At 66.2% G+C, this 57,671-nt stretch carries 49 protein-coding genes, 1 tRNA gene and 1 pseudogene (1 of these 51 running past the window's edge); 24 read left to right on the top strand and 27 right to left on the bottom strand.

The genetic code is table 11. The features are described from left to right. From ACTJK0_RS03060 to ACTJK0_RS03050, 3 genes are all read right to left on the bottom strand, one after another. Window positions 1-395: the 5' portion of an SseB family protein gene (locus ACTJK0_RS03060; RefSeq protein ID WP_110541693.1), read on the bottom strand. 25 nt of this gene lie to the left of the window's left edge; the window shows 395 of its 420 coding nt (coding positions 1-395); its start codon is at window positions 393-395; its stop codon lies beyond the left edge, outside the window. 38 nt (window positions 396-433) lie between these two features. After that, window positions 434-3,160, bottom strand: coding sequence for a type I DNA topoisomerase (gene topA, locus ACTJK0_RS03055; RefSeq protein WP_440744179.1), 2,727 nt, complete (start codon window positions 3,158-3,160; stop codon window positions 434-436). A 123-nt stretch (window positions 3,161-3,283) separates the two neighbouring features. Next, the gene (locus ACTJK0_RS03050) at window positions 3,284-4,933 is read right to left on the bottom strand and encodes a DUF7059 domain-containing protein (protein WP_440744178.1); all 1,650 of its coding nucleotides are present in this window, start codon (window positions 4,931-4,933) and stop codon (window positions 3,284-3,286) included. A 44-nt stretch (window positions 4,934-4,977) separates the two neighbouring features. Between ACTJK0_RS03050 and ACTJK0_RS03045 the strand changes: the two genes are divergently transcribed. Together ACTJK0_RS03045 and ACTJK0_RS03040 are read left to right on the top strand one after the other, a co-directional pair. Continuing rightward, window positions 4,978-5,454, top strand: a complete 477-nt coding sequence (locus ACTJK0_RS03045) for a hypothetical protein (RefSeq protein WP_440744177.1) — start codon at window positions 4,978-4,980, stop codon at window positions 5,452-5,454. A 49-nt stretch (window positions 5,455-5,503) separates the two neighbouring features. After that, complete coding sequence (locus ACTJK0_RS03040) at window positions 5,504-6,067, top strand: hypothetical protein (RefSeq protein WP_440744176.1); 564 nt, start codon at window positions 5,504-5,506, stop codon at window positions 6,065-6,067. Window positions 6,068-6,165: 98 nt separating this feature from the next. On the opposite strand, the gene trhO is transcribed toward ACTJK0_RS03040, so the two are convergent. Next, window positions 6,166-7,062 (bottom strand): oxygen-dependent tRNA uridine(34) hydroxylase TrhO, encoded by an 897-nt coding sequence (gene trhO, locus ACTJK0_RS03035; RefSeq protein ID WP_440744175.1) that lies wholly within the window; start codon window positions 7,060-7,062, stop codon window positions 6,166-6,168. 131 nt (window positions 7,063-7,193) lie between these two features. On the opposite strand from trhO, the gene ACTJK0_RS03030 reads away from it, so the two are divergent. Together ACTJK0_RS03030 and ACTJK0_RS03025 are read left to right on the top strand one after the other, a co-directional pair. Further along, entirely contained in the window at window positions 7,194-7,886 is a 693-nt protein-coding gene (locus ACTJK0_RS03030) for a GNAT family N-acetyltransferase (protein WP_440744174.1), read from the top strand. Between the two features lie 87 nt (window positions 7,887-7,973). Further along, window positions 7,974-10,349, top strand: coding sequence for a DEAD/DEAH box helicase (locus ACTJK0_RS03025; protein WP_440744173.1), 2,376 nt, complete (start codon window positions 7,974-7,976; stop codon window positions 10,347-10,349). 70 nt (window positions 10,350-10,419) lie between these two features. Here ACTJK0_RS03025 and ACTJK0_RS03020 read toward each other — a convergent pair whose 3' ends face one another. From ACTJK0_RS03020 to ssd, 7 genes are all read right to left on the bottom strand, one after another. Beyond that, window positions 10,420-10,821: an Rv3654c family TadE-like protein gene (locus ACTJK0_RS03020; RefSeq protein ID WP_440744172.1), complete on the bottom strand. Its 402-nt coding sequence runs from the start codon at window positions 10,819-10,821 to the stop codon at window positions 10,420-10,422. Continuing rightward, window positions 10,818-11,258, bottom strand: coding sequence for a TadE family type IV pilus minor pilin (locus ACTJK0_RS03015; protein ID WP_440744171.1), 441 nt, complete (start codon window positions 11,256-11,258; stop codon window positions 10,818-10,820). The genes ACTJK0_RS03020 and ACTJK0_RS03015 overlap by 4 nt, the downstream gene beginning before the upstream one ends. A gap of 131 nt (window positions 11,259-11,389) precedes the next feature. After that, entirely contained in the window at window positions 11,390-11,809 is a 420-nt protein-coding gene (locus ACTJK0_RS03010) for a DUF4244 domain-containing protein (protein WP_440744170.1), read from the bottom strand. A gap of 211 nt (window positions 11,810-12,020) precedes the next feature. Next, the gene (locus ACTJK0_RS03005; RefSeq protein WP_440744169.1) at window positions 12,021-12,626 is read right to left on the bottom strand and encodes a type II secretion system F family protein; all 606 of its coding nucleotides are present in this window, start codon (window positions 12,624-12,626) and stop codon (window positions 12,021-12,023) included. Next, window positions 12,623-13,249, bottom strand: a complete 627-nt coding sequence (locus tag ACTJK0_RS03000; protein ID WP_440744168.1) for a type II secretion system F family protein — start codon at window positions 13,247-13,249, stop codon at window positions 12,623-12,625. The genes ACTJK0_RS03005 and ACTJK0_RS03000 overlap by 4 nt, the downstream gene beginning before the upstream one ends. Window positions 13,250-13,419: 170 nt before the next feature. Continuing rightward, window positions 13,420-14,721: a TadA family conjugal transfer-associated ATPase gene (locus tag ACTJK0_RS02995; protein WP_440744167.1), complete on the bottom strand. Its 1,302-nt coding sequence runs from the start codon at window positions 14,719-14,721 to the stop codon at window positions 13,420-13,422. Next, the gene (gene ssd / locus ACTJK0_RS02990; protein WP_440744318.1) at window positions 14,718-15,758 is read right to left on the bottom strand and encodes a septum site-determining protein Ssd; all 1,041 of its coding nucleotides are present in this window, start codon (window positions 15,756-15,758) and stop codon (window positions 14,718-14,720) included. The genes ACTJK0_RS02995 and ssd overlap by 4 nt, the downstream gene beginning before the upstream one ends. A gap of 473 nt (window positions 15,759-16,231) precedes the next feature. On the opposite strand from ssd, the gene ACTJK0_RS02985 reads away from it, so the two are divergent. Continuing rightward, complete coding sequence (locus ACTJK0_RS02985) at window positions 16,232-17,977, top strand: bifunctional 3'-5' exonuclease/DNA polymerase (RefSeq protein ID WP_440744166.1); 1,746 nt, start codon at window positions 16,232-16,234, stop codon at window positions 17,975-17,977. A 217-nt stretch (window positions 17,978-18,194) separates the two neighbouring features. Continuing rightward, window positions 18,195-18,338: a DUF1508 domain-containing protein gene (locus ACTJK0_RS02980; protein ID WP_440744165.1), complete on the top strand. Its 144-nt coding sequence runs from the start codon at window positions 18,195-18,197 to the stop codon at window positions 18,336-18,338. Window positions 18,339-18,341: 3 nt separating this feature from the next. Here the strand turns inward: ACTJK0_RS02980 and ACTJK0_RS02975 are convergent, their stop codons facing one another. The 3 genes from ACTJK0_RS02975 to ACTJK0_RS02965 are packed head-to-tail and all read right to left on the bottom strand — an operon-like array spanning window position 18,342 to window position 21,320. Further along, window positions 18,342-19,019, bottom strand: a complete 678-nt coding sequence (locus ACTJK0_RS02975; protein ID WP_110541708.1) for an NUDIX hydrolase — start codon at window positions 19,017-19,019, stop codon at window positions 18,342-18,344. Then, window positions 19,016-19,810, bottom strand: a complete 795-nt coding sequence (nth, locus tag ACTJK0_RS02970) for an endonuclease III (RefSeq protein WP_110542133.1) — start codon at window positions 19,808-19,810, stop codon at window positions 19,016-19,018. The genes ACTJK0_RS02975 and nth overlap by 4 nt, the downstream gene beginning before the upstream one ends. 43 nt (window positions 19,811-19,853) lie before the next feature. Continuing rightward, window positions 19,854-21,320 carry a hypothetical protein gene (locus tag ACTJK0_RS02965; protein ID WP_440744164.1) on the bottom strand — a complete coding sequence of 489 codons (1,467 nt, stop codon included), beginning with the start codon at window positions 21,318-21,320 and terminating at the stop codon, window positions 19,854-19,856. Between the two features lie 394 nt (window positions 21,321-21,714). Here ACTJK0_RS02965 and acs point away from each other — a divergent pair, with 394 nt between their 5' ends. From acs to aroQ, 7 genes are all read left to right on the top strand, one after another. Then, window positions 21,715-23,724 (top strand): acetate--CoA ligase, encoded by a 2,010-nt coding sequence (gene acs, locus ACTJK0_RS02960; protein WP_110541710.1) that lies wholly within the window; start codon window positions 21,715-21,717, stop codon window positions 23,722-23,724. 274 nt (window positions 23,725-23,998) lie between these two features. Continuing rightward, window positions 23,999-25,240 (top strand): ABC transporter substrate-binding protein, encoded by a 1,242-nt coding sequence (locus ACTJK0_RS02955; RefSeq protein ID WP_440744163.1) that lies wholly within the window; start codon window positions 23,999-24,001, stop codon window positions 25,238-25,240. 124 nt (window positions 25,241-25,364) lie between these two features. Next, on the top strand, window positions 25,365-26,330 hold the full coding sequence (locus tag ACTJK0_RS02950) for a carbohydrate ABC transporter permease (protein WP_440744162.1): 966 nt from the start codon (window positions 25,365-25,367) through the stop codon (window positions 26,328-26,330). Then, on the top strand, window positions 26,327-27,241 hold the full coding sequence (locus tag ACTJK0_RS02945) for a carbohydrate ABC transporter permease (RefSeq protein ID WP_110541713.1): 915 nt from the start codon (window positions 26,327-26,329) through the stop codon (window positions 27,239-27,241). Before ACTJK0_RS02950 ends, ACTJK0_RS02945 begins: the two co-directional genes overlap by 4 nt. A 59-nt stretch (window positions 27,242-27,300) precedes the next feature. After that, window positions 27,301-28,089 carry a DeoR/GlpR family DNA-binding transcription regulator gene (locus tag ACTJK0_RS02940; protein WP_110541714.1) on the top strand — a complete coding sequence of 263 codons (789 nt, stop codon included), beginning with the start codon at window positions 27,301-27,303 and terminating at the stop codon, window positions 28,087-28,089. Between the two features lie 362 nt (window positions 28,090-28,451). Continuing rightward, window positions 28,452-30,659: an alpha-galactosidase gene (locus ACTJK0_RS02935; protein WP_440744161.1), complete on the top strand. Its 2,208-nt coding sequence runs from the start codon at window positions 28,452-28,454 to the stop codon at window positions 30,657-30,659. A 77-nt stretch (window positions 30,660-30,736) separates the two neighbouring features. Then, on the top strand, window positions 30,737-31,201 hold the full coding sequence (gene aroQ / locus ACTJK0_RS02930) for a type II 3-dehydroquinate dehydratase (protein WP_110541716.1): 465 nt from the start codon (window positions 30,737-30,739) through the stop codon (window positions 31,199-31,201). Window positions 31,202-31,210: 9 nt separating this feature from the next. Here the strand turns inward: aroQ and ACTJK0_RS02925 are convergent, their stop codons facing one another. Next, complete coding sequence (locus ACTJK0_RS02925) at window positions 31,211-32,395, bottom strand: MarP family serine protease (protein WP_110541717.1); 1,185 nt, start codon at window positions 32,393-32,395, stop codon at window positions 31,211-31,213. Window positions 32,396-32,590: 195 nt separating this feature from the next. Between ACTJK0_RS02925 and ACTJK0_RS02920 the strand changes: the two genes are divergently transcribed. After that, window positions 32,591-33,268, top strand: coding sequence for a Crp/Fnr family transcriptional regulator (locus ACTJK0_RS02920; RefSeq protein WP_011775987.1), 678 nt, complete (start codon window positions 32,591-32,593; stop codon window positions 33,266-33,268). 58 nt (window positions 33,269-33,326) lie between these two features. Here ACTJK0_RS02920 and arfA read toward each other — a convergent pair whose 3' ends face one another. The 8 genes from arfA to ACTJK0_RS02880 form a co-directional block, all read right to left on the bottom strand. Continuing rightward, window positions 33,327-34,865, bottom strand: coding sequence for an arabinosylfuranosidase ArfA (gene arfA / locus ACTJK0_RS02915; protein WP_440744160.1), 1,539 nt, complete (start codon window positions 34,863-34,865; stop codon window positions 33,327-33,329). Between the two features lie 54 nt (window positions 34,866-34,919). After that, on the bottom strand, window positions 34,920-35,816 hold the full coding sequence (locus ACTJK0_RS02910) for a carbohydrate ABC transporter permease (protein WP_440744159.1): 897 nt from the start codon (window positions 35,814-35,816) through the stop codon (window positions 34,920-34,922). 2 nt (window positions 35,817-35,818) lie between these two features. Then, complete coding sequence (locus tag ACTJK0_RS02905; RefSeq protein ID WP_440744158.1) at window positions 35,819-36,799, bottom strand: carbohydrate ABC transporter permease; 981 nt, start codon at window positions 36,797-36,799, stop codon at window positions 35,819-35,821. 26 nt (window positions 36,800-36,825) lie between these two features. Continuing rightward, entirely contained in the window at window positions 36,826-38,160 is a 1,335-nt protein-coding gene (locus ACTJK0_RS02900) for an extracellular solute-binding protein (RefSeq protein WP_440744157.1), read from the bottom strand. Between the two features lie 212 nt (window positions 38,161-38,372). Then, window positions 38,373-39,374 carry a LacI family DNA-binding transcriptional regulator gene (locus ACTJK0_RS02895; protein WP_110541721.1) on the bottom strand — a complete coding sequence of 334 codons (1,002 nt, stop codon included), beginning with the start codon at window positions 39,372-39,374 and terminating at the stop codon, window positions 38,373-38,375. 58 nt (window positions 39,375-39,432) lie between these two features. After that, the gene (locus tag ACTJK0_RS02890) at window positions 39,433-40,344 is read right to left on the bottom strand and encodes an NUDIX hydrolase (RefSeq protein ID WP_110541722.1); all 912 of its coding nucleotides are present in this window, start codon (window positions 40,342-40,344) and stop codon (window positions 39,433-39,435) included. Between the two features lie 15 nt (window positions 40,345-40,359). Next, window positions 40,360-40,893 (bottom strand): RidA family protein, encoded by a 534-nt coding sequence (locus tag ACTJK0_RS02885; protein WP_110541723.1) that lies wholly within the window; start codon window positions 40,891-40,893, stop codon window positions 40,360-40,362. Beyond that, complete coding sequence (locus tag ACTJK0_RS02880) at window positions 40,893-41,048, bottom strand: DUF4177 domain-containing protein (protein ID WP_009359196.1); 156 nt, start codon at window positions 41,046-41,048, stop codon at window positions 40,893-40,895. The genes ACTJK0_RS02885 and ACTJK0_RS02880 overlap by 1 nt, the downstream gene beginning before the upstream one ends. A gap of 37 nt (window positions 41,049-41,085) precedes the next feature. On the opposite strand from ACTJK0_RS02880, the gene ACTJK0_RS02875 reads away from it, so the two are divergent. The 5 genes from ACTJK0_RS02875 (at window position 41,086) to ACTJK0_RS02855 (ending at window position 48,303) form a co-directional block, all read left to right on the top strand. Then, window positions 41,086-43,422, top strand: a complete 2,337-nt coding sequence (locus ACTJK0_RS02875; RefSeq protein ID WP_110541724.1) for a transglycosylase domain-containing protein — start codon at window positions 41,086-41,088, stop codon at window positions 43,420-43,422. 6 nt (window positions 43,423-43,428) lie between these two features. Continuing rightward, complete coding sequence (locus ACTJK0_RS02870) at window positions 43,429-44,373, top strand: metallophosphoesterase (RefSeq protein ID WP_110541725.1); 945 nt, start codon at window positions 43,429-43,431, stop codon at window positions 44,371-44,373. A gap of 136 nt (window positions 44,374-44,509) precedes the next feature. Next, complete coding sequence (locus ACTJK0_RS02865; protein WP_110541726.1) at window positions 44,510-46,318, top strand: ABC transporter ATP-binding protein; 1,809 nt, start codon at window positions 44,510-44,512, stop codon at window positions 46,316-46,318. Next, window positions 46,315-48,144, top strand: coding sequence for an ABC transporter ATP-binding protein (locus ACTJK0_RS02860; protein ID WP_440744156.1), 1,830 nt, complete (start codon window positions 46,315-46,317; stop codon window positions 48,142-48,144). Before ACTJK0_RS02865 ends, ACTJK0_RS02860 begins: the two co-directional genes overlap by 4 nt. 82 nt (window positions 48,145-48,226) lie before the next feature. Continuing rightward, window positions 48,227-48,303: transfer RNA gene (locus tag ACTJK0_RS02855), tRNA-Pro, on the top strand. Between the two features lie 141 nt (window positions 48,304-48,444). On the opposite strand, the gene ACTJK0_RS02850 is transcribed toward ACTJK0_RS02855, so the two are convergent. After that, the gene (locus ACTJK0_RS02850) at window positions 48,445-48,672 is read right to left on the bottom strand and encodes a hypothetical protein (protein WP_440744155.1); all 228 of its coding nucleotides are present in this window, start codon (window positions 48,670-48,672) and stop codon (window positions 48,445-48,447) included. Window positions 48,673-48,803: 131 nt separating this feature from the next. On the opposite strand from ACTJK0_RS02850, the gene ACTJK0_RS02845 reads away from it, so the two are divergent. After that, window positions 48,804-50,069 carry a helix-turn-helix domain-containing protein gene (locus tag ACTJK0_RS02845; protein ID WP_110541729.1) on the top strand — a complete coding sequence of 422 codons (1,266 nt, stop codon included), beginning with the start codon at window positions 48,804-48,806 and terminating at the stop codon, window positions 50,067-50,069. A 49-nt stretch (window positions 50,070-50,118) separates the two neighbouring features. Here the strand turns inward: ACTJK0_RS02845 and ACTJK0_RS02840 are convergent, their stop codons facing one another. Then, window positions 50,119-51,057 carry a phosphoribosylaminoimidazolesuccinocarboxamide synthase gene (locus tag ACTJK0_RS02840; RefSeq protein WP_440744154.1) on the bottom strand — a complete coding sequence of 313 codons (939 nt, stop codon included), beginning with the start codon at window positions 51,055-51,057 and terminating at the stop codon, window positions 50,119-50,121. 1 nt (window position 51,058) lies between these two features. Continuing rightward, window positions 51,059-52,375 (bottom strand): phosphoribosylamine--glycine ligase, encoded by a 1,317-nt coding sequence (gene purD, locus ACTJK0_RS02835; protein ID WP_440744317.1) that lies wholly within the window; start codon window positions 52,373-52,375, stop codon window positions 51,059-51,061. Between the two features lie 99 nt (window positions 52,376-52,474). On the opposite strand from purD, the gene ACTJK0_RS02830 reads away from it, so the two are divergent. The 3 genes from ACTJK0_RS02830 to ACTJK0_RS02820 are packed head-to-tail and all read left to right on the top strand — an operon-like array spanning window position 52,475 to window position 55,518. Next, window positions 52,475-54,061: a molybdopterin-dependent oxidoreductase gene (locus ACTJK0_RS02830; RefSeq protein WP_440744153.1), complete on the top strand. Its 1,587-nt coding sequence runs from the start codon at window positions 52,475-52,477 to the stop codon at window positions 54,059-54,061. A gap of 31 nt (window positions 54,062-54,092) precedes the next feature. Then, window positions 54,093-55,109 (top strand): asparaginase, encoded by a 1,017-nt coding sequence (locus ACTJK0_RS02825; RefSeq protein ID WP_440744152.1) that lies wholly within the window; start codon window positions 54,093-54,095, stop codon window positions 55,107-55,109. 31 nt (window positions 55,110-55,140) lie between these two features. Then, window positions 55,141-55,518, top strand: coding sequence for a sterol carrier family protein (locus tag ACTJK0_RS02820; protein WP_440744151.1), 378 nt, complete (start codon window positions 55,141-55,143; stop codon window positions 55,516-55,518). 38 nt (window positions 55,519-55,556) lie between these two features. On the opposite strand, the gene ACTJK0_RS02815 is transcribed toward ACTJK0_RS02820, so the two are convergent. After that, window positions 55,557-56,318, bottom strand: coding sequence for an SDR family oxidoreductase (locus ACTJK0_RS02815; RefSeq protein WP_440744150.1), 762 nt, complete (start codon window positions 56,316-56,318; stop codon window positions 55,557-55,559). A 124-nt stretch (window positions 56,319-56,442) separates the two neighbouring features. Here ACTJK0_RS02815 and ACTJK0_RS02810 point away from each other — a divergent pair. Further along, window positions 56,443-57,671, top strand: a pseudogene (locus ACTJK0_RS02810) (pyruvate dehydrogenase (acetyl-transferring), homodimeric type); the annotation flags it as partial.

Below are 57,671 nucleotides of genomic sequence, written 5' to 3'. Positions count from 1 at the left end.
TCGCGCCGGATGTTGGCCACGCCCTCGGGATTGATCTCGAAGCCGTAGGCGGCACCCGGATTGATCACCATGCCCAGTTCGTCGCCAAGGTTGGCAATGATCGCGGCGCCCTGCGTGCCCAGCACGTTGGGGGCCGCTTCCAGGTACTGCTGGTCCACCCTGCTCGGGTGCGAGAAGACGGCAAGGACGGGGTCGCCGTCGGCGTTGGCGAGGACCAGCGGCTCCACCTGGGAGTCCATGCCCTCCACGGTGTCCGAGCTGATGATGTAGACTTCGCTGTTCAGGAACGACAGAATGACGTCCACGGGGTTCGCATCGGGCTGCCCGCCGGTGGCGAGCTTCTCCTCGAGCTCGTTGAGCGGGTTGCTGTCGTCAATTCCCTGCTGTTCAGTCATGTGACTAGCCGATCACGATCCGGAACCGCATGCAAACGCTACTTCTTGGCCGTTGCCTTCTTCTTGGCGGGTGCCTTGCGGGTGGCGGTCCGCTTGACCGGTCCCTTGGCCCGTTTCTCGGCCAGCAGCTCAACTGCCTGCTCCCGCGTGAGCTCCTCCAGCGAGGTGGCGCGGGGAACCGTGATGTTGGTGATGCCATCGGTGATGTAGGGACCGAACCGGCCCTCCTTCACCACGATGTTCTTCTCCGACACCGGGTCCGGGCCAAACTCGGCCAGCGGCGGCACCGCGGCACGGGCACCGCGCTGCTTGGGCTGGGAGTAGATCTCGAGGGCCTGTTCCAGGGTGATGGTGAAGATTTCCTCTTCCGACCCGATGGAGCGGGAATCGGTCCCCTTCTTCAGGTACGGACCGAACCGGCCGTTCTGCACGGTGATGAGGTTGCCTTCGGCGTCCTCGCCCAGCGCGCGCGGCAGGCTCATGAGCTGCAGCGCCTCGTCCAGGGTGACGGTTTCGACCGTCATGGACTGGAAGAGCGAGCCCGTCCGGGGCTTGGCCTTGACCGGCTTCTTGGGCGGCTTGGGCTTGCCGTTCTTGTAGTACTCCACCGGCTGCCTGGCCAGTTCCTCGTCGGTCATCTCGGGGATGATCTCGGTGACGTAGGCGCCGTAGCGGCCGTTCTTGGCCACCACCGTGTGCCCCGTGTGGGGATCGGCGCCGAGCACCCGTTCCTCCGGCGCAGCCGTCTCCATCAGTTCAACGGCCTTGGCTGCGGTCAGTTCGTCCGGGGCCAGGTCCTCGGGGACGTTGGCGCGGGCCGATTCCACGATCTCCCCGGTCTTCGGGTCCACGACGGCGGCAGAGCTTTCCAGGTACGGACCGAACTTGCCCACCCGGAGGGTGATCTGGTCCGTGATGGGAATCGAGTTGATTTCCCGGGCATCGATCTCGCCCAGGTTGTTGACGATGCTCAGCAGGCCCGGATCGGAGCCTTCACCGAAGTAGAAGTGCCGGAGCCACGATGCGCCGGCTTCCTGGCCGTTGGCGATCTTGTCCAGGTCGCCTTCCATGTCCGCCGTGAACTCGTAGTCCACGTAGTCGGAGAAGTGCTGCTCCAGGAGGCGGATCACGGAGAAAGCGATCCAGCTGGGAACCAGCGCCGAGCCCTGCTTCCGGACGTAGCCGCGGTCCTGGATGGTGGAGATGGTGGAGGCGTAGGTCGACGGGCGTCCGATGCCCTTCTTTTCCAGCTCCGCGGTCAGGGACGCTTCCGTATACCGCGGCGGCGGCGAAGTCTCGTGGCCCAGAGCCTGGATGTCCGACGCCGTGAGGGCGTCGCCCTTGGCCACGTTGGGCAGGCGCCGTGCTTCGTCGGAATCGTCGTCGCCGCGGGTCTCGTCCTTGCCTTCCTCGTACGCTGCGAGGAAGCCGGGGAACGTGATCACCGTGCCGGAGGCGGAAAACTCAGCGTCACGCCCGTCAGTGGACACAGCACCGAGCCGGATGGTCGCTGTCGAGCCCTTGGCATCGCCCATCTGGGAGGCAACGGTGCGCTTCCAGATGAGTTCGTAGAGGCGGAACTCGTCCCCGGAGAGCTGCTTGGCCACCTGGGCGGGGGTGCGGAAGGAGTCACCGGCGGGGCGGATGGCCTCGTGGGCTTCCTGGGCGTTTGCGGCCTTGTTCGTGTACACCCGAGGCGACTGCGGAATGTATTCCGGGCCATACAGTTCAGAGGCCTGCCGGCGGGCTGCGGTGATGGCCTCATCGCTCAGGGCGGAGGAGTCCGTACGCATATAAGTGATGTAGCCGTTTTCATACAGCCGCTGGGCGATCTGCATGGTGCTCTTGGAGGAGAAGCGCAGCTTGCGCCCGGCTTCCTGCTGGAGCGTGGAAGTGGTGAACGGGGCCGCGGGGCGGCGGGTGTACGGCTTGGTGTCCACCGAGCGGACGCGGAACTCGGCGTTCTGCAGCCCGGCAGCCAGGGACGTTGCCAGTTCCTCGTTGAGGTGGGCCACGTTCCGGGAGGTGAGTTCGCCGTTGTCGTTGAAGTCCCGGCCGGACGCCACCTTGGAGCCGTCCACGGCGGCGAGCTTGGCTTTGAAGGAGCCCGAATCCGCGCCGAACTGGCCGGTCAGGTCCCAGTAGGAGGCAGCCCTGAAGGCCATGCGTTCGCGTTCGCGGTCCACCACCATGCGGGTCACCACCGACTGCACGCGCCCGGCGGACAGGCCGCGGGCCACCTTGCGCCACAGCACGGGCGAGATTTCGTAGCCGTAGAGGCGGTCCAGGACGCGGCGGGTTTCCTGGGCGTCCACCAGGTCCTGGTCCACGTCGCGCAGGTTGCCCATGGCGCGCTGGATGGCTTCCTTGGTGATTTCACCGAACGTCATCCGGTAGACCGGGACCTTGGGCTTGAGCACTTCCAGCAGGTGCCACGCGATGGCTTCGCCCTCGCGGTCCCCATCGGTTGCGAGATAGAGTTCGTCGGCATCCTTGAGCGCGGCCTTGAGCTCGGTGACCTTTTTCTTCTTGTCCGGGGACACCACGTAGTAGGGCTTGAAGTCGTGCTCAATGTCGACGGCGAACTTGCCGACGGAGGATTTCTTCAGCTCGGCGGGGAGTTCGGAGGGCTGCGGCAGGTCGCGGATGTGACCGATGGAGGCCTCAACGATGAAGCCCTCGCCCAGGTACTTGGCGATGGTCTTGCTCTTGGCCGGAGACTCCACAATCACGAGTTTCTTGCCGGTTTTGGCCTTGCTTGGCACGGTGCTCCTACAGAAAAAGGTTGCTGGGGCAGATGAGCCCATGTTCGCCTAGTTCACCATATTTTGGGGAATCGTGCGCATTCATGTGGAAAAGACGGGGCTCCGTTGAGGGCTTGAGGGGGCCTACTCCAGGGCCGGATTCCCGGCCGGAAGCAGGAAGCCGTCCCGGATCAGGTTGGCCACGTCGGCGAGCAGCGCACCCTGGAAAGTCCCGGCGTCGAACCCCTCCCCGCCGCCCAGGAGTGCTTCCAGAGCCCCGGCGATCTGTCCGGCCGCCAGGTCGCCGTCGCACGCCGACACGAAGCCGGCCAGCTCGGTGCTCATCAGGTTGGTGCGGCGCAGCCCGGCACCCTGCCGGAGCAGGATCACCCCCGGGTGCTCGGCCCCGGGGCGCTGGTGGCGTTCCTCGGTGACGTCGTCGGCCACGAGCAAGTGCGTGCCGGCAAGATCGTGCAGGTCCAGCCAATCGCTCCGGTCGACGGCGGCCCCCAGGTGGGGTCCGATGGGCTGCCCGATGGGGTACGTGATTTCCTCGAAGCGGCTGATGGAAGCCTGCCGCCCTTCGGCCGGACGCCGCAGCCACACCATGCCGAAGCCGATTCCCTCAACGTTCCGGGATTCGAAGTCCGCAAGATAGGCGGCGTACGCCTCCCGGTAATGCTGCCGGTCCCGGGACTCGGACGCGTCCTGCAGCCAGGTTTCGGCGTATTGTTCGGGGCTGACCTGCTCGCGCTGGATGAACCAGGCGTCCGTTCCAGGCCGCACCCAGGACTTTGGCCGCTCATCCCAGCTGCTGTCGGCGGGAACTTCCCAGTTCCCCAGCATCTGCGCCCAGCCCCCGGGCGCCAGGATGCCGGGCAGGTCTGCCACCAGGGCGGACACAATCCCATCGCCCGGCAGGCCGCCGTCACGGTAGGTGAATTGGTCAGCCGCGTCCTCGCCGGCGCTGCGCGGGGTGATGACGAACGGCGGGTTGGACACCACCAGGCCGAACTCTTCCCCGGCCACCGGCTGCAGGAGCGACCCCAGACGGAGGCTGACCCGGTCTTCGAGGCGCTCCGGGTCGACGGACAGCGCGTCCGCATTGAGCAGGATGTTGAACCTCGTGTACGCCAGGGCGCGCGCGGAGATGTCGGTGGCGGTCACGTGCTGGCAGTGGTGCAGCAGGTGGAAGGCCTGGATGCCGCAGCCGGTGCCCAGGTCCAGCGCGCGCTCGGTGTGCCGGCGGATGGTGGTCTGCACCAGGGTTGTGGATGCCTGCCCGATGCCAAGGACGTGGTCGTGCCGCAGCACACCGGCCTGCTGGTGGGCGGCAAGGTCGCTGGCCACCCACAGTTCGGCACCGCCGCTGCCGTCCTCATTCTTGTCCCAGCCGTACGGCCGCAGGTCCGCCTTGGCCGTGAGCAGGTCCGAGCCGGGGACGGGCTGCACCAGCCCCAGGTCCACGAGGCCCTTCGCGCCGGTGCCCGGCAGCGCGTCGTCGAGCGTTGCCCGGTCCTGGGGCTCGGCCAGGAGCCACAAGCGGACGACGGCGGCAAGCGGCGCGGCGCCGTCGTCCTCCGCGACTGCCCGCTCGGCAGCGAGCAGCGCGGGAATGATCTGGTCCCGGTTCAGTGCCGCGGAGGCCGTGGGGCCCAGCAGCCGGGCGACGCCGTCGAGCGTGTAGTCCAGGCGGTGCAGGTCTGCAGCGAGGGCGGCCAGCAGGTCCGGGAGGTCGCTGCGGGGCGCATCGGGGGTGTTGCCGGCGGTGAACTCGTAAGGGGATCTAGGCACCGCCCAAGTTTAGTCCGGCGTTGCCGCGGGGGTACGGTGGAGCCATGCCTTCCCGCCTTGCCTTCATTCCGCGTGCCCGCCGGGCAGCAGCTGCGGCGCGCCGCCTGCTGCCGGCGGCAGTTGTTGCCGCGGGCCTCAGCTTCGCCCTGGCGGGTTGCTCGCCGGCGACTTCCGTGGAAAACGCCGACGTCCCCAAATGGCGGGCCACGGCCCTACCCACGACACCTCCGGGTGTTGTGCTCCAGGACTCCGGCAAGATCCTCAACCGGGACCGCATCGTGCAGGAAGCCGCCAGGGTGCCTGCCGGCAACTACCTGCTCACGGCGGTGTGCGATGGCACCGGCAAGGCCTTCTTCGCCGTGACACTGGACGGCAAGCCGGTGACGGAAGCAGGGGCAGCCTGCAACGGCCGGCGGGAGACCACCAAGGTCAGCCTGCCCGCGGCCGGTCGGGTGGAAATCAGCAGCTCCAGCGTGGATGCTCCGCTGCTTTACGCCTACCAGCTGGCGCCGGTGCAGTAACCGTCTTCCGGCTCTGGTCCGCAGCTCCTTGCGGGCATAAAGTCTGACTATGCCCAGCGTGCGGGGAACCCCCGCGCCACTTTCCCGAAGGACAGCACGGGCGCCCCTGGCACCGAAGCCGGCGGGCGCCGTCGCCCTTGGGCTGGTGCTTGCGGCAGGTGCGCTGGCCGGCTGTGAATATACGTACGACGACGGCCGGGCGGCCGACGCGCAAAGCACCGCAACCGTGGCCCCGGTTCCAGCCTCGACCCGGGACCCGTTGCAACAGGACCCGGTCAGCGCCGCCGATCTGCCCGACTGGGTCTTCCAGGCGCTCCCGGACGGCACGGGCCCGGTAGTCCAGGCCGATGCCGGGATCCTGGGCGACGGGGAAGTGCAGACCATTTTGTCGCCAGTACTGGAGACCGGAACCTACAGCCTGGCCATCGCCTGCCGGAGCCAGCGCAGGGTCACCTTCACGGTGCGCACCGAGACCCTCACCCTGATGGACCTGGCCCTGAGATGCGGAATCAACCGCGAAAACGTCATCTACCTGTCCACGGACAGCGTCCTGATGGTCAGGCTGGAGGCCAGGACCCCAGCCAACTTCGCGTTCCGGGTGCGCCGGCTCTGAGGATCATCAGCAGGCCGGATCGCGGGCCGGGCCCAGACCTGGGCCCGGGCCCGGGCGGGTGTTGCCTGCGGGGTGTCTTTCCGGGAATCCGCCTGGCGTCAGGCCGCCGCGCAGCCGCCGGGGCACTGGAGTGTCTCGGGGCTTGCGGCGCACTCGGCGCAGTACAGCGTCAGCGTGCGGCAGCTGGGGTTGGAGCAGTTCTCGAACTTGTGGGTGGGCGCCGAGCAGCGCACGCACTGGCCAATGGTCTTGGCCTCGTCGCTGAACTCCAGGTGCATGCGTTTGTCGAAGACGTAGAGCGACCCTTCCCAGAGTCCTTGGTCCTTGAACGTTTCGCCGTACCGGACGATGCCGCCGTCCAGCTGGTAGACCTCTTTAAAGCCGCGGTTCACCATGAGGCTGGAGAGGACCTCACAGCGGATGCCGCCGGTGCAGTAGGTGACCACCGGTTTGTCTTTCAGGGCGTCGTACTTGCCGGAGTCCAGTTCCTTGATGAAGTCGTGGGTGGTGGCCACGTCCGGGACAACCGCGTCCTTGAACCGGCCGATTTGGGCTTCGAAGGCATTCCTGCCGTCGAAGAACACGACCTCCCCGCCGTCCCGCTTCCGGGCGTCCACCAGTTGGTGCAGTTCCTCGGGCTTGAGGTGCTTTCCGCCGCCCACCACGCCGTTGGCATCGACCTTGAGTTCGCCGGGGGCTCCGAAGGAAACAATCTCGTCCCGCACCTTCACGCTGAGCCGGGGGAAGTCCTCCGCACCGCCGTCGGACCATTTGACGTCGATGCCGCGGAACCCTGGGTACTCGCGGGTGGTCTTGACATACTGCTTAACGGCGCCGATTTCCCCGCCCACCGTGGCGTTGATCCCGTCCTTGGAGATGATGATGCGGCCGGTCAGACCCAGCTTCTCGCACAGGGCACGCTGCCAAAGCCGCACCGCGTCCGGATCCGCGATGGGGGTAAAGCCGTAAAAGAGAACAATCTTGTTTAAAGCCACGTATTTAAGGGTACCGGCTGGGGTGCCGGACGGATTCTGCCGCTGCCTTCGGGCGGCTGGTGCTGATCACAATTGCATAAGCTCTTCGCCACCCCCTGTTGCTGGCGACCCGGCTGGAATAATCTCTTGCCATGAGTCCGGAAACCGTGGTTGAAGACATCACTGGCCTGCTTGAAGTGTGGGTTGCGGGCTGGTCCGGATGTCGCGGCTACCGGACCTCCTCCGAAGGCCGCTTTCCAGCCGCGCTCCGGGCTGACACCAGCGGGGAGTGGGAAGTCTTTGCCTCCGAACCCACTGATGACGAATTCGCCGCGCTGGCCGGCAGGACGGCGGAGGCCCCGGCCCGGGTCCTGACCATCCTCACCAACGACCCCTCCCGGTATGCGGCGATGGCAGGCCGGCAGGGCCTGAATGTCACCTCCGATTCGCAGGCGATGATGATCGTTGACATGGAAACCCAGGACGCGGAGGACCCGTGGCTTTCCGATGACGACCTGAGCCTTTCCACGTACGAACAGGACGGCGTCTATTACGCCGAAGTCCGTTCGCGGGACGGGGTCGCGGCGAGCGGCCAGGCCTTTGTGGTGGGCGATACCGCCGTCTTCGACAAGATCATCACCCAGCCGGCATTCCAGCGCAGGGGCCTGGGGAGCCTGATCATGCGGGCATTGGCGGCCCAGGCGTCCGGCCGCGGCATCCGGACCGGCCTTCTGCTGGCGTCCGTGGACGGGCAGAAGCTGTATTCGCATCTCGGCTGGTCCGTCGTGGCCCGGGTCCTGATGCTTTCCGCATCGCATGACGGATCGGACCTATCCCTGAGCTGACGCAGCCTCGCAGGCGGAGCCGGAGTCCCGGGTTTCCCGTGGGCGAACTGTGGGCTGCCGCGGCGCATCGGATGAAAGAATGGTGGGGTGAACCCCCATGACTCGCTGATTCCCCTGCTGGGCCGCGGCCCGGAACCGGAGCAGCTCCGTCATGTCCGCACCATCCCGGCACGCGATGCGGTCCACGCGCCGTGGCCGGCATGGGTGCATCCGGATATCGCCGAGGCCTACGCGTCCCTGGGCATCCGCGAGCCCTACCGGCACCAGGTGGACGCCGCCGACGCAGCCCACTCCGGTGAGCACGTTGTGGTGGCCACCGGGACTGCCTCCGGAAAGTCGCTGGCCTACCAGCTGCCGGCACTGGACGCGATCCACCGTTCCGAACTCCGCGTGCTGGCGGACCCGGGAAAGATCCACGACGACGGCGCCGTCACCTTGTACCTCTCCCCCACCAAAGCGCTGGCCGCCGACCAGTTGAATGCCATCCGCGCCCTGCGGCTGCCTACGGTACGGGCGGAAACGTACGACGGCGACACGGATCCCGCCGCCCGCCGGTGGATCAGGGACCACGCCAACTTCATCCTGGCCAACCCCGACATGCTCCACTTCGGCATCCTTCCCAACCATGCCTGGTGGGCCGGCTTCTTCCGCCGGCTGCGCTACGTCATCGTGGACGAGGCCCACAGCTACCGGGGCGTGTTCGGATCACATGTGGCCAACCTGATGCGCCGGCTTCGCCGGATCTGCGCCTACTACGGGGCCGGAACCGCCTTCCCCGAACCGGTTTTCATTGCCGCATCCGCCACCGCGTCCGAGCCCGACGTATCGTTCTCCCGCCTTATCGGCGCCCCCGTGAAGGCAGTGTCCCAGGATTGTTCGCCCCATGGGGCCACGACGGTGGCGTTGTGGGAGCCGGCCCTGACGGAAGTCCGGGGCGAGAACGGGGCCAAGGAGCGGCGGACCGCCGTCGCCGAAACCTCCGACCTGCTCGCCAACCTGGTTTCCGCCCGGATCCGGACCATTGCCTTCATCAAGTCCCGCCGCGGCGCCGAGACCATCTCCGCCATCACCAAGCGGCTCCTTGACGAGGTGGACCCCAGCCTCCCGCAGCGGGTGGCCGCCTACCGCTCCGGATACTTGCCGGAAGAGCGGCGCGCGGTGGAGAAAGCACTGCGGTCCGGCCAGCTGCTGGGGGTCTCCAGCACCTCAGCTCTGGAACTGGGAATCGACATTTCCGGCCTGGACGCGGTCCTGGTGGCCGGGTGGCCGGGAACGCGGGCCTCCCTGTTCCAGCAGATCGGCAGGGCCGGCCGGGCCGGACAGGATGCCATAGCCGCGTTCGTAGCCAGTGACGATCCGCTGGACACGTTCCTGGTAAACCACCCCGAAGCTATCTTCGACGTGTCCGTTGAAGCCACCGTCTTCGACCCGTCCAACCCCTACGTCCTGGGACCGCACCTGTGCGCTGCCGCAGCGGAACTTCCGCTGGACCCGGCAGAGCTTGACCTGTTCGGCCCCACCGCCGAAATGCTCCTGGACCGGCTGGTGGCCCAGGGATACCTGAGGCGGCGCCCTGCCGGCTGGTTCTGGACCCATTCGCAGAGCGCCGCGGCCATGGTCAACCTGCGGGCCGACGGGGGAGGCCCGGTCAGCATCGTCGACGCCGAAACAGGCTCCCTGCTGGGGACCATGGACTCGCCGCAGACCCACTACCAGGCCCACACCGGCGCCGTCTATGTGCACCAGGGAGATACCTACGTGGTGGAGGACCTGAACGAAGACGACCACTGCGTCATGGTGCGACGGGCGAACCCTGACTACTACACCACCGCGCGTGATGTGACCCAGATCGAGGTGCTGGACACCCTCCGGAGCATGCAATGGGGTGACATCACCGTGCATTTCGGTGATGTGAAAGTTACTACACAGGTCGTCTCCTTCCAGCGCAAGGCCTTGATTTCCAATGAAGTCCTGGGCGAAGAGCCGCTGGAACTGGGGGCGCGTGAGCTCTTCACGAAGGCGGTGTGGTTCGTGGTGGACAACCGCTCGCTCACGGGGGCAGGACTGATTGAGGCCCAGTTCCCGGGGGCCCTGCATGCCGCCGAGCACGCGGCGATCGGACTCCTACCGCTCGTTGCCTCCAGCGACCGCTGGGACATCGGCGGGGTCTCCACCGCGTTGCACGCCGACACCGGGGTGCCCACCATCTTCGTATATGACGGACACCCCGGCGGGGCCGGGTTCGCCGAGCGGGGTTTCGACAAGGCCAAGGTGTGGCTCGCGGCGACCCGCGACGCCATTAAGGCCTGCGAGTGCGAGTCCGGCTGCCCGTCCTGCGTCCAGTCCCCGAAGTGCGGCAACAAGAACAACCCGCTGGACAAGGCCGCCGCGGTGACGCTGCTGGAGGTTCTGCTCAAGGACGCGACCGAGGCCTCCGGAGTGGAAGTGGAAGCACGCGGCTGATCACCCGTTGCTGTGTCCCGGCAGGAAACCGGCCACGGTACTTGTCACCCCTGGACACGGACGGGCTTTCCTACGGCGGTGGACCCGCCCGGGCATGCCCGGTTGCTGCGCCCAGCAGGGGGTTCCCGCCAAGCTCGGTCCGCACCTCGACGGTCTGGCCCGGGCCTTCAGAGCAGCTGGCCAGAGTGGCGCCGTGGCGGGCCGCGACCTCGGCGGCCACCATGCAGGGATCACCGTTCGTAATGCCCCGTAGCGTGTCTGCTGCAGCAAGGGCGGCAAGGTCAGCAGCCGCAGCCGCCCTGCTCGCCAGGACTGCTGACTGGGCAAGCAACAGCATGACGCCCATGGCCATCATGACGACGAGTGCCAGCGCCGCGGCCAGGACGGTCCCCGAACCACGCTCACGACCACCCACCCGGTCCACGCAGCAATGATCCTCGACGCAGCCTACCCAGCCGGCATTCCCCTTCATCCGGTACTCCTGCCGTCCGCCCCTCCGAGGCCGGGGCCTGTTCCGCTCGCGGCTCCGGTTCCGGCCGTCTCGCTGCGTGTCGAGGCGCGTGCAGTGAGTATCCAGGGGATGGAGGAGCCCAGCGGCCCGGGCACGTGGTCTGTGACTGTGACGGTGAACCATTCGCCATCGGCAGCAACGGAGGCGGCAGCAGAACCGCCGGCGAGCACCCTGACCGTCCGCTCCACCGCGGCCGGATCATCGCCCCGGGCGAGTGCTCTGGCACCGGCACGGGCTCCCTCCTCGATGCGGAGCTGGGTCATCCCGGCCGCGGCACCTGCCAGAAGCATGGCCAGGAGCGCCAGCACTGCGGGCAGTGCCACCGCAAACTCCGCGGTCACTGTGCCGCGGGCATTGGCAGGCCCCTGCTGTCCCCGGTTCGGGGTGTTGCGGGCCATGCACCCTGCGGCAGCCGCCCGCATCCCCAACCCACGCCGTCCCCGCGGGCTCCAGGCCGAGTTAGGGAGGACCTGGGACTTCGGGCGCCGGTCAGGGAGCCTCCGCCCGCACTGCGCGGGAGGCGAAAGGGTCACGGCAGGGCCAGGGCGGTTCGGATGAGGTTGAGCAGGAAGCCGCGTACCTCATCGCTGCGGAGGATGAACACCAGCAGCCCGGCGAATCCGACGGCGGCAAGAGTGGCGATGGCGTACTCCGCCGTGGCCATGCCGGCCTCCGATGCCCGAAGCCGTGGGCTGCGCCGAGCCTTTGGAGTAACGCTGGATCCCGGGAACAGCTCCACCACATTGCCCGGAGGCGTGGCCGACGCACCCTGGACCGCCGTGTTGATCGTGGAGGCGTTGACGGCGGAGGCGTTGTCAGTGGGACGTGGAGGCATGGCAGGCATTCCCGTCCTTCGCAGGCGGCCATCCCCTTCCCCTCGCCTGGGCCGGGATACGGCGAGCGCGGATGTTCCCGCGGAGTAGTGGCGGCGGTAGCGGTTGCTGGACATGTGGTTCCTTTCGATGGTCGGCCGGGAGGGTTCCCGGCTGCCTTGACTCTTCCCGGCTGCGCTGGAACCGGTAAGGGAGGTGGTGCGCTAAGTGGAAAAGCACGGTTGCTCTCCCGCTGTGGAGGAGGGGATGACGCCGGTCGTGGGGTGGATTGATGGCGCACGAAAACGGAGCACACGCCAGGAACCAGTGCGGAGGAAGCCCGGAATGCTAGGACCCGGACGGCACCAGGGCGAGCAGCACCGGGACGACGCCAAGGCAAATAAAGGCCGGGAGCGAGCACAGGCCCAGCGGCACCACCAACTTCACGCCGAGCGATGCGGCCCGCTTTTCCGCAGCGCGGAACCGCTCACGACGCAGCCGTGCGGCCTGGGCGTAGAGGATCGCGGACGAGGGCGCGCCCGTGAGCGCGGCGAAGCCCAGGGCATCACGAAGCTCCAGGACCCCGGGGAGGCGTACGGCGGAGCTGCGCCAGGCCGTATCCCAGTCGGCGCCGATGGCCAGCGCGGATGCCACTGGCCGGAGGGAGTCCCTGTACTGGGGTGCCGCCGAAGCAGCCACCAGTTCCAGGGAACGTCCTATCCCGGCTCCGGCATCCAGCATCGCGGCCACCAGTTCGAGCATCATGGCGGTATCTTTCAGGCCGCTCCCGGGTTCCGTTACCGGCCCCGTCGCTGCGGCCTGCCTTCCCGGCGGCGCTCCACTGGTGAGGTGGCGCAGCCGCCGGCGCGATGCGTCGTGCCCGGGGCAGGCCAGCCAGGCGCCGGCCGCCAGGAGCAGGAACAGCGCAATACCGGAAGGCCAGAACGGCGTCATGCCGCTCCTGTCCCTGCGGCTGCCGCCACCAGCCGCGCGGACCAGGCCCTCCCGGCGGCGGTGAGGACCACACCTGCAAACAACGCAGCCAGTCCGATAGGTGTCCCCAGGAGGGTGGCCAGAGGATCGACGCCCAGGGCAGCGCCAAGGCCCAGGCCCATCAGTGGAAGCCAGGTCAGGAGGCGCACTGTCGCCCTGGGCCCGGCAAGGGCGGTTTGCCGGGCCGCATCCGCGTCGTCTTCCGCTTCCAGCTGCGCCGCGAACCTGGTGAGCACGTCGGCAAGCGGACATCCGCTGGCTTCAGCGATGTCGAAGCAGGCAGCGAGTTCGGACCAGGTCCTGGCTTCCCTGTCCCTTCGCGGGAAAGCCGCAGCTACGGCCACCCGAATTGCCGCGGCTACGGGATCCCCTGTTGCCGCAGCCGCACGGGCGGAGCCCAGCACGGCAGTTGAACCTTCTGACAGCACCTGCCTTGACGGAAGTCCATTCGGTGGCAGCTGTCCACCAGCCGGCGCGGCGCCATAGACCGTCCAGAGCTCGTCCCACAGCCGCCCGGCCGTCCGTCCGCCCCTGAGCAATGCCGCCAACTGCTGCACCACCAGGGTCAGGTTTGTTCCCAGCATCACTGCCGTCCTGCCGGCGCCCCGTCCCCATGGCAGTATCCGGCGCCTCATGGAACCTGGCACTCGTCGGCTTTTGCCTGTGGTGGCCGACCGCAGCCGGGACGCGGGGTTCATTGGCCGTTTGAGCAGCAGGAGCGCCGCGCCGCAGAGGACCATGATGAGGAGGAGCGTCACAGGATTCCTCCCGGGTCCATCCCCAGCCGGGCAGCCAGCGCCGGCCATGCAGGACCGGGGGCCCCGGATTCTTCAATGGCCGGAATCACGGTGAGCCCCTCCGCGGCGTCTGTCATAAGACCAATGCACAGCACTTTCCTGCCCCGCGCTGTCCTTCCGACATGGATAACGGCATCCAGGGCGCTGGCCGCTTGACGCCGAACGGCGTCGGGGCCCAGGCCCGCCAGGGCGCCAAGGGCGTTAAGCCTGGCGGGCACCGCTGCGGCGGTGTTTGCGTGGATGGTGCCTCCGCCTCCGCTGTGGCCGGTATTCATGGCGGTGAGGAGTTCGCGCACTTCAGCGCCGCGGCATTCACCCACCACCAACCTGTCGGGACGCATCCGCAGCGCCTGCCGGACGAGCTCCCCCAGGTCCACGGCGCCGCCGCCCTCAAGGTTTCCGTGCCGTGATTCGAGGGCCACCACGTGCGGATGGACGGGATTCAATTCTGCTGCGTCTTCGATCAGGACAAGCCGCTCCCCGGCTGGGCACAGGCCCAGCATGGTGGACAGCAGGGTTGTCTTCCCCGAGCCCGTAGCGCCGCTGATCAGGAAGCTCAGTTTCCTTTCGACAATCTTCTCGAGCACGTCCTGCACGCCCGGGCTGAACATGCCGCCCGAGCCCAACTCCGCCATGCTGAAGACCCTTTCCCTGCGGATCCGGACGCTCAGCAGGGTCCCTGAGGTGGAAACCGGCGGCAACACGGCATGGACACGGTAGCCGCCGGCAAGCCGGACGTCGACGCAAGGTGAACCGTCGTCAAGGCGGCGGCCACCCGCAGCCACGAGCCTGCAGGCCAGCGCCCGCAGCTGTGACTCGTTGTCGAACTGGACCGGAACGCGCTCGATGCCGCCGCCCTGGTCCACCCACACGGAGTCGGGGGCGTTGACAAAGATGTCCGTCACAGCGGGGTTCCGGGTGAGGACCTGCAGCGGTCCAAGCCCATTCAGCTCGGCGCTGATCCTCTCCACGGCGGCCAGGGACCCCGCAGTCCCCAGCAGCCTGCCGCTGGCCTGGACGGCGGCCGCCACCCGCGAAGGAGTTACAGTTCCGGCCTCCGCCATCATCGATTGGCGGACTGATTCCAGCAGGCCGGCATCGACGGTCCTGCCGCTGCCGGCCACTTCCCTGCTTCGCGCCTGGTCGCCGGCCTGGTTCGTTGCCAGGATCCTGGCCCTGCGCCGAGCGCCCAAACCTTCAGTTGGTGTGGCCCGGTCCGGTTCACGGGCGGGAACCGGACCGGCAGGGGACCTGCTCATGCCATGGCCCCCGCGTGCAGGTCCGCGCCAAGCCAATCGAACACGGAGGCTCCGAACTGCCGGATAGTCCGCCGCTTGCCAAGGTCAAGCAGCCTTCCCGTTTCCATGGCGCCCGGGACACCGCGCAGCTCGGGTATGCGCCCCTGCACCGGGAGTCCTATGGCGTCGGCGATCAGGGAACCGTCCAGCGCCGCCCCGGGCCGCCCGCGTACCAGCAGCGCCGCCTCCACCGGAGGAAACTCCTGGAGCAGCCTCAGTGCCGCGACTGCTGCCTTGAGCTGCGCAGGCACCACCATCATGATCCGGTCGCAGTCCCAAGCCATCGTATGAAGCGGTCCGGCGCCCCGTCCGACGTCCACCACCACCAGTTCATAGCCGCGGCGGGCAGCGTCCAGCACTCCCGCTGTGGCTGCGGCAGGGACCGGGACAAGCTGCTCCCGGGTGGCAGGCCATGACAGGAAGGAGAACCCTCCGGCCACTGGGAGGGAATCGGCAAGCTGCAGGGGATCAATGCTTCCGCGGGCTTCGGCGAGGTCCGGCCAGCGCAGGCCCGGGGTTTCCTCGGCGGCAAGCGCCAGTTCCACGCCTCCGCCCCAGGGGTCGCCGTCAACCAACAGGACACGGGCACCCAGCCCTCCGGCGGCCTGGGCAATCCAAATGGCCGCTGTTGTGGCGCCCGCACCACCGCAGCCGCCGGTAATGCCAAGGACAAGCCCTCCCGGTCCCGGAGAGCGCGACCGGCTGAGGTGGTCGGCAAGCCACGCTGCGGCGTCGGGCAGCACGGCGACGCGTTCTGCACCCAGTGCGGCCGCAAGATGCCAGAGGCTGTCCCCCTCACCGTCGAGGCCCACCATGACGGCGGGGGCGTGCCGCCGTGGGGGCAGCTCGCGGACATCACTGCCCACCAGGACAGCGGAAGCCGCGTCCCAGTATCGCGCGCCATCCAGTGGGTCGGAGACAACACGCAGATGCGCCCCCGCGGCAGCCACAATGCGCTCCACCTCGGTGCGGAGGACGACGGAGGCAGTGACCAGCAGCACCTCCCGCGAAGGGTCCGGCGCCAGATGGCCGGGGACCACAGGGGCCAAGGCCGCAACGTCCGGCACCGATTGACCTGTTACCGACGTATCCGGCCCGGACCTCTCCGGCAGCCATGGGATTCCAACCGTGAGAGCGTCGTGGGTCCCCGCGGCTGCCGCGTCCGCATGGGCTGGTGGGGCCAGGCCCGTTGGCCGCCGGGATGAACCTGTGGGATCGACTGGCCTGGAAGGGGATGGGTCGAGTTGGTGCCTGCTCATGGAGCCACTCTGCCGCGGCGCCAAAATGCCGGTAAGGGAGCAAACCCCCTATGTGGACAATGTCGAACCGCGCACCCTCAGGGAAGGCCGCGGCCCCGATCAATCCCAACGTCGCGGCTCAAGCGCAGCCACGCCGCCTCGACCGGCGGGCACTGGCCCCACCTGCCGGGCGCAGGCCCAGTCGGCCCGCGCCGGCAGGGCACAATAAGAACATGTACCTGCTGCTCGCCGCCCATCCCCGCGGCGTCGCGCTTCAGGAAATACTGCCGGCGGGCCAGGCGAACCCGGCCAACCCCGAACCCCGCGTCCTGGCACCCGGAGACCTTCCCGCCGTCGTCCGCGAACTCGAAGTCCGTCGCCCCGCCGGCCAGCCGCCCCGCTGGATCTGGCACCGGACCCAGGACTGGTACCCGGCGCTGCTCGCCTCGGGAGTGGAGGTGGAGCGCTGCTACGACGTGGCCCTGTGCGGCAACATCCTGGCGTTTTCCCAGTTCAGTGCCCATACCGCGTACGCCAGGAACACCGACAGGGTCCCGGCGGAGGATCCCCTCCTCCCGCCGAAGGCACTGCAGCCTCCGCGCCCGCCTGCGGACCAGGGGGCGCTGTTCGATGACCCCGGCGCCGGGCAGGCATGCGGGTGGACGCTCGAAGACCTCCGCGCAGAATATGCGGAACAGCAGGGGGCGCTGCGCGAGGTGGAAACAGCGGAAAACCGCCGGAACCGCCTCCAGTTGCTGCTGGCGGCGGAGTCCGCGGCGGCGATGGTGGCTGCCGAGATGCAGCACGCAGGTGTCCCTTGGCGGGAGGACCTGCACGAACAAATCCTGGTGGATCACCTCGGGCCCCGCCCACCGGTAGGCCAGCGTCCAGCGAGGCTGGAGGCCCTGGCCGCGGAACTCCGTGGACTGCTCAACTCCCCGGGACTCAACCCTGACTCGCCGCAGGACCTGATGCGGGCGCTGCACCGCAACGGGATCGAGGTGAAGAGCACGCGGAAATGGGAGCTGCGCGAGTCCAGCCACCCCGCCATCGAGCCCCTGCTGGAATACAAGAAGCTCTCACGGCTGCACACCGCCAACGGGTGGGCCTGGCTTGACGCCTGGGTCTCCGGCGGCAGGTTCCGCCCGGAGTACGTGGTGGGCGGCGTTGTGTCGGGACGGTGGGCGTCGCGCGGCGGCGGGGCCCTGCAGATACCACGGCAGGTCCGGGGGGCAGTGCACGCCGATCCGGGCCACAAGCTCATCGTCGCCGATGCCTCGCAGCTGGAACCCCGGGTCCTGGTGGCCCTGGCACAGGACTCCATCATGGCGGAAGCGGCACGGGACCAGGACCTGTATGCCGGCATCGCTGCAAAGGGCTTCGGCGGCGACCGTGGCAAGGCGAAGATGGCCCTGCTGGGCGCCATGTACGGCGCCACATCCGGCGAGGCGGGCCGGCTGATGCCGCAGCTTGCCCGGACCTATCCGCGCGCCGTCGACTTCGTGGAGCGGGCAGCCCGGGCGGGCGAGGCCGGCGGGACGGTGACCACAAGGCTTGGCCGCAGCAGTCCTCCGCCCTCGGAGCGGTGGTACCTGAGCCAGCGCTCCGCCACGGCAGAGGAGCAGCGGCGGGCAGAGTCCGTCGCCCGGTCCCGGGGGCGCTTCACCCGGAACTTCGTGGTACAGGGCTCGGCTGCGGACTGGGCGGCGTGCTGGCTTGCGGAATTACGACGGCGGCTGCGCACCTTGCGGACGGCCGGCACTGGCGGAGGAGCCGGCACTGGCGGAGGAGCCGGCGGTGAGCTCGTCTTCTTCCTGCATGACGAAGTCATGGTGCACGCGCCATTGGAGGGTGTGGACGCCTGCATCAGCGCGATCGAGGAGTCTGCCCGCGCGGCGAAGGAGCTGCTGTTCGGGCCAATTCCCGTGGAGTTCCCGGTCAGCCTGGCGGTCGTCGACTCCTACAACCTCGCCAAATAGGAGCCCCGAAAGGCTGCTGCCAGCCACTCGCAGCCCATTGCGGAACGCCAAGTAATCTACCCGGCGGTAGCTATGCGGGCACGGTGACGGACGTTACAGTCGAAGCGGCGACTGATGCAGACCGGTCCACACGCTGATGCAACGACGCATACCAGGGAGGTCCCCGTCCATGGCGGGAAGATTTGAAATACACCGTACAGGCGACGAATCGTATCGGTTGCGGCTCACCGATGCGGAGGGCAACATCGTTGCGGTCTCGCCAACATTCAAGTCCCTGAACCTGCTCCGCGACGGCATCAATGCCATGCGCGAAAATGCCGCCACCGGAATTGTGGTGGATCTGCGCCAGCAACAGGCGTAGGGCCTAAACCCCAATGGGGTGCAGCCGGTTCCGGTCCCACGGAACGGACCACCCGAGCTGGTCGAAGAGGCCGCTCAAGACAATCCCCGTGAACCCCCACACCACCACGCCCTTGACAGTGAAGGCCGGGCTGTCGAAGGTGCGGCCCGCACGGTGGACGGTGGCCATGACGCGGTTGTCCGGGTCCAGGAGGTCCCGGACGGGGACTCGGAACACCTGGGCGGATTCGCCGTAGTCAACCACCCGGACCGGCGACGGCGCTTGCCACCACCCGAGCACCGGGGTCACCAGGAAGTTGCTGTGCGCCAGCCCCAGCTCCTGGAGCGTCCCCAGTACTTCCACGCCGCCTGAATCCAGTCCGGTCTCCTCCTCGGCTTCCCGCAGGGCGGCAGCAACCGCAGTCTCGCCCCTGTCGATGCCACCGCCGGGAAACGCCACCTGGCCCGGATGGGACCCAAGGGTGTGGGCGCGTTCCAGGAGCAGGACGTCCAGGTCCGCGGGCGCCAGCGGCTTGCCCGATTCGGCCGGGACATCGTCCAGGACGCCGAAAAGCATCAGGACCGCTGCCCTGCGGGCGCGCGCGGCATCCACGGTCAGTGCAGCCCAGCGCGGATCGGCCGGCCCTGGCGTTCCGGATTCCGCCCGGCGGACCAGCTCCGCCAAATCGTCCCGCGCGCTCACGGGGTTCTCTTCTGCGACGCCATCCGGATCTCCGCGGCGCGGTGCTGTTCCGCCAGGTACTGATCCAGGAGGGCCTCGTTGCCGGGCGCGAGTTCATACTTCAGGAGCTTGGCGGCCTTGACGGGGTCCGTCTCGCCCAGCCCGTAACTGGGACACCAGGTGGCCACCGGGCACGCACCGCAGGCGGGCTTCCGGGCGTGGCAGACGCGCCGGCCGTGGAAGATCACGTGGTGGGACAGCATGGTCCAGTCCCGCCGCTCGAACAGCTCCGCAACATCCTGTTCGATTTGCACCGGGTCCTCGGACTGGGTCCACCCGAACCGCTTGGCCAGCCGGGCGAAATGGGTGTCCACCGAGATGCCGGGGATGCCGAAGGCATTGGCCAGCACCACGTTGGCGGTCTTGCGGCCCACACCGGGCAGCGTGACCAGGTCCTCCATCCGCCCGGGGACCTCGCCGTCAAAGTCGTCCACCAGCCGTCCGCACAGCGTCAGGACGTTCCGCGCCTTCGCGCGAAAGAATCCGGTGGGCTTGAGGATGGCTTCAAGCTCCGCGGGGTCCGCTTCGGCAAGGGATTTCGCGTCGGGCCAGCGGGCGAACAGCACTTTCGTCACCTGGTTGACGGTGACGTCGGTGGTCTGGGCGGACAGGACCGTGGCGACGAGCAGCTCGAACGGGTTGCGGAAATCCAACTCCGCATGCGCGTAGGGATACTTTTCGGCCAGGGCCCGGTGGATACGCCGCGCCCGCCGCTTCAGTGCCAGGACGGATTCGGACGAGACCACGGGCATTCCTGCGGCCTGGCCGGTCTTGGTGCGTGTCCCGGCCACGGCGTCAGCCGCGCTCGATGTTGCTGAGGTCGCGCAGGACGCCCAGCCGCCCGTCGGTGTGCTGGACCAGGAACTCGTGGCCGCGGTCCTCCAGGGCCAGCACCCACCCGCCGGGTTCAATGACGAATGCCGGGGCGCCGGTGCGGGGGTCGAACGCGGTGCGGTGCTGTGCCACCGCGAACCAAAAGGCTTCGTGGATCGGCTGCCCGTCGGTTTCGTCATGCCGGCTGGCCGGGTCCACGGTCGCTCCAATGGGCTGCTCCACCTGGACCTGCTGGTGCACTGCGGTGGCGGCGGGCGGCTCCCATGCCGCCTGCGGGGCATGGGCAGCGGGAACCTCGCCATGCTGGGTCTCCTCCGGTTCAGGCGTCGGGGCAGGACGGACGACGTCGGCCGCCTGGGTGGGCGGGCCCGCGTCCACGTCGGGAGTCCGGTCGGAAGCTTCGGGAGCGGTTGACACCGGCGTGGAGGCAGCCGGACCGGCAGCCGGGGCGCTTGCGGCAGGACCAGCTTCGGCGGGCGGTGTGCTGGACGCTGCGGCGGCACCCCCGGCGGCGGTCACGGGGACGGCCGCGGTCGCGGGCGCGGTCGGGGGCGCGGTGGCGGGAACCTGGCCGGAACGGACGGGCTCAGGGCTGGGGCCCGGGTTTCCGCCGCCCGGCTGTCCGGAAGCGCCCGGTTGAACGGCGGAAGAGCCCGGCTGGGCAGGAGAGCCCGGCTGGGCAGAAGTGCCCGAATGAACGGCGGAAGACCCGGCACCCGCGCCGCCAAACAGGCCACCTGCCTTGCCGCCGGCCTTGGACGGACCGGGGCCTGATTCGGGCTTGGGCGCCTTGGGTGCGCGTGGCTTTCGCGCCGGGGTGGAAGCTTCCCTGGCCACGACATGCGCCGGCGCCTCGGGCCGGTCCTTGAAATCGCCGGACAGGTACGGGATGAAACGTCCCAGCACTGTGGCGGCGAACAAGACAAGCGAGCCGATCAGGCCCACCAGCAGGCTGGCGACATACCCTCCGGCTACCGAGAGGAAGAAGAACGCGACGGTGAAGGAGGCCACCACGGAGGCGAACTGGTCGATCGACAGGGAACCCACCCGGAGCCGGGTGGCAGGGGCCAGGCGGCGCGCGGCGAACAGGGCACTGACGATGACCGGCAGGATGATGCCCAGCCCCAGGAAGAACAGGTTGTTCAGGTTCCACAAGTTGTAGCGGGCCCCGAAGAGGGGCAGCAGGGACGCGACAAAAAGGATGAGCGTGCCGCCAAAGACGGCAAGGTCCCGCACCGTGAACGGGCCAAGGACTGCCTGGTTGGCGTTGGGGTCAATCTTCCCGGAAGCAGCCTTCTGGCCTGCAGCCTGTCCCTTGGCGGCATTGCCGGCGGGCGAGGTCCCTGATCCACCGGGGGCGGATCCGAAGCCTGCGTGGCTGGTCCCGGTATCCGGGCCCGTTCGCTGGCCGAAGCTCTGCTGGTTCATTCTGCTCTCCTTAGTGGCGGCACCGGGCCCGAAAACTGTGCCGTCTTGACATGCGGTCCGCGCCCGGCATGGCATTGCCTGCGCCAGGCCGGAGGGGTCCGAAGTGAAGTCACAATTCCATCTCAGCCTAGTCAACAGCCAGGCTGATCACTAGCTGGCGTGGGCCTTCCCGGCCGCCATACGGGCAGCGGGAACGCCATTCACCGCTTAAAAAATGCCGCTTACGGGTGTGCATGTGACGCGGCGCACAGAGGATGCGCGGCAAGCATTAGGCTTGATTCCGGAACAGCTCTTTGCGGTATGTCCGCCCCCGGCTGGAGCCATTGCCGTGCGTACGGCGGGCCCGAAGGGACGGCATGCTGCGCGGCAAAGATCGATGAATGATGAGGTTCACATGTCCCAGGACACTCCCAGCTCCACTGCCACCGTTCGGTCCGATTCCGGCCGGCAAGGCCACCAGGGCGACGCCTTTGAGAACCTGCTCAATGAGACCCGGGCTTTCCCTCCCACTCCGGACTTCGCAGCGAACGCCGTCGTGACCGCCGAAGAGTACGGCGAAGCGAATGCTGACCGCCCGGCGTTTTGGGCGAAGAAGGCGCGGGAGCTGCTGACGTGGTCCAAGGACTTTACGCAGGCTCTGGACTGGTCGGATCCGCCGTTCGCCAAGTGGTTTGTTGGCGGGGAAGTCAACGCGGCCTACAACGCGCTGGACCGGCATGTCGAGGCCGGCAAAGGCGACCGCGTGGCCATCTACTTCGAGGGCGAGCCGGGCGATACCCGCACCTACACGTACGCGCAACTGACTGAAGAAGTAAAGAAGGCAGCCAACGCCTTCGAGTCCCTGGGCGTGGCCAAGGGCGACCGGGTGGCCGTCTACTTGCCCATGATCCCGGAAGCGGTCATCACCATGCTGGCCTGCGCGCGCATCGGCGCCGTCCATTCCGTGGTGTTCGGCGGCTTCTCCGCCGATGCGCTCCGGTCGCGCATCGACGATGCCGAGGCCAAGCTGGTGGTCACCGCCGACGGCACCTACCGCCGCGGCAAGCCAAGCCCGCTGAAGCCGGCCGTTGACGAGGCTCTGGCCCACGACGGCCACACGGTGCAGAACGTGGTGGTGGTCAAGCGCAACGGCCAGGACGTTGACTGGCAGGAAGGCCGGGACCACTGGTGGGCTGACACCGTGGAGAAGGCATCCGCCGAGCACGCCGCGGTGGGCCACGATTCCGAGCACCCGCTGTACATCCTCTACACCTCCGGCACCACCGGGAAGCCCAAGGGCATCCTGCACACCACCGGCGGCTACCTCACCCAGACCGCCTACACCCACCGGGCGGTCTTCGACCTGCACCCGGAAACGGATGTGTACTGGTGCACGGCCGACGTCGGCTGGGTCACCGGCCACTCCTACGTCACCTATGCGCCGCTCATCAACGGCGCTACCCAGGTCATGTACGAGGGCACCCCGGACTCCCCCCACCAGGGCCGCTGGTGGGAGATCGTGGAGAAGTACAAAGTCTCCATCCTCTACACCGCCCCCACCGCCATCCGCACCTTCATGAAATGGGGCTCGGACATCCCGGCGAAGTACGACCTCTCCTCGCTGCGGGTGCTCGGCTCGGTGGGTGAACCCATCAACCCCGAAGCGTGGATGTGGTACCGGAAGGTCATCGGCGGCGACAAGGCGCCCATCGTGGACACCTGGTGGCAGACCGAAACCGGCGCCCAGATGATCGCCCCGCTGCCCGGCGTCACCGCCACCAAGCCCGGCTCCGCGCAGGTGCCGCTGCCCGGCATCGCCGTGGACGTGGTGGACGAGATGGGCGAATCCGTACCGAACGGGCACGGCGGGTTCCTGGTCATCCGGGAACCGTGGCCCGCCATGCTCCGCGGGATCTGGGGCGACCCGGAACGCTTCAAGGACACCTACTGGTCCCGCTTCGAGAACATGTACTTCGCCGGCGACGGAGCCAAGAAGGACGAGGACGGTGACATCTGGCTCCTGGGCCGCGTGGACGACGTCATGAACGTCTCCGGCCACCGGCTCTCCACCACCGAAATCGAATCCGCCCTGGTCAGCCACCCCGCCGTGGCGGAGGCCGCCGTCGTGGGTGCCACGGACGAAACCACCGGCCAGTCCGTCGTCGCGTTCGTCATCCTCCGCGGTGACGCCGCCAACAACGGCGACGAAACCGTCCAGGAACTGCGAAACCATGTGGGCAAGGAAATCGGGCCCATCGCCAAACCCAAGAACATCCTGGTGGTCCCCGAACTGCCCAAGACCCGCTCCGGGAAGATCATGCGCCGCCTCCTCAAGGACGTCGCGGAAGGCCGCGACCCGGGCGATGCCACCACGCTGTCGGATCCCACCATCATGCAGCAGATCGCCCAGTCGCTCAGAAAGTAACACTGGCTTAGCATCTGCGCCGCCAGCGCCGGATGGCCCTGCTTCCCCGTCAACACGGGGAAACAGGGCCATTTCTTCTTTGTGACGATTCAACCGGCCCCGTTGCCGAAATTGTTATTTAACGTTCTTCCCTGTTCGCTTTTGCACGGTTATAGTCGATATATGTGAGGTGCCTCACACGCGGCTATTTTTCAAGGGAGAGAACATGGCGACAAAGTCCGATGCGTCTGCCAACGCATTTCCAAGCAGGCGGACCATCCTCAAAACAGTTGGCGTGGGGGCAGTCGGCCTGGCCGGCATCCCGTTCCTGGCCGCCTGTACGGGCGGCAGCGCCCCATCGGCAACAGGCACGGAGTCATCCGGCCTGACATTTGGCTCCGGAGCTTCGGATGACGTCCCCAAGCGTGCTTACCAGGCCGTCACAGACGCCTTCACGGCAAAGACCGGCAAGAAGGTCACCACTAACGTCGTGCCCCACAACGATTTCCAGAACAAGATCAATTCGTACCTGCAGGGTTCCCCGGACGACGCCTTCACCTGGTTCGCCGGCTACCGAATGCAGTACTACGCCGGCAAGGGGCTGCTCGCTCCCATTGACGATGTTTGGCAGACCATTGGCGGCAACTACTCCGACGCGTTGAAGAAGGCCTCGACCGGGCCGGACGGCAAGATGTATTTCGTTCCCAACTACAACTACCCATGGGGGTTCTTCTACCGGAAGAGCCTGTGGGCTGAGAAGGGCTACCAGGTTCCGGAAACCTTCGACGCACTGAAGTCGCTGGCCACCAAGATGAAGGCCGACGGCATCATCCCCATTGGTTTTGCCGACAAGGACGGCTGGCCGGCCATGGGTACCTTCGACTACCTCAACATGCGGCTCAACGGCTACCAGTTCCACGTGGACCTGTGCGCCCACAAGGAATCCTGGGACCAGCAGAAGGTCACCTCCGTTTTCGACACCTGGAAGGCGCTCCTTCCGTTCCAGGACCCCGCAGCGCTCGGCCAGACCTGGCAGGACGCCGCCAAGGCCCTGGAAGCGAAGAAGACCGGCATGTACCTCCTCGGCTCCTTCGTCACGCAGCAGTTCACCGATCCCGCGGTACTGGACGACATCGATTTCTTCGCCTTCCCGGAGATCGCGATGGAAGGCCGGGACGCGGTCGAGGCACCCATCGACGGTCTGCTGCTCTCGAAAAAGGGCGGCGACAACAAGGCCGCCCGGGACTTCCTGGCCTTCCTCGGCACGCCCGAGGCCCAGGACGCCTACGCCAAGGTCGACAACTCGAATATCGCAACCGCAAAGGGTGCGGACACCTCAAAGTTCACGCCGCTCAACAAGAAGTGCGCGGACACCATCAAGAACGCCAAGTACATCAGCCAGTTCTTTGACCGGGACGCATTGCCGGCCATGGCCAACAACGTGATGATCCCTGCCCTGCAGAGCTTCATCAAGGACGGCAGCGTGGATGTCAAGAACCTTGAGGCGCAGGCCAAGACCCTTTACGCAGCGCAGTAACTGAACACAGCGCAGTAATTGGACACAGCGCAGTAGTCCCGTCAGAGGAAGGACGACGGCGGCAGGGAACTTTCCGCCGTCGTCCTTCCGACCTGCACCAGGCCCCAGCAAGGGAAAGATTTCCATGAGCAGCACCGCACAAGAACTAATCCCGCCGGAAGCGCGGGAACCCGCCGGCCCCCGGGCCGCCAAAGGTGGCCGCGTCCGCCGTTTGTCCGGCCGGGACAAACTGGTCCTGACCCTGATGGTGGGCATCCCCACCCTGATCGAACTGGCCCTCGTCTGGCTGCCAACGCTGATGTCCGTGGGACTCAGCTTCACCCGCTGGAACGGCCTGGACCTGGCGGACATCCACCCGGCCGGGGCCGAAAACTACCAATTCATTTCCCAGGACTACCCGCCGTTCTGGCCCGCCGTCCAGCACAACATGCTGTGGCTCCTTTTCCTGGCCCTGATCGCCACGCCCCTGGGCCTGTTGCTGGCGGTGCTCCTGGACCAGAACATCCGCGGCAGCAAGATCTACCAAAGCATCTTCTTCGCCCCCGTCATGCTGTCCCTCGCCCTGATCGGCATCATCTGGCAGCTGTTCTACCAGCGGGACAACGGGCTCCTGAATTTCCTCCTGGGCACCGCCGGCACGCCGCACGCGGTGGACTGGTTCGGAGACTCGTCGGTCAACATCTGGGCCGCCATGATCGCGGCCACCTGGCGCCATGCGGGCTACGTCATGCTGCTGTATTTAGCCGGCCTGAAGGGCGTCGATCCGAGCCTCAAGGAAGCCGCGGCCATCGACGGCGCCAGTGCCGTCCAGACCTTCTTCCGCGTGGTCTTCCCGGCCATGCGCCCCATCAACATCGTCATCGTCGTGATCACCATCATCGAGTCACTCCGCGCCTTCGACGTCGTCTACGTCATCAACCGCGGCACCAACGGCCTGGAAATGCTCAGCGCCCTGGTGATCCAGAACCTGGTGGGCGAGGGCCAGGTGATCGGCGTCGGGTCCGCACTGGCGGTGGTCCTGCTGGTCATCTCGCTTGTTCCCATCGTCTTCTACCTCAGCCGCACCTTCGGCAAGGAGAACCAAGCATGAGCATTGCCGCTGCCCGCGCCGCCGGGAACGCCACCACCACCCAGTCCCGCTCCGGCAGCCGGCCCAAGCGCCACTACGGAACACACATCTTCCTGGTGGCCATGGCCGTCATGTGGCTGATTCCGCTGGGCTGGGCCCTCTACACCGCGCTCCGGCCGGTGGCCTCCACCAATGAGCACGGCTACTTCAGCGTGGCCGGGGAATTCAACTTCGACAACTTCGTCCAGGCCTGGACCCAGGGTGGGTTCGCCACCTATTTCTGGAACTCCGTCATCATCACGGTCCCCTCCGTCCTGCTGACGCTGTTCCTTGCCTCCCTGATGGCATTCGCCGTCAGCCGGGTGAACTGGAAATTCAACATCACGCTGCTGATCATGTTCACGGCCGGCAACCTCCTGCCCCCGCAGGTCCTGGCTGCGCCCCTCTTCGAGATGGCCAAACACCTGGAGGTGCCGTATTCGTTCAGCGACTCCGGCAACCTGCTGAACACCTACATCGTGGTGATTGCCATCCACATCGCGTTCCAAATGGGGTTCTGCACCTTCGTACTTTCCAACTACATGAAGGCACTGTCCGCAGACCTGACCGAAGCTGCGCTGGTGGACGGTGCGGGCATCTGGCGTCAGTACCGCGAGATCATCATGCCTCTGTGCCGCCCGGCGTTCGCCGCGCTGGCCACGCTTGAGGTCATCTTCATCTACAACGACTACTTCTGGCCCCTCCTCTTCATCCAGAGCGGCAACCGGCTTCCCATCACCACCGCCATCAACAACCTGCAGGGACAGTTCCTGAGCAACTACAACCTCCTGGCCGCGGGAGCGGTCATCACCGTCATCCCCACCCTGGTCATCTACCTGCTCCTGCAGCGGCAGTTTGTTGCGGGCCTGACACTGGGTTCCAGCAAGGGGTAGGTAAAGATGGAGTGTGACCGGGGATCCAGCTCCCCCAGACGCCGCCCGAAAGGAACAGCATGCTCCCCGCCGCTCGACACCAGGCCATCGTGGACACCGTCCAGCGGGAACGGGTAGTCCGCGTGTCCGACCTTGCCCAGCAGCTGGGCGTCTCCCTCATGACGGTCCGGCGGGACATCGAGCTCCTCGAAGAGAGCGGCCAGGTGGAGCGGATCCACGGCGGTGCCAAGCTGCCCGGCGGAGCCACCACCCACGAACCCGGTTTCGAGCTGAAGTCGACGCAGTTGCCCGCGGAGAAGCGGGCAATCGCCGTCGAAGCAGCGGGGATGGTCCATGAAGGCATGGCAGTGGGACTCAGCGCGGGAACCACCACGTGGGCGCTCGCCCAGGAACTGGCGAGGGGACCGCGTATCACCGTGGTGACGAACTCGGTGCGGATTGCCGATCTCTTCCACCCGGCCGCCGCGTCCGGGACCACCTTCGGTTCAACGGTGATCCTGATTGGCGGCGAACGTACGCCGTCGGACGCGCTGGTGGGGCCAATTGCGACGGCGGCGCTTAAGCAGCTGCACCTGGACCTGCTGTTCCTGGGCGTGCACGGCATGGACAGGGATGCGGGCTTCACCACCCCAAACCTGCTGGAAGCCGAGACGGACCGGGCCTTCGTGGCGGCATCCCGCAAGCTCGTGGTGGTGGCCGACCACACCAAGTGGGGCACCCAGGGTATGAGCACCATCGCCGCACTCGAGGAAGCGGACGAGGTGATCAGCGACGCCGGCCTCAGTGCCGATGCGCGGCGCACCCTCGAGGAGAGCGTCAGCCGGTTGCGGATTGCCCATTCGGTCTAGCCCCGCCAGCCCGGGCTGCCGGGGCTGCATGGATCGCCCGCAGGAGTCCGATGCCCTGCATGTCGGACGTCGCGAAGATCGCGGTTGGCCGGTTCACCGATGCCAGCATCGGCTGCCCTGCCGTGTAGCCTCCGGGCCGAGTGAATGCGTGTAGGCGATGGGTCCCCCGGGCAGGCCTGCCTGCTGCAGTGCCTCACGCCAAACAACTTCGCAGCCGTCGGTCGGACCCGGGTCGTTCGCCCCGACCCCGCCGGGTGCCGCCGCCCCCTCCTCGCGGCGGCGGCGCCCGGCTTCCCCTTCCCGTGAATTTCTTCCTGTGCGTTACTTAACACGCAACCTTGAACGTCGAAAGAGACCTCCCTATGGATCCCCTGCATCTCCGTTCCGCCGGCACCAGCCTGCTGATCAGCTTCGACAGCGGGGAGGCCGAGGTCATCCACTGGGGGGCCGACCTGGGCCCCGCCTTGCCGGACCTGGCCATCCTCGCCGCTGCCGTTCCGCCGTCGTCGATCGACGCCAGGGTTCCCGCAGGCCTGCTGCCCCAGGCGTCTTCCGCCTGGCGCGGGCGGCCCGCCCTGCGCGGCCACCGGATGACCGACGACGGCCCGGGCCGTGACTTCTCGTCGCGCCTCCGCACCACGTCGGCGACGGCGGAGGGCACCAGCGCCACCATCGTGCAGGCCGATCCCGACACGGGCATCAGCGTCTCGTCGCACCTCACGCTCCATTCCGGCGGCCTGCTGGAACTCCGGCATACCGTCACCAACGAAGGCACCACTCCATTCCAGGTGGACGAACTGGCCACCGTCCTGCCCGTGGCGCCGGACGCCGTCGAACTTCTCGACCTGACCGGGCGGTGGTGCCGGGAACGCCACCCGCAGCGGCACGCCATCCAGCAGGGCACCTGGGTCCGCACCGGACGGCACGGGCGCACCGGGCACGACTCCTCCCTGCTGTTCGCCGCCGGCACCAAGGGCTTCGGGAACCGCCACGGCAAAGTCTGGGCGACGCATCTGGCCTGGAGCGGCAACCACGAGCAGTTCGCGGACACCATCGGCGACGGGCGGACCATGATCGGCGGCTCGGAGCTCCTGGGACCGGCAGAAGTTGTCCTCGCACCCGGGGCCAGCTACACCTCGCCTGCCCTGTTCGCGGCCTACTCGGACCGTGGCCTGGACGGCATCACCGAGGCTTTCTACAGCTGGTTCCGCTCCCGGCCCCATCACGTGCTCCCCGCCGCATCCACCGGCCTGCCCGCCGGCAAGGCCCGGCCCGTTGTCCTCAACGTCTGGGAAGCGGTCTACTTCAACCACAACCTTGAGGTGCTTACCGAGCTCGCAGAGTCCGCCGCCGACCTCGGGGTGGAGCGCTTCGTCCTCGACGACGGCTGGTTCCGCGGCCGCCGCGACGACCACGCAGGCCTGGGCGACTGGTACGTGGATGAAACCCTTTGGCCGGATGGCCTGGAACCCCTGATCGACGCCGTGACGTCGCGCGGCATGGAGTTCGGGTTATGGGTGGAGCCGGAAATGGTGAACCTGGACTCAGATATCGCCCGCGCCCACCCTGACTGGATCGTGCGCCCGTCGGCTGCGGCGCACAAGGACGGCGGCCGGCTGCCGCTCGAATGGCGCAACCAGCACGTCATCGACCTGGTGAACCCGGCTGCGTGGCAGTACATTTACGACCGCATCGATGCCCTCCTGTCTGAAAACAACATCAGCTACCTGAAGTGGGACCAGAACCGGGACCTTGTGGAACACGGCCATGGGGGCCGCGCTTCCGTGCACGCGCAGACCCTTGCCGCGTACCGGCTGTTCGACGAGCTCCGAAAAGCCCACCCCGGCGTCGAAATCGAAAGCTGCTCCTCCGGCGGCGCCCGGGTGGACCTGGGCATCCTGGAACGGACGGACCGGATCTGGGCCTCCGACTGCAACGACGCCTTGGAGCGGCAGACCATCCAGCGCTGGACCGGAGCGGTGGTTCCGCCGGAACTGGTGGGCAGCCACATCGGCCCCACCACCTCGCACACCACGGCCCGCACCCACGACCTGTCCTTCCGCGCCATCACCGCCTTCTTTGGCCACTTCGGCATGGAATGGGATGTGCGCGGCGTGCAGGGAAGGGAGCGCGATGAGCTTCGGCGGATTGTGGGGCTGTACAAGGAGCACCGGGGCCTGGTCCACAGCGGGCGGCGGGTCAACGCGGACGTGGCTGACGAGTCGTTCCTGCTGCACGGGGTGGTGGCGGACGGCTCCCTGGCGGATGGATCTGTAGCGGAAGGCACGACGGCGGCCCTGTTCGCCGTCGTCAGCACCCGCACCTCCGCTGCCGAGCAGCCGGGGCGCATGGGACTTCCCGGCCTGGAACCGGAGCGGAATTACCGGGTGGAGCTCATCGCCCCTATCGAGGAGGACGCCGATTACGCGCACACTTTCACCCAGGCGCAGCCGCCGTCGTGGCTCGCTGGCGGCGCTGTTGCCGGCGGCCGCTTCCTGGCCGAAGTGGGGCTCCCGATGCCGGTCCTCAACCCGGAGCACGCACTGCTGCTGAAGGTCACTGCCCTCTAGGGAAGCAGGAACCCGGCCGCCGCCCATGGAAACGTAAAAATGCGCGGCGGGCCGGGCCACCCGATAGATTTGCAGGCATGACTGAAGCTTCCTCCACCGCTGATGCCGGCCGCGGCACCATCCTGGTCATTAATGGCCCCAACCTGAACCTGCTGGGTACGCGGGAGCCGGAGAAGTACGGCACCTCAACCCTTGCCGACGTGGAGCAGTTGGCCGCCTCCACCGCGAAGCAGCACGGCTTCGCCGTGGAGTGCGTCCAGTCCAACCACGAAGGCGTCCTGCTGGACGCCATTCACGCCGCGCGCGGCACGGCGGCAGGAATCGTCCTGAACGCGGGGGCTTTCACGCACACGTCCGTGGCACTGCGTGACGCCCTGGCAGCCGTCCAGCTTCCCGCCGTCGAGGTCCACATCACCAATGTGCACCAGCGCGAGGAATTCCGGCACCACTCCTACCTGTCGCCCGTCTGCGCGGCCGTTATTGTGGGCGCGGGCGTGTTCGGCTACAAGCTGGCCATCGACTACCTGGCCGAGGTCCTGTAGCCGGAAGGATTACTTCTGGATGCATTGTCCCGAGGACACCGGGGATGACAGTGCCGGTGCCTGCTCCGCGACAGGCTCCAGGTCATTCATGCTGATGGCGAATCCCACTTCGGCGTCCGACGTTGCCTTGGCAAAGACAACCCCGGCCACCTGGCCGTCGGTGGTGAGCAGCGGGCCGCCCGAGTTGCCGGGCTGGACGTCCCCTGCGAGCCGGTAGATGTCCTCCGGCGAGGGGTTGTTGCCGTAGATGTCCGGGACCAGGACGGTGGCGATGTCCTGGACGGTGGCGGGCTTGGACTGGAAGGGCCCGCCGTGCGGGTACCCGGCGAACGCCGCCTGGCTGCCCCCGGGGAGATCGCGGCCCAGCGGCAGCGGCCGGGACGGCAGGTTGTCCACGGCCAGGACTGCCAGGTCCCGCCGGGTGTCGAAGTAGACCACACGGCCGGGCATCGCACCGCCGTCGGGCATCTCCACCACCGGCTGCGACACGCCCGCCACCACGTGCGCGTTGGTCACCACCCGGTCCGGGGACACTACAAAGCCGCTGCCGGTCTGGTTCTGGCCGCATTCATAGGCCGTTCCCGCGATCCGCAGCACGGACTGCGCCGCTTTGTTCAACGCGGGCGTGTTGGTGCTCGTGTTGGGGACCTGGACCTTCTGGCCCTGGTCCAGGCCCTCGAGCAGCGTGGGAATGCCGTTGCCGATCACCGTGGAACGCAGCTCAGCCATGGTGGCCTTGACCGGGGTGGGGGTCAAACCCTCAATGAAACGGATGACCTTGGACTCAGCCAGCTGCTGGGACACCACCGGCACGCCCAGGGAGCTGACGCTGAATGCCAGCATGGACATCACCAGTGCTGAGACCACCAGGTTGAGCACTCCGCCCACCAGCCGGTCAACCACCCGGAGCGGCCCGATCCGCACTACGCCCCGGAGTTGCCGGCCCACCATGGTGCCCAGGCCGTGGCCCAGTGCCATCAGGACGACGGCGGCGGCGATGATGGCGGTAAGCCTCCACCCGGGGTCGGCTACGAAGGAGCTGACGAGGGGGACGGCGAAGAAGGCGGCGACGGCGCCGGCGGTAAACCCGGCGAGGCCGCCGACGGTGACGAGGAACCCGTTGCGAAGGCCATAGATCAGATATGACAACAGCGCCAGGATCAGGACGAGGTCCAGGACAGTCAGGCCGACCACAAAGGCTCCTTATTAACAGTTGAACCCCCATTCTAGTGGCGCACGCTGACAATCCTCTGTGGGGTGCAGCAGCGTGCGGCAGTTCCGGAACCGGCTGCCTGCGGGCGTTTCGGCTGCCAAGTTCGTCACAGAACGTTGAAAATTCTGAAACAATGGCACAAGCGCCACAGCCGATACTTTTACTCAGGAGATTTCATGGACATCGAGGTACTGCGCCGAGCACCCCTTTTCGCCACGCTCGACGACGACGCATTCCGCCTGCTGACGGATGAACTTACCGAGGTGGACCTGTCCCGCGGAGCCTCCGTGTTCCGCGAAGGAGACCAGGGCGACCAGCTCTACTTCATCGTCTCCGGCAAGGTGAAGCTCGGCCGCACCTCCCCCGACGGCAGGGAATCCCTCCTGGCCATCCTGGGCCCGGGTGAACTCTTCGGCGAAATGGCGCTGTTCGATCCCAGCCCCCGCACGGCCACCGCCACGGCTGTGTCCGAAACCCGGCTGGCGGGGCTCAAGAACGAGAGCCTGAACGCCCTGCTGCGCACCCGCCCCGAGGTCTCGGCCCAGCTGCTGCAGGCCCTGGCCCGCCGCCTGCGCCGCACCAACGACTCCCTGTCCGACCTCGTCTTCTCTGACGTCCCCGGCCGCGTGGCCAAGGCCCTGCTGGACCTTGCAGACCGCTTCGGCCGCCCGGCAACGGACGGCGTCCTGGTGGCTCACGAGCTCACGCAGGAGGAACTGGCACAGCTCGTGGGCGCATCCCGGGAAACGGTGAACAAGGCCCTGGCCGAATTCGTGCAGCGCGGCTGGCTCCGCCTGGAGGCCCGTGCAGTGGTCATCCTGGACATGCAGCGCCTCCGCCAGCGCTCCCGCTAGGACCATACAAGAAAGGCCGCCCCGAGGGGCGGCCTTTTCTGTTGCGCGGATGCGGGAGTCAGTTCTTCTGTACGTCCAGTTCGACGACGGCCCATGACAAGGCGGGAAGGCTGAGCCGCAGCTCGGAGCCGTTCGCTTTTGCCCCTTCCAGGGGCTTCAGGCCCACGCGGCCCGGATTCTCCCGGTCGTTGATGCTGAAACGGTCGCCACCTTCCGGGATTTCCAGCACTTCCGCCCTGAGCACCCGCTGTGCGTCGAAACCCCGCAGGGCCACCTCCACGTCCGCAGCCTCGTCAAGGCCGCGGTTGGCGAGGAACAGTGCAACGCGGCCCGTTTCCTCGTTCCATGTGGCGCTGACGTCCACCAGGTCGGTGTCACCAAAGCGGGCGTTGGCGTACTTGTCCGAGTCGACCGACAACTGCAGGATCCGGCCCTTCGCCAGTTCTGCCATCCGCGAGAACGGGTGGAAAATGGTTTGGCGCCACGCCGGGCCGTTCTCCTCGCTGAAGATGGGGGCAATAACGTTGACCAGTTGTGCCTGGTTGGCGATCTTGACCCGGTCGCCGTGGCGGAGCAGCGAATTGAGAAGGGTGCCGACGACGACGGCGTCCGTCACGTTGTACTTGTCCTCAATGACCCTGGGGTGTTCGCGCCAGCCGGCCTTGGAAACGTTGTGCGGCTGGTCCTCCGTGTCGAGGCCGCGCTGGTACCAGACGTTCCACTCGTCGAAGGACAAGTTGATGTGCTTCCTGTGCTTGCCCTTTGCCCGGACCGCATCAGCCGTGGCGATGACGGATTCGATGAAGTAGTCCGTGTCAACCGCGCTGGCAAGGAAACTGCCAACGTCCCCGTCGTGCTCCTGGTAGTAGGCGTGCAGTGAAACGTAGTCCACTTCGTCGTAGGTGTGCGCCAGGACTGTTTGCTCCCAGGCGCCGAAGGTGGGCATGCCGGAGTTCGAGCTGCCGCAGGCTACAAGTTCGATGTCGGGATCCACGAACCTCATCGCCTTGGCGGCCTCCTGCGCCAGCCGGCCGTACTCTTCGGCCGTCTTGTGCCCGATCTGCCAGGGGCCGTCCATTTCATTGCCCAGGCACCAGAGCTTGATGTTGAAGGGATCCTTGTGTCCGTTCTTGGCCCTCAGGTCGGAAAGGCGGGTTCCGCCGGGATGGTTGGCGTACTCGACGATCGCCCGGGCAGCGTCCACTCCCCTGGTGCCGAGGTTGATGGCTTCCATGATTTCGGTCCCCGCCTGCCGGGACCAGTCCACAAACTCGTGAAGGCCGAAGGCATTCGTTTCTACGGTGTGCCATGCGCCATCAAGCCGGCGGGGCCGGTCCTGCCGCGGGCCGATCCCGTCTTCCCAGTCGTAGCCGGAAACGAAGTTGCCGCCCGGATAGCGGATGACTGTGGCTCCGAGTTCCTTGACGAGTTTGAGGACGTCCTGGCGGAAGCCGTTGCCGTCAGCCTCCGGATGGCCCGGTTCGTAGATGCCGGTGTACACGCACCGGCCCATGTGCTCCACAAACGAGCCAAAAAGCCGGCGGGGCACGTCGCCGATGGTGAAGTCGCGATCGAGGGTAATCCTGGCGCGGGACATATGCAGTGTCTCCTTGGAATTGAAAAGGCGTGTGGTGGAAATGGAGGTTGGGTGTCAGGTTCCAGCGAGTCCGGTCGTCGCCACGCCCTTGATGATCTGGCGCTGGAAGAACAGGAAGAGCAGGATCAGGGGCAGGGCCGCGAGCAGCGCGGACGCCATGTTCTGGGCGTACTGGATGCCGTAGGCACTCTTGATTGTCTGAAGTCCCACGGGGAGGGTCAGGACGGACCCGTCATTGGTGGCAATGAAGGGCCAGAGGAAGTTGTTCCAGGCGCCGATGAACACGAAGATCGCCACGGCAGCGAGGATGGGGCGGGACAGCGGAAGGATGACCTGGAGGAAGATCCGCATGCGGCTGGCCCCGTCCATGACCGCCGCTTCCTCGAGCTCACGCGGGATCTGGTCGAAAAACTTCTTGAGCACGAACACCATGGCGGGGTGGATGACCTGCGGCAGGATGATGGCCCAGGAAGTATCGATCATCTGCAGTGCCACCATTTGGTAGAACAGCGGAATGATGAGGACGGGCGGCGGAATGATGATGGACGCGATGATCACCGTCATCAGGACCTTCTTGCCCCTGAAGTCAATCCGGGACAGCGCATAGGCCACCAGCGCCGAAATGGCCAGCGTAATGACAGTGATGGCGGCAGAGGTGTACAGGGAGTTCCACGTCCAGAGCGGGATGTTGCCATCCTGGAAAACCTTGATAAACGCGTCGGCAGTGAAGCCCGACGGCGGGATCCAGCTGATCTTCGGGGCTGCGGCGTCCGTCTCGCTCTTGAAAGCGGTGGCGGTGGCCCAGGCGAAGGGCACCAGCCACAGGACGGCCAGGAGCGCGGCGGCTGCCAGGACTGCTACCCGGCCTGGGGTCATCCTGGCGCCGGACTTCCTGGGCGGGGCGGAGTCCAAAGAGGAGGAAACGGGGCGGGTGAGGGTTTGGGTTGCCATGGTTATGCGCTCCTGCGGCGTGTAATGAGGAACTGGATGACTGAAACCGCCACGATCAATCCAAAGAAGATGTAGGAAATGGCCGCGGAGTATCCCAGGCGATAGCCGGTGAAGCCGGTTTCAAAGATGTACTGCACCACGGGCCGGGTGGAACCCCCTGGACCGCCTGCCGTCATTTGGTAGACCTGGTCGAAAATCTTGAGCGAGGCCAGGATCTGGAGGAGGACGATCATGACGGTGGTGGGAGCCAGTTGCGGCAGGGTGATCGAGAAGAACTGCCGCCAGGCCCCGGCGCCGTCCAGTGATGCTGCCTCGTAGTGCTGGACGGGGATGTTCTGCATGGCAGCCAGATACAGGAGGAAGTTGAAGCCCACCGTCCACCAGAGGGTAGCGATGACAATGGCCCACATGGCGACGCCGGGATCGTTCAGCCAAGCCACCTTCGGCAGGCCGATCCGGGCCAGCGAGTCGTTGATCAGGCCCAATTGGGGGTTGTACATCCAGGTGAAGAACAGGGATACGACGGTGGAGGCCAACAGGTACGGGGCAAAATAGGAAAGCCGCCACAGCCATTGTGCCGGCAGCCCGGCGTTGACCAGGGCCGCCATGACCAGCGCAACGATGACCAGGGGTACCGTGCTGATGACGGTGAAGTACAGGGTGTTGCCCATGGAGTGCCACATGTCGGCGTCGGCGAGGGCCTCGGCGTAATTCGCGAAGCCGATGATGCTGTCGTTGGCGCCGGTGAGTGACTTGCCGGTCAGGCTCATGTACAGCCCGTACAGCAGCGGCCACACGAGGAAGACCAGGAAGAACGCCAGGAACGGCGTAGCGAAAGCCCATCCGTTGATGGTGTCCCTGCTCCCCCGGCTGCGTTGCCGGATTGGGTTGGGCGTGGCCTGGTGGGACAGTTTGTGACGGGAGAGACCGGGCAGCGGCCCCGCCTGTCCTTCGCTGTTGCGGGATGTTGCTAGTGAACTCATGTGGGACTCCTATGTCGCTTGGCGGTTCACACCGGGTTGGGACGGGAGAGAAGGGTGTTGGTGCGCCGCACGAAGGCATCCCAGCCGTCAGCCGCCTTGTCCCGGCCGAGGAGCACGTTCTGCACCGTATCGGCGAAGTAGGTCTGCCAGTCGGATCCCGACCCGCTGAACCAGGCCTCGGGGTCGTAGGCAATGATGTCCGCGGCATTCGCGTAGTGGATTTGCGGGGTGAGGTCGCGGTAGGCCTGGGACTGCACAACCGGCTGGTAGGCGGGGATGTGCCCTGCCTCGGCCCAGGACAGCGAGCCTTTGAGGATGTCGCTGACGAATTTATAGACGTCGCGGCGCTTGGCATCGTCAACGTTCAACTGCCGGGGAAGTACGAAGGAATGCGAGTCAGCGTAGGCTGCCGGTGTCCCGTACAGGGTGGGGATGGTGGCGGCGTCAACGGGCAAGTTTGCCTTCTTGAAGGTAGGAAGTTCCCAGACCCCGCTAAAGAGCATGCCCGACCCTCCGCGGGCGAACTCGGCGATTCCGGTACTGATGTCACCGCTCTGGGCCGCAATGGTGTCGTCGAAGAGCGATGCCATGAACTCCAGTGACTCAACTGCCGCTTCATTGTCCGCGACCATCGGCTTGCCTGGCGTCAACTCCATATCCGCGCCGTGCTGCCGGTAGAGGGTGTAGAAGAGGCGCCACATCTGTGAACCACTGCCCAGGTATCCGAAGGAAAGTCCGTGCGTCTGCGTCACCTTCTGCATTTCCCGGGCGATGCTGAGGAACTCCTGGGGCGACCCAGCCTCCTGCAGTTGCCCATTGCCGGCAAGCAGTCCTGCCTTGTCCGCAACGTCACGGTTGTAGAACATGACAAACGGATGCGAATCCAAGGCGAGCGAGAAGACTTGTCCACTGTGCTGGCTCTTGTCCCATATTCTCGGCGCGAAGCTTTCGGCTGTCACCCCATGCTCCGCCAAGAGTCCCAGGTCCCACGGGTCGATCAGTCCCCCGGGAGCATATCCCGGCACCCTGCTGGCATGCATGATGGCCAGTTCCGGCGGCCGGCCGCCAGCCGACGTCATGGCCAGCTTGGTGTAGTACGGCGGTCCCCATGCAAGGACGGTGGGGTGCACCCTGAACCCGGGGTTGGCATCGTTCACCTTGCCGATCATGTCCTGCATCTTGATGCCGTCGCCGCCGGACAAGAGATGCCAGAACTGGATATCCCGCGGGGCCGCTGCGGAGGCATTTCCGCCGCAGCCGGACAAGGCAGCCGCGGCGAACACGCTTCCCAATGCTGCGGTTCCGGACAGTAGCCCGCGCCTCGACAGTTGCCTGCCCTCGAAAAAATCAAACTGCTTCACCCGTCACTCCTTTGGATGGGTCCGCTGAAAAGCCATTCCGTTGCCACAACCGCTGCCGCCGGGGGTCCCGAGTCATTTTCCCGCAAGTCGGGTGTGACGCACGCCTCACATTACATCGATGTAATAGACGGCGCAATGAATATTTGTTAGCGCTCGCAAAGTGATTTGCCTGTCTCAATTTTCAAAGCCGGTGAAGGGAACGGAGCCAGGCCTTAGGAGGATGAACTTTCCCGCTCGACGATCGCGTAGTCCACGGCGACCACCTTTTGGGGTCCCCCGCGGTCGCCCATCCGTTCCGTGAGGAGGCGCAGGGCTTCACTGGCCACCCGCCGCTTATCAAACGAAACGGTCGTCAACGACGGAACGGCGTACTGCGCGTCGGCAATGTCGTCGAACCCAGCCACCGCTATGTCGTCCGGGACCCTCAGGCCGCGCTTCCACAGGACGCTGAGGGCACCGATGGCCATCGAATCCGTGAAACAAAAGAGGGCGTCGGGAGCCGGACGTGAGTCGAGATAGGCGGACAGCGCGTTGGCCGCAGCATCCGGGCTCCATTTTTCACACGGGATGATCAACGAGTCATCCCAAGGAATGCCCAGTTCCGCGAGTGCGGCCCGGTACCCGCGGGTCCGCAGTACGGCTGCGGCAGAACCCCTGCCCTCCGCGGCACCCAGGACGGCGATGCGGCGCCTGCCCGTCCTCCCCAGCGCCAGTGTCATGTCACGGGCAGCGGCAACACTGTCCACCCACACTCGGTCGGCGAGCTTCTGCGTGACCTCCCCCAGCAGCACCACCGGCGGAAGGGAGACTCCCACTTTGACGGCACTTTCGTCCAGTACCACGGGGTTGAGGATGAGCCCGTCAATCAGGTTGGAGCGGGCACGCGACATCAGCTCGTATTCGCGGGTGGGATCGGATCCTGTCTCCTCGATCTGTACGCTCCACCCCTGTTCGTGGGCCACTTCAACCACGTTATGGGCGATTTCCGCCGAGTAGGGGGTAGCCAGGTCCGGCAACGCCAGGGCAATGACCCCGGACCTGCCATTGCGCAGGCCCCGGGCAGACAGATTTGGGACGTAATCCAGCTCCGCCATGGCCTGCTCAACCCTGAGCCGGGTGGGACCACTGACCGGAATGATTCCGTTCATGACGTTGGAGACCGTTTTCGGCGAAACCCCTGCCAGGCGCGCTACGTCTTTGACCGTCGCCCGCAAAGGCGCCCCCTTGCTCCCGGTGTGGCTTTTGACCGATATTACTCTGGCCGCCGGCGCGTCAGCGTTCGCGCTGGTGGTCACCCGCCACGGTTTTCGCGGCCTCGACTTCGAGCATGAGCTTGCCGTCTTCCTCGACCAACGTGGGCTGGTACACATGCGGCTTGCGCTTGTAGCTCAGGTAGGCGATGCAGCCGTTGGCGGCCGCCATCTTCTCGAGCATGATTTCGGAGCCGGGAACCAGCAGTTCACCCAGTGGGCGGCCCACGGTGTTCTCCTGGCCGGCCTCGTCGCCGAGGGCGCTGGTGTTCCGGTCCTGGATCACCTGCGCAACGTTAACCCACCGGCCCCAGACGCCCTTGCCTTCGAGCAAAGACGGTTCCTGGCCGAGCGGCACGGTGGCCGCAAAGTAGCGTGTGTCGAACCGGCGGTGCGCGAAGTCGGGACTGCGCCAGTTGACGAGGGATTTGAGCAGGTCCGTGCGCAAGGACAGGCCACGCTTGCCGAGCACCTGGGCAAGCGTCTTCTCCTGGTCAGCCACCGCAATGCGGGCCCGCATCCATTCGGGCGTGGAGGTGGCCTCGACGGTGTTGGACATGTCGGGACCGGCCAGCAGGATGCCCGTTTCCTCGAACAGTTCCCGGACCGCACCCACCACGTGGCGGCGTGCCAACCCTATGTCGTCAGTCCCCATCTGCTCGGCCCAATACTGCGGCGACGGGCCCAGCCAACCCATGGCGTCGTCGTCGGCCGGGTCGAGGGAACCGCCCGGGAACGCGAGCACGCCCAGCGGCGAGGAGCCGGGCCGGTAACCCAGCCACGTCTCCAGGCCGGTGGGCGAATCGCGGAGGAGGACCACCGAGGAGGCGTAGCGGGCGGCACGGGGGGTCCGCTCGCCGTGTTCGAGCCAGCTTTGCGCTGCCCCTTCAAGATCCTGGGGAAGTGCAAATAGGCGTCGTGCGAGGTGTGGCAAGGGAATTGTCCGGTCTTAGCTGAATTCGGCGATCAGCTCGACCTCTACGGGAGAGTCGAGCGGAAGTACGGCAACGCCGACGGCGGAACGGGCATGCTGCCCGGCGTCACCAAGAACGCGGCCCAGAAGTTCGGAAGCGCCATTGACGACGGCGGGCTGGCCCGTGAACGAGGGATCCGAAGCGACGAATCCGACGACCTTGACGATGCGGGTGATCCGGTCGAGGTCGCCGATGACGCTCTTGACGGCGGCGAGGGCATTTACAGCGCAGACGGCGGCGTATTTCTGTGCGTCCTCCGGGGAAACGGTGGGCTCGTCGGCGTACCCTTCGGTACCCCCCGACACCTTGCCCGTAGCTTCGAGTTTGCCGTTAATAAACGGCAACTGCCCGGAGGTGTAGACATGGCTTCCGGAAACCACGGCGGGAACGTAGGAGGCCACCGGGGCGGCGACCTCCGGAAGCGTGATTCCAAGTTCCGCCAGGCGCTGTTCGACGGCGGACACGGGCGCCGTTGCGGCGCTGGACTGGGCTTCTGCTGGTGTGCTCATTACTGCTTCTCCCTTTTGAGGTAGGCGACAAGGCCGTTGCCGTCCGGTCCGGGGACTACCTGGACGAGCTCCCAGCCGTCCTCTCCCCACTGGTCCAGGATCTGCTTTGTGGCGTGAATGATGAGCGGAATCGTCGCGTACTCCCATTTGGTCATGAGAGAAAGCGTAGCCGTTGCCGGTAAAGTGGAAAACATGGCGACTCGCAACAACCCCTTATTCGACACTGCCACCACACTGGGTAAAATCCTTCTTTTCCTTGGTGTGAGCGCGATTTGCGGTGTCCTGGTGGCCGGCCTGCTGGTCCCCGCCGCGGCCGTTTCCGGCAGTGCGGCAAGCGGTTCCATCGACTTCTTCGACTCCCTCCCGGCGGAGCTGAAGGTCGATCCCCCGAGCCAGACCACCCGTATCCTGGCCGCGGATGGCAGCGAGATCGCCAGCGTCTACACGGAGAACCGCACCAAGGTCCCGCTGGACCAGATTTCCCCGAACATGAAGAATGCCATCATCGCCGTGGAAGACAGCCGCTTCTACGAGCATGGCGGTGTGGACACGACCGGCATCCTGCGTGCGCTGGTCGCCACCGCCCGCGGCAACAAGCAGGGCGCATCAACCATTACGCAGCAGTACGTCAATAACGTCCTCAACGCGAACCTCGCCGCCGCCGGTGAGGAAGACCAGATCAAGCTCAACGGCGTCAACAAGGGCGTTGGGGACAAGCTCCGCGAGATGAAGCTCTCCATCGCCCTGGAGAAGGATTTCAGCAAGGACCAGATCCTTGAGGGCTACCTGAACATCGTGTTCTTCAACCGTGACGCGTACGGCATCGAAGCCGCTTCGCGCTACTTCTTCAGCACCACCGCCAAGGATCTGACCCTGCCGCAGGCAGCACTCCTGGCCGGCCTGGTGAACAGTCCCTCGGCCTTCGACCCCATTACCAACCCGGAGAAGTCAAAGCAGCGCCGCGACCTGGTGCTGGGGCTGATGAAGGACCAGAAGAAGATCACTCCCGAGGAGTACGAGGCCGCCGTGGCGACGCCGGTGGAGCCGAAGGTAACCCAGCCCAAGCAGGGCTGCTCCTATGCGGCCACCGCCCCGTACTTCTGCGATTACATCCTCCACCTGCTGGAGAACAACCCCGCCTACGGTGCGGACGTCAAGGACCGGCAGCGGCTGATCTACGGCGGTGGCCTGACCATCACCACCACGCTGGACCCCAAGGCCCAGGCCACCGCCCAGGAGCAGGCAAATGCCGCCACGGGGGCCAACCCGGACAAATGGGGCGCCTCGATGGTTTCCGTCCAGCCAGGCACCGGCAAAATCATCTCGATGGCCCAGAACACGACGTTCCTGCCGGGCCAGGGGTTCGACTCGCAGTTGAACTTTAACGTGGACAAGCTGGACAAGGACGGCAACGACCTCAACGGCGTCGGCGGTTTCCAGCCCGGTTCCACCATGAAGCCGTTCACCTTCGCCGAGTGGCTGAATGAAGGCAAAACCATGAACACGGTGGTTAACGCCGCCCAGCGGGTCTACCCCATCGGCTACCCGTGGAAGGACACCTGCGGCAAGGTCGTGGACGGTTACAGCACGGCCCAGAAGAACGCTGGTTTGGGCGCCGCAGATGACCTGCAAAATGCTGAGCCGCAGTGGTACCGACCGCTGACAGTCCTCGAAGGCCTCTACAACTCCATCAATACTGTGACGTTTGCGTCCGCCGCCCAGCTGGATCTGTGTGGAATCCAGAAAATCGTGGATGCAACGGGAATGCACAGTGGCCTGCCCTCCGGAGATGACCCTCACCCGAAGATCGACATGTCGACACTGGGCAACCTGCTGGGTTCCACCCAGACGTCGCCGCTGACCATGGCGAGTGCCTTTGCCACGTTCGCGAATGACGGCAAGTACTGCGAGCCCATTGCCATCACCTCGGTAGTCGATGCCACCGGCAAACAGCTCCCGGCCCAGTCCAGCAGCTGCCGTGACGCCATCAAGCCGGAAGTTGCCCGCGGTGTGAACTACGCGCTGCAGGAAGTGTTGAACCGCGGTTCAGGTTCGCTGATCCAGCCGCGCATCTCCACGAAGACCAGCTTCCCCATCGGCGCCAAGACCGGTACGTCGAACCTCAATGGTTCCACCTGGGTTGTTGGCCACACCACGGGGCTGGCAACCGCTGCCTGGTTCGGTGATCCACTCGGCAACCAGGGCCGCGCAGGGCAAAACGTCACGATCAACGGCAAGTTTTACCAGGGCATTGACGGCTACATGATCGCCGGGCCCATGTTCTCCAACTACATGTTGAAGATCGCCCCGGGCTACGGTACCAATCCGTTCCCGGAACCGCCGAGCAACATGGTCAACGGAACCACGCGGACCACCACTCCGGCCACCACCGCTCCGCAGGCCCCCGCTCCGGCCCCGCAGGTCACCCAGGCCCCCGCTCCGGCCCCGCAGGTCACCCAAGCCCCGGCTCCCGCTCCCGCCCCCACCAGCAATGGCAACGGGAACGGGAATGGAAAGGGCAACGGCTGACCGCGCATGAGCATTGATAGCCTGGCAGGCCGCGCCCGATCGATCGGGCGCGGCTTTGCCGTTACCGCGGGCGCCGGAGCCGCGGCCGGAATGGCCGCTTTCGGGTATGGCCTGTGGGAAAAGAACCAGTTCGTCCTCCGCGAAGAGACCCTGGCCCTCCTGCCGCCCGGCCGCGCCCCGTTCCGGATCCTGCACTTGAGCGACATCCATTTCGTGCCGGGACAGCGGAAGAAGGCTGACTGGCTGGGGTCACTGGCCGACCTTCGGCCGGACCTGGTGGTCAATACTGGAGACAACCTCAGCCATGTCAAAGCAGTGGACCCGCTCCTGGACGCATTGAAACCACTGCTGCAGTTTCCTGGCGTCTTTGTCCCGGGCTCCAACGACTACTTCGCGCCCAGTCCCAAGAACCCGGCGTCTTATCTGCTGGGACCATCCAAGGTGAAGCCAAAGCCGGTTGCCCTCGACTGGCCGCGGCTGCGGTCGGGCTTCGGCATGAGCGGATGGGTGGACCTGACCAACCGCCACCAGTCGCTGGTTCTCAACGGCATGCGCTTCGATTTCTCGGGGGTGGACGATCCCCACCTGAAGCGGGAACGGTACGCGGGCTGGCCCCGCGGAACGGTAAGCCAGGATGCCAAGGACCACCTCAAGGTCGCGGTCATCCATGCGCCCTACCAACGGGTGCTGGACCACTTCACGGAAAGCGGCGCCGACCTCCTGCTGGCAGGCCACACGCACGGCGGGCAGCTGTGCATCCCGGGGTATGGTGCCGTGGTGGCCAACTGCGACATCCCCACCTGGCGGGCAAAGGGCCTCCACGACTGGTCCAGCAACGGAAGCACGACGCCGGTGAACGTCTCCGGCGGCATCGGCACCTCGCGCTTCGCACCAGTCAGGATCGCCTGCAAGCCGGAGGCTGTGCTGCTGACCCTCACTTCCCCCAGCTGAACCGGAAGCATTACGGTCCGCAATAACTGGGCAAGCAGTCGCCGGGGTGTCACGATAGCTGTGAATCGTCTCACGCCCTTGGCATAGGGTAGTTGCTACAGGAAACTACATTCGTTTTAGAGCTTGAGAAGCGGGCATGGCCAAGCAGACTCCATTCTTTCGATCCATCAGCCGTCTCTACCCCCATGTCCGGCCGATCATGCCCCGCCTTTTGCTCGGGCTTCTCTGCGCGCTCCTGGCCAGCATCGTGGCGCTGACCATCCCGCAGGTGCTCCGGATCCTGGTCAACACCGCGCTTCAGCCCGGCGGAGCACCGGAAGCGGTGTGGACGTCCGCGGGCGTCATCCTGGTGCTGGGCGTCGCGGAAGCTGGACTCGTGGCCCTGCGCCGGCAGTTCGTCATCAACCCGGCCACGTCGGTGGAAACCCGGATGCGGGTGTCCCTCTACGACCACCTGCAGGACCTGACCGTTTCGTTCCACGACCGGTGGGGTTCGGGCCAGTTGCTGTCGCGCGCCATGACGGACCTGAACTTCCTGCGCCGCTGGATGGCCTTCGGCGCCATCATGCTGGTGGTCACCACCCTCACCGTGATTATTGGCATCGTGGCCATGTTTTCCATGAGCTGGCAGCTGGCCCTGATCTTCCTGGCTGCGGCCGTCCCCATTACTATCAACAGCTTCCGGTTCCGCACCCGGTTCAGCAAAGTAGCGCGGCGCAGCCAGGACCAGGCCGGCGACCTTGCCACCACCGTGGAGGAATCCGTCCACGGCATCCGTGTCCTCAAGGCCTTCGGCCGCAGCCGGGAAGCCCTGGAGAACTTCAATGAACAGGCGGAGGAACTGCGCCAGACGGAGATCGCGAAGGCGCGGCACCAGGCAACGTTTACCCTGGTGGTCACGCTTCTCCCCGAACTCGCCCTGGGCGCCGGGCTGGTGGTCGGCGTCATGCTCTGCGCCAGCGGCCAGCTGAGCATCGGGGCGCTGGTGGCATTCTTTGCCACGGCCGCCGTCATCGCCTCCCCCGTTGAGTTCTCCGGCATGCTGCTGGCCATGGCGCTCACGGCCAAGTCCGCCGTCGACCGCCACTACGAAGTGATGGACACCCCGAACTCCATCACCAGCCCTGCCCAGCCCCGCCGACCGGACGAACTGGCCGGGGCGCTCCGGTTCAGTGATGCAACGTTCGCTTTCGAGGACGCACCGGACAGGCCCATCCTCAAGGACATAAACCTGGACGTCCGCCCCGGCGAAACCATGGCCCTGGTGGGCATCACCGGCAGCGGCAAGAGCGCCCTGATCCAGCTGGTGCCGCGGCTGTACGACGTGACCGGCGGCGCCATCACCATCGACGGTGTGGACATCCGGGACTTCGACGTTGACGAACTCCGCCGGATCGTCGGGGTGGCTTTCGAGGACACCACGCTCTTTTCCAACTCGGTGCGGGACAATGTCCTCCTCGGAGCGCCCAGCCGGAGCGACGAAGTATTGGATGAAGCCCTGGATGTGGCTCAGGCGCACTTTGCGTATTCCCTCCCGGAGGGCGTTGACACGCTGATCGGCGAGGAGGGCCTGAGCCTGTCCGGCGGCCAGCGCCAGCGCATAGCCCTGGCCCGTGCCATCGCTGCCCGGCCCCGCGTCCTTGTCCTGGACGATCCCTTGTCCGCCCTCGATGTCCACACCGAGGAACTGGTGGAGGTCCGGCTCCGTGAGGTGCTGAAGGACACGACCACCCTGATCGTGGCGCACCGCCCCTCCACCGTGGCCCTCGCCGACCGGGTGGCGCTGCTGGAGGACGGCCGCATCACCGCCGTGGGGACACACACCGAACTGTTGGCCTCGAACCACCACTACCGGTACGTCATAGCCAGCCTGGACCGGGAGCCGCGGGACCTGGACTCCGAATTGTCTGCCCTCGAGGACCAGGCAGAGGAAGTGACCCGATGAGCACCGCAACATTCGGCACCGCCAACGAAGACAACGCGCACCTCAGCAAGAGCGACAGCAGGGCAGTACGGCGCCGGTCGATCGCCTTGCTGGGGTCGCTGATCCGTCCGGTGCGGTTACGGTTCTGGCTGACCATCGCCATGGTGGTCCTCTCCCAGGCTGCCCGGGTGGCGGGGCCGGCGCTGATTGCCTTTGGCATCGACCACGCCCTCCCGGCCCTCCGGTCCGGGGACAACGCCCCGCTGGTGTTCACCGGCGTCGCCTACCTCCTGGCAGCCATTGCGACGGCGGGACTCACCGCCCTGTACGTCACCTCCACGGCACGGCTCAGCCAGGCCATGCTCCTGGACCTGCGGGTCCGCGTTTTCCGCCACACGCAGCGGTTGAGCCTGGAATTCCACGAGAAGTACACTTCCGGCCGGATCATCGCCCGGCAGACGTCGGACCTGGAGGCGCTGCGCGAACTGCTCGATTCGGGCGTCAGCTCCCTCGCGTCCGGAATCTTGTTCATGGCCTTCACGGCCGCCACCATCTTTGCCCTGGACTGGCGGAGCGGCCTGCTGGTGCTGGCCGCCGGCGTGCCCATGTTCTTCCTGTCCCGCTGGTACCAGAAGCATTCACAGATCGCCTTCCGCGAGTCCCGCGTGGTCTCCGCCCGGTTGATCGTCCACTTCGTGGAAACCATGACCGGCATCCGCGCCGTCAAGGCCTTCCGCAAGGAGAAAGAGAACTCGGAGCGCTACGGACAGCTCGCAGAGGACTACCGGCTGGTCACCGTCCGCTCCATCAACCTCAACGGCATCTTCCAGCCCGGACTGGTCCTGATCGGCAACGTCTGCGTGGCCGTGGTGCTGCTGGTGGGTGGATTCCGGGTACTGGGCGGCGGCCTGGCCGTGGGCGTGCTCCTGGCCCTCATCCTCTCCACAAAGCGGTTCTTCCAGCCCGTCGACCAGATGGCCATGTTCTACAACTCATTCCAGAGTGCCCAGGCAGCCCTGGAGAAAGTCTCGGGCCTTCTCCAGGAGGTGCCGACGGTCCGGCCGCCGAAGACTGCGGTACCCCTTCCCAACGCCACGGGCCGCATCGACTTCAACGCCGTCGAATTCCGCTACGGCGACGATGGACCACTCGTGGTTCCCCTCCTGGACCTGCATATCCCTGCAGGGCAGACTGTGGCCCTCGTGGGCCAGACGGGAGCAGGAAAGTCCACCCTGGCCAAGCTGATCGCCCGGTTCTACGATGTCACCTCCGGCTCACTCACCCTGGACGGCGTGGACCTTCGCGACCTGGCCACCACCGATCTCCGCCGGAACATTGTGATGGTCACCCAGGAGGCTTTCCTGTTCAGTGGCTCGGTGGCGGACAACATCGCCCTGGGGCGGCCGGAAGCATCCCGCGCCGAAATTGAAGAGGCGGCGAAATCGGTGGGCGCACACGAGTTCATCCTTGAGTTGCCCGAGGGATATGACACCGACGTCAACAAGCGTGGCGGGCGCGTCTCCTCCGGCCAGCGGCAGCTGATCAGCTTTGCCCGCGCGTTCCTGGCCCGGCCGGCAGTGCTGATCCTGGACGAGGCCACCTCATCCCTCGACATCCCGTCCGAACGCCTGGTGCAGGCCGGCCTGGCACGGCTGCTCGCCGGGACGGAGGCTGCCCGCAGGACGGCCCTGATCATCGCGCACCGGTTGTCCACGGTTGAAACCGCGGACCGTGTCCTGGTGGTCCATGACGGACGGATCGTGGAGGACGGCACGCCGGAGGAGCTGATCGGCGGCGGCGGACGCTTCGCCGACCTGCACGGGGCGTGGAAGGATTCCCTGGTCTGAGCCCGCGCAGGGCGCCGCTGGCCAGGATTTCGCATCGGGGGCGGGAATCGGCTATCCTTGTAAAGTTGCTTTTGCAGCGGATCGGGATGTAGCGCAGCTTGGTAGCGCGCTTCGTTCGGGACGAAGAGGTCGCAGGTTCAAATCCTGTCATCCCGACCAACAGTGAAAGAGGGTCTCCATACGGAGGCCCTCTTTTTTGGTCTCAGTACGGTCACAGCAGCCGCCTGTCACTTAACAGAAACAGCCCCGGAGCTGTTGCTCCGGGGCTGTTTCATCGCCTCCTGTTGATGAGGAAGCTGTTTACATCGGGTCCGGCCAGTTGCCCACGTAGGTGGTGTACGTGGTGTCCGTCGTGTCGGCGCTCTTCTTGCCCTTGACCGGCTTGGACATCGGGTCCGGCCAGTTGCCCACGGCTACCGAGGTACCGCTGTGGTCCGCGAGGGAACCGGCAGACAGCACGGCAGGAGCCGCAGCGGAAAAGGCCAGCGCGCCGGCCATGACGGCCGCAGTTGCGATCTTCTTCAACATAGAAAGGTTCCTCAATACGAGTCGGATTCGTTACAAAGCCAGCACTGTCCTTGTTGACACACATTGTAAAATATTTTCCACAGGGGCTGTCAAGCATTTGGCGGCCCAGCTGTCCGGAAGGAGGAAGCGCCGTGGGCAATGGATTCGGAGAAAAGCTCCGAGCGGAACGCCTTGAGCGTGGACTGACGCAGGCCGAACTGGGCAAGGACCTGTATTCACCAAGCTACATTTCCCTGCTCGAAACCGGCCGGCGTGAACCGACGGCGGAAGTGATCGAGGAACTGGCCCGCAGGTTGGAGCTGGCGCCGAAGGCCCTGGAGGCCTGGAGCCAACCCATCTCCGTCAGCGACGCGGAATACGTGCTCGCCGGGCTTTATGCACGTCAGGCATGGGACCTTAGGGATTACGAACTGGCCGCAAGCCACGCTGCAACCGCAGCGAAAATCGCCCTTGAGGGCCGCAACACCAGCGCCTGGTGGAACATGATGTATATGCAGGCGGAATGCCTCATCAAACAGGGGAACTGGCAGGAATGCCAGCGGATCATGGAACACCTGCTGGAGCACCCCATGGCCACGGAATCCGCGGGCCTGGCGGTCCGCGCCCGGCAGATGCTGGCAGGGGTCTGCCAGGGACAAGGGCAGCTCAGTGCCGCTGTGGAACATGCCAGCGAGGCAGTGAAACTGTGCTCGCAACTGCCGAAGGGCTCCACCCTGATCATCGGCGCCTACCGGGCACTGATCGGTGCACTCGCCGAAAGCGGCCGGCTGGACGAAGCCTGGAAATACTGCCAGGCAATGATTGACCACGTGGACGAGCTCTCCATGACCCAGCTCGCCGGCGAAGTGGCCTGGGTGGTGGGAAACGTCGCGTTCATGCGCCACGACTATACCGAGGGCGTCAAACACCACGAACGGGCCGCGCGGCTCCTCTCCCCCGCCAACGACATCGAACTCTGGGCCCGGTTCAACAAGGCCTCCGCGGCGGTGCGTCTTTCCTCCGGGATTGTCGAGCCGGAAACCCTGTCGTCAATCGAGCGCGCTGAACTGGCGCTGTCCATTGTCGGTGGAAACAAGTCGGACCAGCTGGAGGTCGCGTTCATTCGGGCCCGCTGGCTGTACCTGACCGGGGACATCGTGGCCGCCGTCGAGAAGCTCCGCGAAATCCACGCTGAACGGGAGCACCTTGCAAAGCACACGGCCGGGGAGGTTTCACTGCTCCTGGGTAAGTCCCTGAAAGCGGCGGGCGACAACGACGAAGCCCTGGGCCACCTCGAGGAAGCGCAGAAGGCGTTCGCCGCGGCAGGGGCACAGGACCGGGTCCAGCAGGCCCTGGACGCGATTCTTGAAATCAAACTGGCCCAAAAACGTGCTGAGGCTGCTGCGAAAGCCAGCTGACAGAGCCAGGGGGACGCGCAACAGCGGGTCCCCCTGGCTTAGCCGTGTGTCAGGAAAACGCTTTTCCCGTGATCTTCTCGTAGGCCTCGACGTAACGGCTGCGGGTGCGCTCCACGACCTCCGCGGGCAGTGCCGGTGGCGGAGTGTCTGAGGCCTTGTCCCAGCCGGACTCTGCCGAGGTCAGCCAGTCCCGGACGTACTGCTTGTCGTAGGACGGCTGGGCCTGTCCGGGCTTGTAGGTTGCGGCGTCCCAGAAGCGCGAGGAATCCGGGGTCAGCACCTCGTCGCCCAGCGTGATGGAGCCGGAGACCGCGTCGTAGCCGAACTCGACTTTGGTGTCCGCCAGGATGATGCCGCGCTCCCGGGCGATCTTTTCCGCCGTCGTGTAGATCTTCAACGTCAGCTCGCTGAGGCGGGCGGCGATGTCGTCACCCACCAGCGCAACAACGGCGTCATAGGTAATGTTTTCATCATGCTCACCCACCAGGGCTTTGGCCGACGGCGTGAAGAGGGCGTGCTCCAGCCGTGACCCGTCCACCAGGCCCTCGGGCAGGGGGATGTTGCAGACGGTGCCGGAGGCCTTGTATTCCTGCAGTCCGGAACCGGTGAGGTAGCCGCGGGCGATACATTCCACCGGGAACATGTCCAGCTTCTTGCAGATCATGGCCCGGCCCTCAACCTCCGCGGGCACGCCGTCCTCCACGGTGGACCCCAGCACATGGTGTTCGACGCCCAGCTGGTCGAACCACCAGAGGCTCAGCTGGGTGAGGATACGTCCCTTGTCCGGGATTTCGCTGGACAGCACATGGTCGTAGGCGCTGATCCGGTCGCTGGCCACGACCAGCACGCAGTCCTGGCCCAGGCGCTGCCGGATGGATGCGTCGGCCGGCTCGTAGAGGTCGCGGACCTTTCCGGAATAGACGTGCGTCCAACCCGGCAGGTCCAGGGTGGTGGCAGCGAAGCCGCGGTTTCCTGCTGTTTCACTCATGTCAGGCCTTTGCTCTCACGATGGGCAGGGAACCGGTGGCGCCATAGGGGACTTTGATCTCCCCGCGGGTGGCCTTACGGCCAATGTCCGTGCGGAATTGGGAGCCTTCCAGCTGCACCAGTTCGACGCCGTCGTATGCCCTTTCGCGCGCTTCCACCAAGTCACTGCCCAGGGCGACGACGGCGAGGACGCGGCCGCCGGCGGACACCACCTTGCCTTCGTCATCCAGCGCGGTTCCGGCGTGGATGACGTGCACGCCTTCCAGGGCTTCGACCTTCTTGAGACCGCGGATCCGGTCACCCGTCCGGGGCTTGTCCGGGTAGTTTTCGGCAGCAATGACGACGGCGAGGGCAGTTTCCTTGGCCCACCGCAGCTCTTCCGCCTTGTCCAGTTCGCCCTTGGCAGCTGCCAGCAGGAGCGCACCGAGGGGCGTCTTGAGCCGGGCGAGGACAGCCTGGGTTTCGGGATCACCGAAGCGGACGTTGAATTCGATGACCCGGGTGCCGCGCGAAGTCAGGGCCAGGCCGACGAACAGGACGCCGACGAACGGGGTGCCGCGCCGGGCCATTTCGTTGACCGTGGGCTGGGCCACCCGGTCGAGGACTTCCTGGACCAGGCCTTCGGGGGCCCATTCCAGCGGGGTGTAGGCGCCCATGCCGCCGGTGTTCGGACCTTCGTCATTGTCGAAGATGCGCTTGAAATCCTGGGCGGGCGAGAGTGCCACGGTGTTCTGCCCGTCGCAGAGGACGAACAGCGAAACTTCCGGACCGTCAAGGAACTCTTCGATGACCACGGAGCCGCCGGCGTCGAAGCAGGACTGGGCGTGTGCCAGGGCTTCGTCGCGGTCCCTGGTGACCACCACTCCCTTGCCCGCCGCGAGCCCGTCATCCTTGACGACGTAGGGCGCTCCAAAGGTGTCCAGTGCGGAAGCCGCTTCCTCGGCGTTGGCGGCGACCATAGCCATTGCGGTGGGGACGCCGGCTTCTGCCATGACCTCCTTGGCGAACGCCTTTGACGCTTCAAGCTGCGCAGCGGCCTTGCTGGGCCCAAACACGGGAATCCCGGCAGCACGCACGGCATCCGAGACGCCTGCGGCCAGCGGAGCTTCGGGGCCCACCACCACGAGGTCCACGGCGAGCCGGGTGGCCAGATCCGCTACCGCTTCGGGATCGTTGCCGTTGATGTTGTAGGTGGGGACCAGCTTGCTGATGCCGGCATTGCCCGGCGCCGCGTGGACCTCGGACACGTTGGGGTCGGCAAGCAGGGAGCGGACAATGGCGTGTTCGCGGCCTCCGGGGCCAATGACGAGTACCTTCACAGTGTCCAAGGGTACTTTGTGCACCCTTCCCGCTCCTAAGCTGTGTCCTTCCCCGGCCGCCTGGTCAATCCCTGCGGCCCGCGGCTCCGAACCCTATACATGACGAAGCTTCGGAACAGGTTTGCAGGCCCCGCTCCCATGGCCGCATTGGCAGGCGTGGTGGCGGCCGCCGTCGTGCTCGCCGTTGCGGAGCTGATTGGGGCATTCTTCACCACCAGGGCGACTCCCCTATTCGCTTTGGGGTCCACCTTTATTGACTTCACACCGCCCTCGCTGAAGGACTTTGCCATTGCCACCTTCGGCACCAATGACAAGGCTGCCCTGTTTGTGGGCATGGGCCTGACCATCGCGGTTCTCGCCTGCGTGCTGGGCATCGTGGCCTACCGGAAATGGGCCCTCGGCGTCCTGGGGGTGCTGTTCATGGGCGCGGTGATCGTGGCCTGCGTCGTGACCCGTGCCGGAGTAGGACCTGCCGACGCCATCCCTTCGATCGTGGGAACCATCGCCGGCCTGGTGGTCCTGCGCCGCCTCATGGTGCCGTTGTGGGGGTTGAAGGCATGGCCGGAAGCTCCCGCGGACACAGCGGCCGACGGCGACGATCTGGTGGGCAGCGACGGCACCAGCCGCCGCCGCTTCTTCGCTGCTGCGGGAATCACTGCAGTGGCCGCCGGGGTGGCGGCCACCGGCGGCCGGCTGCTGGGCGCCGCACGAAGCAATGTGGCCAAGGCACGGGAGGCACTGCGCCTGCCGTCACCTGCCAAGGCCGCAGCCCCGGTGCCGGCCGGAGTCCAGGCACCCGTGCCCGGCGTCACCCCGTGGCTTACGCCCAATAATGAGTTCTACCGGATCGACACCGCCCTGAGCGTTCCGGAGATCAACGTCGATGACTGGGAATTGCGTGTCCACGGGCTGGTGGAGCAGGAAGTTCGGCTCACGTTCCAGGACCTGTTGAACGGCGGCCTTATCGAATCGCACGTCACCCTCACCTGTGTCTCCAACCCCGTCGGCGGCAACCTTGCGGGCAATGCCAAGTGGCTGGGCCTTCCCATCCGCGAGATCCTGGCCCGGGCCAAACCCAGGGATGGGGCGGACATGGTGCTCTCCACCTCCATCGACGGCTTCAGTGCCTCCACTCCGCTGGAGGTCCTCCAGGACGACCGGGACGCCATGATGGCCATCGGCATGAATGGCGAGCCGCTCCCGCTCGAGCACGGTTATCCGGTCCGGATGGTGGTTCCCGGGCTGTACGGGTTCGTCTCGGCCACCAAATGGGTGGTGGACCTGGAAGTGACCCGCTTCGCGGACAACAAGGCTTACTGGACCAACCGCGGCTGGTCGGAGCGCGGCCCGATCAAGACCATGGCCAGGGTGGATGTCCCCAAATCCTTCGCGAAGGTGCCGGCAGGGAAAGTGGCCGTGGGCGGTACCGCATGGGCCCAGACCCGAGGTATCACCAAGGTGGAAATCCAGATCGACAATGGCGACTGGGCCGAAGCCACCCTTTCCACCGAAGCCTCCACAGTCACCTGGCGCCAGTGGTCCTACGAATGGGACGCCACGCCCGGGCCGCACTACATCAAGGTCCGGGCCACCGACGGGACCGGCGAGGTCCAGACGGACAAGCGCGCCGATCCGGTCCCCGACGGCGCCTCAGGCTGGCAGTCGGTGATGGTCACGGTTCAGTAAGTGTCACTGTTCCGGACCATAGACTGGCATCATGCCGCATAATCCGCATGCCACCTTCACCGTGGACTCCGCCGTCGAACTGGCCGTGATCGAGCGCAGTGGCTTCGTGGAGTCACGGCATGTGGGGTCCGCCGTCCTCCTGTCCGCCGACGGATCGGTGGTCACCGAACTGGGTGACATCAACACCCCCATCTATGCCCGGTCCACGCTGAAGCCGTTCCAGGCCCTGGCGTCCATGCAGTCAGGGGTTCCCCTGCGCGGCGCCCAGGTTGCCGTTGCCTGCGGAAGCCACACCGGTTCCCTGGACCACATGGACGTCGTGTCCGGGATGCTCAAGGCCGCCGGGGTCCGGGAGGACCAGCTGCAGTGCCCTGAAGCCTGGCCACAGGACGAAACGGCGCGGAACTGGCTGGTGCGCTCGGAGAAGGGGAAGTCACGGCTGGCCTACAACTGTTCCGGCAAGCACGCCGCGTTCCTTTGGGCCTGCATGGAGAACGGGTGGGATACGCACAGCTACCTGGAGCCGAACCATCCGCTGCAGCAGCAGGTCCGCACCGTGGTCGAGGAATATACCGGCGAGAAGATCGCGCATCTTGGGATCGACGGATGCGGTGCCCCGGTGGCGGCTGTTTCCCTTAAAGGCCTGGCCCGCGCCTATTCCCAGCTGGCCAAGGCGCCCGGGGACCAGAGCTTCAGCGCCAGGGCCGCCACCATCGCCACCTCGATGCTCGACTACCCGTGGGCCGTTCAGGGCCGCGGTGAAGCCAACACCCTGGTCATGGACGAGCTGGAGATCATTGCCAAGATCGGCGCCGAGGGGGTCCTGGCCATGGCCACGCCACAGGGCGTTTCGGTTGTCGTCAAGATCCTTGACGGAAATGTCCGCGCCACCTCGCTGGTGGCCCTGACTCTCCTCGCCGCGGCAGGGGCCGTGGACATTCCCGGGGTTGCCGGCGTCCTCGAGCGCGTGGTGGAGCCCGTCCTCGGCGGCGGCCGGCCGGTCGGCAGGATCCGGCTCGGCCCGGCGGTTTCCGCGCTCCTGGACTGACCCAACCACTGCCGAAAGGAAGACTGAAAGAATGGCCGTAGCCCGCCGTCGTATAGATGCCGAGGAAGGCAAGGCAGCGCTGAAGGCCTGGTTGGAAGCCGGCCAGGCGCCTTCGGGCACTGCGTTGCCGCGGACCATCCTGGCCACGGCCGTCAGGTATTCACTGGAGGAGTTGACGGCGCGCGCGCCCGGAAACTCCGTGGAGGTCCGGGTGCCGCCGTTTGGCGTAACCCAGTGCGTCGAGGGGCCGCGGCACACGCGCGGCACCCCGCCCAACGTCATTGAATGCGACGCCGCCACCTGGCTTGCGATGGTCACAGGCCAGATGGACTGGGCGGACGCCGTCGGCGCCGGCAAGGTGGCCGCATCCGGGCTACGGGCGGACCTGTCGGCCCTGCTGCCGCTTTAGCTTGCCGCCGGAACGTGCCGCCGCCACCCCCGGGGCGCCTAGCCGCGGCCGATGAAGGGCATCCCGGCCGCGGTGACCACCACTGATCCCACACTGGCCGTCGGCGGCATGTTGGCCATCATCAGCACGGCGCGCGCCGCGTCCGCCACCGGGAACATCGGTTCCACCTTGCGGGTGCCGTCCGCCTGCAGCGCCCCCGACCCTACTCCGATGGTGTCCATGATCTCCGTAGCCGTGTTGCCGATATCAATCTGCCCGCAGGTGATGCCAAAGGCTCGGCCATCCAGCTCGATGCTCTTGGTCAGGCCGGTCATCGCGTGCTTGGTGACGGTGTAGGCCACCGTCCTCGGCCGGGGGGAATGGGCCGAGATTGAGCCGTTGTTGATGATCCGGCCGCCCTGGGGATGCTGCGCCTTCATGGCCCGGACAGCGGCCGCTGCACACAGCATGGACCCCGTGAGGTTGACGGCCACGGTGGCGTTCCAGTCCGCCAGGCTGATTTCGTCCACGCCTGCCGCCGGACCAAACACCCCGGCATTGTTGAACAGGACGTCCACCCGCCCCCACTGGTGGCGGACTGCCTCAAAAAGCCGCTCGACGTCGTCGGGCCGGGTGACGTCGCAGGGCACCACCAGGGCGTCCGTGCTGCCGTCCGCCGTTTCCTTCAGCTGCGCCTCGCGCCGGCCGGCAAGGGCCACACGGTAGCCGTCGGCCAGCATCTGCCGGGCCACCTCCCGGCCGATGCCGGACCCGGCCCCGGTGACAACGGCGACTCTTCGGATCTGATCAGAGGTACTCACGGCGTTCTCCTTGCTTGGCCAGTCATAATTGCATCGTACGTCCATACCTTCGTAATCTCGAATAGCAAAAATGTTTTCTCACAATACGAAAACATGAGCCATTCGACGATGAAATGAGGCTCCCGTGGCTGCAGGAGAAGATACCTCCCATATCCTCAGCGGGTTGACTAACCAGCTGCCTGATCGTGATCCGGAAGAGACTGCCGAGTGGGTTGAGTCCCTGGATGCGTTGATCAGGGAACAGGGCACCGAGCGTGCCCAATACATCATGCGGAGCCTGCTGCAGCGTGCCGGCGCGCAGAGCGTGGGTGTGCCGATGGTGACCACCACTGATTACGTGAACACGATCCCGGTGGACCAGGAAGCGGAATTCCCGGGCAACGAGGAGTACGAGCGCCGGTACCGGGCGTACATGCGGTGGAACGCCGCGGTCATGGTGCACCGGGCGCAGCGGCCCGATATCGGGGTCGGCGGGCATATCTCCACCTACGCCGGTGCCGCGACGCTGTACGAGGTCGGGTTCAACCATTTCTTCCGCGGCAAGGACCACCCCGGCGGCGGGGACCAGGTCTTCTTCCAGGGCCACGCCTCCCCCGGCATGTACGCCCGGGCGTTCATGGAAGGCCGGCTGTCCGAGGAGGACCTGGACGGGTTCCGGCAGGAGAAGTCCCGGCAGGGCCACGCCCTGTCCTCCTACCCGCATCCGCGGCTGATGCCGCAGTTCTGGGAATTCCCCACGGTGTCCATGGGCATCGGGCCGATGAACGCGATCTACCAGGCGCAGAACAACCGCTACCTGCACAACCGGGGCCTGAAAGACACCTCGGACCAGCAGGTCTGGGCGTTCCTGGGCGACGGCGAAATGGACGAGCCCGAGTCCCGCGGCCTGCTGCAGCTGGCCGCGAACGAGAACCTGGACAACCTGAACTTCGTGATCAACTGCAACCTCCAGCGCCTGGACGGGCCGGTGCGCGGCAATGGCAAGATCATGCAGGAACTCGAGGCGTTCTTCCGCGGCGCGGGCTGGAACGTGATCAAGGTCGTCTGGGGCCGGGAGTGGGATGACCTGCTCGCCCGCGACACCGACGGGTCCCTGGTGAAGATCATGAACGAGACCGTGGACGGGGACTACCAGACCTACAAGGCCGAGTCCGGCGGGTTCGTCCGTGAACACTTCTTCGGCAAGACCCCGCAGACCAAGGACCTCGTCGCGGACCTCACCGACGACCAGATCTGGAACCTCAAGCGCGGCGGCCACGACTACCGCAAGGTCTACGCCGCCTACAAGGCAGCCACCGAATTCAAGGGCAAACCCACCGTCATCCTCGCCCACACCGTCAAGGGCTACGGCCT

This window comes from Paenarthrobacter sp. 22069, assembly GCF_052046035.1.
Taxonomy (GTDB): domain Bacteria; phylum Actinomycetota; class Actinomycetes; order Actinomycetales; family Micrococcaceae; genus Arthrobacter.
Note: the sequence above shows the minus strand (reverse complement) of the source record. Positions and strands in the feature narration are given on the sequence as shown.

Bases quoted from the DNA above. Each gene is read 5' to 3' on its own strand.
- ACTJK0_RS02870 (WP_110541725.1), top strand. From the start codon at position 43,429: ATGAGCATTGATAGCCTGGCAGGCCGCGCCCGATCGATCGGGCGCGGC.
- ACTJK0_RS03015 (WP_440744171.1), bottom strand. From the start codon at position 11,258: ATGGCCCGCAACACCCCGAACCGGGGACAGCAGGGGCCTGCCAATGCC.
- ACTJK0_RS02995 (WP_440744167.1), bottom strand. From the start codon at position 14,721: ATGAGCAGGTCCCCTGCCGGTCCGGTTCCCGCCCGTGAACCGGACCGG.
- ACTJK0_RS02880 (WP_009359196.1), bottom strand. From the start codon at position 41,048: ATGACCAAATGGGAGTACGCGACGATTCCGCTCATCATTCACGCCACA.
- ACTJK0_RS02905 (WP_440744158.1), bottom strand. From the start codon at position 36,799: ATGAGTTCACTAGCAACATCCCGCAACAGCGAAGGACAGGCGGGGCCG.
- ACTJK0_RS03045 (WP_440744177.1), top strand. From the start codon at position 4,978: ATGCCTTCCCGCCTTGCCTTCATTCCGCGTGCCCGCCGGGCAGCAGCT.
- ACTJK0_RS02830 (WP_440744153.1), top strand. From the start codon at position 52,475: ATGACGAAGCTTCGGAACAGGTTTGCAGGCCCCGCTCCCATGGCCGCA.
- ACTJK0_RS02935 (WP_440744161.1), top strand. From the start codon at position 28,452: ATGGATCCCCTGCATCTCCGTTCCGCCGGCACCAGCCTGCTGATCAGC.
- ACTJK0_RS03010 (WP_440744170.1), bottom strand. From the start codon at position 11,809: ATGTCCAGCAACCGCTACCGCCGCCACTACTCCGCGGGAACATCCGCG.
- ACTJK0_RS02875 (WP_110541724.1), top strand. From the start codon at position 41,086: ATGGCGACTCGCAACAACCCCTTATTCGACACTGCCACCACACTGGGT.
- ACTJK0_RS02860 (WP_440744156.1), top strand. From the start codon at position 46,315: ATGAGCACCGCAACATTCGGCACCGCCAACGAAGACAACGCGCACCTC.
- ACTJK0_RS02820 (WP_440744151.1), top strand. From the start codon at position 55,141: ATGGCCGTAGCCCGCCGTCGTATAGATGCCGAGGAAGGCAAGGCAGCG.
- ACTJK0_RS02985 (WP_440744166.1), top strand. From the start codon at position 16,232: ATGTACCTGCTGCTCGCCGCCCATCCCCGCGGCGTCGCGCTTCAGGAA.
- ACTJK0_RS03040 (WP_440744176.1), top strand. From the start codon at position 5,504: ATGCCCAGCGTGCGGGGAACCCCCGCGCCACTTTCCCGAAGGACAGCA.
- ACTJK0_RS03030 (WP_440744174.1), top strand. From the start codon at position 7,194: ATGAGTCCGGAAACCGTGGTTGAAGACATCACTGGCCTGCTTGAAGTG.
- ACTJK0_RS02950 (WP_440744162.1), top strand. From the start codon at position 25,365: ATGAGCAGCACCGCACAAGAACTAATCCCGCCGGAAGCGCGGGAACCC.
- ACTJK0_RS02965 (WP_440744164.1), bottom strand. From the start codon at position 21,320: ATGAACCAGCAGAGCTTCGGCCAGCGAACGGGCCCGGATACCGGGACC.
- ACTJK0_RS02885 (WP_110541723.1), bottom strand. From the start codon at position 40,893: ATGAGCACACCAGCAGAAGCCCAGTCCAGCGCCGCAACGGCGCCCGTG.
- arfA (WP_440744160.1), bottom strand. From the start codon at position 34,865: ATGTCCCGCGCCAGGATTACCCTCGATCGCGACTTCACCATCGGCGAC.
- ACTJK0_RS03020 (WP_440744172.1), bottom strand. From the start codon at position 10,821: ATGAAGGGGAATGCCGGCTGGGTAGGCTGCGTCGAGGATCATTGCTGC.
- ACTJK0_RS02910 (WP_440744159.1), bottom strand. From the start codon at position 35,816: ATGGCAACCCAAACCCTCACCCGCCCCGTTTCCTCCTCTTTGGACTCC.
- ACTJK0_RS02825 (WP_440744152.1), top strand. From the start codon at position 54,093: ATGCCGCATAATCCGCATGCCACCTTCACCGTGGACTCCGCCGTCGAA.
- acs (WP_110541710.1), top strand. From the start codon at position 21,715: ATGTCCCAGGACACTCCCAGCTCCACTGCCACCGTTCGGTCCGATTCC.
- ACTJK0_RS02840 (WP_440744154.1), bottom strand. From the start codon at position 51,057: ATGAGTGAAACAGCAGGAAACCGCGGCTTCGCTGCCACCACCCTGGAC.
- ACTJK0_RS02920 (WP_011775987.1), top strand. From the start codon at position 32,591: ATGGACATCGAGGTACTGCGCCGAGCACCCCTTTTCGCCACGCTCGAC.
- aroQ (WP_110541716.1), top strand. From the start codon at position 30,737: ATGACTGAAGCTTCCTCCACCGCTGATGCCGGCCGCGGCACCATCCTG.
- ACTJK0_RS03005 (WP_440744169.1), bottom strand. From the start codon at position 12,626: ATGACGCCGTTCTGGCCTTCCGGTATTGCGCTGTTCCTGCTCCTGGCG.
- ACTJK0_RS02940 (WP_110541714.1), top strand. From the start codon at position 27,301: ATGCTCCCCGCCGCTCGACACCAGGCCATCGTGGACACCGTCCAGCGG.
- ACTJK0_RS03000 (WP_440744168.1), bottom strand. From the start codon at position 13,249: ATGCTGGGAACAAACCTGACCCTGGTGGTGCAGCAGTTGGCGGCATTG.
- ACTJK0_RS02945 (WP_110541713.1), top strand. From the start codon at position 26,327: ATGAGCATTGCCGCTGCCCGCGCCGCCGGGAACGCCACCACCACCCAG.
- ACTJK0_RS02850 (WP_440744155.1), bottom strand. From the start codon at position 48,672: ATGTTGAAGAAGATCGCAACTGCGGCCGTCATGGCCGGCGCGCTGGCC.
- ACTJK0_RS02865 (WP_110541726.1), top strand. From the start codon at position 44,510: ATGGCCAAGCAGACTCCATTCTTTCGATCCATCAGCCGTCTCTACCCC.
- nth (WP_110542133.1), bottom strand. From the start codon at position 19,810: ATGCCCGTGGTCTCGTCCGAATCCGTCCTGGCACTGAAGCGGCGGGCG.